Raw genomic sequence first — 56,569 nt, 5'->3', positions numbered from 1 at the left:
CTAGCGCGCCATTGGTGTAGCGCTTCGCCATTTCGCTCAGCGGAATCGGCTTGATCTTCGAGGCGTTGCCCGCAGCGCCGAACGCTTCGAAACGCTCCGCGCAGACCTTCCGCATCGCGTCCATCGCCGGCTTCAGGAACTTGCGAGGATCGAACTCATCTTTCTTGGTATTGGCGACGCGACGGAACTCGGCAGTTGCGGCGAGTCGGAGATCGGTGTCGATGTTGATTTTCCGCACCCCGTGTTTGATGCCGCGCACAATCTCTTCGACAGGCACGCCATAGGTTTCGCGCATTTGCCCGCCATGTGCGTTGAAAACCTCCTGCCATTCCTCCGGAACCGACGAGGACCCATGCATGACGATGTGCGTGTTTGGTAGCTTCTGATGGATCGCTTCGATCACAGTCATGGCCAGCACTTCGCCCGTCGGCTTCCTCGTGAATTTGTATGCGCCGTGGCTTGTGCCGATGGCGACGGCGAGCGCATCGACTTTCGTCTCGGCAACGAAGCGCATGGCTTCGTCAGGATCCGTCAGGAGCATCGACTTGTCGAGCTTGCCTTCGAATCCGTGCCCGTCCTCCGCCTCGCCATGGCCGGTCTCCAACGAGCCAAGACAGCCGAGCTCACCCTCCACCGACACCCCGACCATATGGGCGAGTTCGGTGACTTGCCGCGTCACCTTGACGTTGTAGTCGTAGTCGGCTGGCGTCTTCGCATCCTCCTTCAGCGAGCCGTCCATCATGACAGACGAAAAGCCGTTCTGGATCGCGGAAAGGCAGGTATTGACGTTGTTTCCGTGATCTTGATGCAAACACACAGGGATGTCGGGAAACATTTCGACGAGCGCCTCAATCACCTTTTGCAGCATGACGTCCCCGGCGTAGGAGCGCGCGCCTCGACTGGCCTGAATGATGACGGGCGCATCCATTTCGCGGGCTGCCTCCAGGATTGCGAGGCCCTGTTCCATATTGTTGATGTTGAAGGCCGGGACGCCGTAACCCTGTTCCGCCGCGTGGTCGAGCAATTGTCTGAGCGTTATGAGCGCCATCGTCGTTTCCTTTCCGATCATGCCAACTGGGGGGTTCTGAGAACCGACACGCCCGGCAGTTCCTTGCCCTCTAACCATTCGAGGAAAGCGCCACCTGCTGTGGACACGTAGGTGAAGTCCTCGGTCACTCCGGCAGCGTTCAACGCCGCGACGGTGTCGCCGCCCCCGGCAATCGATTTGACCTTCCCGACACGTGTCAGGCGCGCCGCTTCGGCGGCGACAGCCTCCGTGGCGTGATCGAAAGGCTCGATCTCGAAAGCGCCAAGAGGGCCGTTCCAGAGGATGGTCTTCGCCTCTGCGAGGACATCCCAAATGCGCTCGATCGAGCGCGGGCCTGCGTCCAATATCATGCCGTGCTGAGGACAACAGTCGAGCTCGGCGATGTGCGCCTCCGCGCCGCGTTCGAAGCGGTCAGCCCAAACAATGTCGACCGGCAAAACGATCTGGCAGCCGCAGCTTTGGGCCCGCGACAGGATCTTGCGCACGGTCTCGAACTTAGCGGATTCGTGCGGTGATTTGCCAATGGGCAAGCCGTTGGCGGCCAGGAACGTGTTGGCCATGCCGCCGCCAACGATCACGGTATCGAGCTTGCCGATCAGATTGAAGAGCACGTCAATCTTGCTCGATACCTTGGCACCGCCCACGAGCGCGACAGCAGGCCGCTGCGGTGCTTCCAGCGCCTGCGTCAGTGCCGAGATCTCCGCCATCATCAGCGGACCGGCCACTGCCGGCAGTCGCTCCGCGATGGCTACCGTCGAGGCGTGTGCCCGATGCGCACAGGAGAATGCATCGTTGACGTAGAGATCGCCGAGCTCCGCCAGTTCTTCCGCCAGGCTCGCGTCATTGGCTTCCTCGCGCTGGTCGAACCGTAGATTCTCGCAGACGAGAACATCGCCAGGGCCGAGTGCGGCGGCGGATCTCGCGGCGACGGGTCCACTTATCGCTTCGCTGAAGGCCACGTCCTTGCCAAGCACTCGGCCCAATGCCGCGGCCACTGGTTCAAGTGAGAGTTCCGGCCGCCGCTGCCCGTCGGGTCGCCCGAGGTGAGAGAGAACGACGGCTCGGGCACCTCTCGCCAGAAGCGGCTTCAGACCAGCCACGAAGCGCTCGATGCGCGTCGCGTCCGCAACGCCGCCGTTGTTCATCGGCACATTCAAGTCCGCACGAATGAGGAGGCGACGGCTGGATATGTCGACGTCGTGGACGGACTTCAGCGTCATCCGATGAGCCTCCCCATCGCGACAGCTGTATCGGCCATCCGGTTCGAGAAGCCCCACTCATTGTCGTACCACGACATGACGCGACAGAGGCGCCCGTCGATCACCTTGGTCTGATCCATATGGACGATCGAAGAGCGCGGATCATGCGTGAAATCCACAGAGACCAGCGGTTCGTCCGTGAAGCCCAGGATACCCTCAAGGTCCGCGCCAGCAGCTGTCCGGACGACGCTGTTGATCTCCTCGGCGGTCGTTTCGCGGCTTGCGATGAACTTAAAATCGACGACCGAAACGTTCGGCGTCGGCACTCTGATCGCGACACCGTCGAGCTTCCCATTCAGCTCTGGCAGCACCAGGCCCACGGCCTTGGCCGCTCCCGTCGAGGTTGGAATCATCGACATCGCGGCGGCGCGGGCTCGGTACGGATCCTTGTGCAGGGTATCCAGTGTCGGCTGGTCGCCAGTATAGCTATGGATGGTAGTCATGAATCCCTTGTCGATGCCGATGGTCCGATGAAGCACGGCCGCAACCGGGGCGAGACAATTGGTGGTGCAGGACGCGCAGGAAACGACATTGTCTCCCGGCGACAGGCTATTGTGGTTGACGCCGAAGACGATTGTCTTGTCGGCGCCCGCGGCGGGTGCGGAGACGAGGACGCGCTTCGAGCCGTTCTCGAGGTGTAGCGAGGCCTTCTCGCGCGCGGTGAAGATGCCGGTGCATTCAAGCGCGATGTCTACGTCTTTCCATGGCAGTGTTTTGGGGTCGCGCTCGGCGGTCACACGGATCGGCGAGCCGCGACCAATATCAATGCTGGCGCCGTTCACCTTGACGGCGCCTGGGAAAGTTCCGTGCACGCTGTCGTATCGCAGCAGATGGGCGTTAATATCGACCGAGCCGAGGTCGTTAATCGCGACGACTTCGATATCGCCCCGCCCCGACTCGTAGATCGCGCGCAGCACGTTGCGCCCGATGCGCCCGAATCCATTGATGGCAACCCTGACCGTCATTCGTGCTCCTCCCCGGGCTTACGGGCGAGCCTCCACCCCTCGGCCGCGACCCGTTCGGCTGTGATGCCAAAGTGGTTGTAGAGATCGGCGGCAGGACCAGAGGCGCCGAAGCCCGTCATTCCAATGAAGATGGAATTGGGCCCGAGCCATTCTGCCCAGCCGAGAGCGACTCCGGCCTCGACGCCGACGCGCGGTCCCTCGCCCAGAACAGCAGCGCGATAGCCGGCTTCCTGGGCGGCAAACAGCTCCCAGCAGGGCGCAGAAACTACGGCGACCGCCAGCCCGTCCGCCGACAACTCGTCGGCGGCCTCGACCGCAATAGCGACTTCGGAACCTGTGGCGATGATGGTCAGATCCCTATGCTCGCCAGGATCGCGCAGGAGATAGGCGCCGCGTGCCGTCATGTTCTCGTCGCCGTGCTCCGTGCGCAGCGTCGGCAGATCCTGCCGCGAGAGGCAAAGCACCGACGGCGTCTTGGCTGCGGCAAGCGCGACCTCCCAGGCTTCCGCCGTCTCCACCGCGTCGGCGGGCCGGAACACGTAGACGTTCGGCATCGCTCTTAGCGATGCGAGGTGCTCGACCGGTTGGTGCGTCGGACCGTCCTCCCCCAGGCCGATGCTATCGTGCGTCATCACGTAGATGACCGGCCGACCCATGAGAGCAGAAAGGCGGATCGCCCCGCGGCAATAATCCGAAAAGGCGAGGAACGTGCCGCCATAGGGGCGCAATCCTCCATGCAGCGAGATGCCGTTCATCGCCGCGGCCATCCCATGCTCGCGCACCCCGTAGTGGATGTAGTTGCCCGTGAAATCGCTCCGCGTCACGGGACGCATGCCCTTGGTGCGCGTGTTGTTGGAGCCGGTGAGATCGGCTGAGCCGCCTACCATGTTGGGGATGGTTGAATTCACGACCTCCAACGCCAGCTCGGAAGCCTTGCGAGTGGCAACCTTCGGCCGCTCGCCGCACAGGCGTCGGCGATGATCGGCCAACGCTGCGTGCAACCTCGCGGCATCGGGGGGCGCGAGATGGGCCACAAACTCCTCCCGCTGGGGGCTGCGAGCGAGCCGCTCTTGCCATTCGGCTCGGATGCGCGTTCCGCGAGCGCCAACTACGCGCCAGGCATGGACGATCGCCTCCGGAACCTCGAAGGGCGAATAGATCCAGCCGAGGCTCTCGCGTGCCGCGGCCACCTCCTCCTTGCCCAGCGGCGCACCATGCGTGGCCGATGTCCCCTGCTTGTTGGGTGCGCCAAAGCCGATAATGGTGCGGCAGGCAATCAAGGACGGACGGGGATCGGCTCTTGCTTCGATAATCGCGTTGGCGACCGCTTCACCGTCGTGGCCGTCGACGGCCGCGACATGCCAGCCCGCAGCAACGAACCGTGCCTTCTGATCCAGCGAGGTCGACAGACTTGTGGGCCCGTCGATCGTGATCTGGTTGTCGTCCCACAGCACGATGAGCCGGCCAAGGCCGAGATGGCCGGCAAGATCAATCGCCTCGTGACTGATCCCCTCCATCAGGCAGCCGTCGCCGGCGATCACATAGGTGTGGTGATCGACGAGGTCATCGCCGAAACGCGCATTCAGCATGCGTTCGCTGAGAGCCATACCCACGGCGGTTGCGATTCCCTGACCGAGCGGACCGGTGGTCGTTTCGATGCCAGCGGCATGGCCGAATTCCGGATGCCCGGCAGTGCGACTACCGAGCTGACGAAAACGGCGCAATTGATCCATCGGCATGTCGTGGAAGCCGAGGAGGTGATGAAGCGCGTACAGCAACATCGATCCATGCCCAGCGCTCAGCACAAAGCGATCGCGATCAGGCCAATTGGGCTGCGTCGGGTCGATCTTGACGAAGTGCTTGAAGAGCACCGTAGCCACATCCGCCATGCCCATGGGCATTCCGGGATGGCCCGACTTCGCAGCCTCGACCGCGTCCATCGCGAGCGCGCGGATCGCGTTCGCCATCTGCGCCTCATCTAAGGCTGCTCTGCGCTCCGCAACGAGATTCATGAGGAAGCCCTTTTCAAACGTTTGGATTGGTCGACGAGCCGAAGGATCATCGGCGTGAGGATGAGCTGCATGGCGAGATCGAGCTTGTCTCCCGGCACGACAATCGAGTTGGCACGGCTCATCCAGCTGTCACGGATCATCTGTACGAGATACGGAAAATCGATGCCCCGCGGGTTCTTAAAGCGGATGACGACAAGGCTTTCCCCCGCCGTCGGAATCCAGCGGGCGATGAACGGATTGGATGTATCCACAACCGGCACGCGCTGGAAATTGATGTCGGTCTCAGAGAACTGCGGACAGATGCAGTGCACATAGGCGTGCATCCGCCGCAGAATGACATCGGTCACGGCTTCGGCGGTGTAGCCGCGCGAAGCCTTGTCCCTATGGACTTTCTGGATCCATTCGAGGTTGATCACCGGAACAACGCCGATCTTCAGATCGGCATGGTCAGCGATGCGAATGTCCTGGGTACGCACAGCTCCGTGCAGCCCTTCATAGAGGAGAATGTCCGACCCCTTATCGAAATCTTCCCATTCAGTGAAGCGACCGGGCGGCACTCCATAGCGTTCAGCTTCCTCGTCGTCGTGGACGTAGTGACGCGTCCGCCCAGTACCTGTCGCACCGTAGGAAGCGAAGACTTTCTCAAGCTCGGAAAGCTCATTTGCTTCGAAGCTGAAGTGGCTGAAGGTGCGGTCGCCCGCATCATAGCGGCGCTGTAACTCAGCCTTCATCGATGCTCGATCGAACTTGTGGAACGCGTCGCCCTCGATCGAGACTGCCTTGATACCCTCCCGTCGGAAGATCTGATCGAATGTGTGCTTCACCGTGCTTGTACCGGCGCCGGAGGACCCGACAACCGAGATGATTGGATGCTGTTCGCTCACCGTCCCGCTCCTTCCGCGATTGCTCGTCAAGCTCTGAACAAGCCACGTGTGCCGAACAGTGGCGAGACCTCGCTTTCGGGAAGGTCGTGATAAGCGCAAACTTGGCTGACTTTCTCGGCAGTGCCGAAGACGAGGGGCGTGCGCTGATGGAGCTCACTCGGTGTCAGGTCGAGGATGCGGTCGATCCCGTCGGTCGCCTTGCCGCCTGCGCGCTCAACGATGAAGGCGATCGGAGCGCACTCATAGACTAGGCGCAGTCGCCCCTGGCCATAGCCTCGCCTGGCGTCAGCGGGATAGAGGAAAATCCCGCCACGCGTGAGAATTCGGTGGGTCTCGGCGACCAGCGATGCGACCCAACGCATATTGAAGTTCTCTCCCCACGGCCCTTCATCACCGGCGATGCAGTCGTCGACGAAAGCCCGTATCGGCCGCGACCAATGCCGGTAATTGGATGCGTTGATGGCGAACTCGGTTGTCCGATCAGGGATGCGCAAGCTGTCGGAAACGAGGAAGAAATGACCACGGTGGAGCACAAATTGGGCGAGTGTGGTCCGAGTCGCGAGGATGAACACCGTCTGGGGGCCATAGACCACATATCCTGCAGCGATTTGCTCACGGCCCGGACGAAGGAAACTCTCCACGCCGGATTCTTTGGCTTCGAAGACCGAGAAGATCGTCCCGATCGATATGTTCACATCGATATTGGACGACCCGTCCAGCGGATCGATCGCAAGCGCTAGAGTGCCTTCGGGGTTGAGCATTTCGGCAGTTGGGCGCTCCTCCGACGCATACCAGCGAACAGGTGTGGGAGCGAGCGCCCCGGCGAAGAGTTCATCCGCCACGACGTCGAGTTTCTTCTGGCGGTCGCCATCGCTGTTCGCACCCACCTCCTCGCCGAGGCGCCCATTGAGCGGACCGCTCGATATCACCCCGGCTAGGGTCTCCGCGACAAAGGCGAGCGCCGTAACGGTGATCGCAAGCGGTTCCGAAACGGAGCAGTCGCCCTCTAGGAAGCTTTCGAGAGTGCCTTCCGGTGCCGTCATGATCGTCCTCCGGCAGCTAGTTCCCGCATAACATGCCTTGACGCATGCGAAAGGAAAAATTAAAAAAATCTTTGCTGCATTAAACAAAGCTACAACGATGATCCATGAACAAGCGATCACGCTAAAACAGCTGCGCGCGCTGGCAGCGATTGTCGCAGGAGGGAACCTGTCGTTGGCTGCCAGCCGGCTCAACGTAACCGTCCCCGCGGTTTCAACGCAGCTTCGCAATCTGGAAGCGAATCTGGGCGAACCGCTGTTGGAGCGCGGCCCCGACGGTAAGACGCTTCTAACCGCGATAGGACGGGAGGTTCTGGCCGCAGCCGAACAGATTGATGCGATATTGTCTTCTTGTATTCAAAAAGTCTCTGCGATCTCGGCCGGACATGAAGGGCTCGTCTTCCTTGGCGCAGTGAGCACTGCAAAGTACTTTGCACCACATCTCATTGCTCAGCTTCGACGTCAGGTGCCACGCATCAAGATTGAATTTCGTATTGGCAATCGTGAGGAAATCATCTCGGCTCTAAAGAGTCGTCGGATTGAGTTGGCGATCATGGGCCGGCCACCGCGAGAGCCGGAAGTGGATACGGACCTGCTTGGCGATCACCCCCATGTGCTTATCGCGCCACCGAAGCATCCCCTTGTCGGACGCCACGACATTTCGTCCAGTGACCTATTAACTAACGCCTTTTTGGTGCGCGAGAAAGGCTCGGGCACGCGCGCGCTCATGGAGCGCCTTTTCGATCGGATCGGGGTCGGCAGTGACTACGAGTCCATCGAGTTCGGAAGCAATGAGACCATTAAGCAGGCGGTGATGGCGGGGCTTGGCATCGCGGTCATTTCGGCACACACGGTGCAAGCAGAGCTCATGGGGGGGCGCCTAGCAATGCTCTCGTTTCCTGGCTTTCCGATCATCCGTCAGTGGTTTCTAGTCCGTCGGCGTGATACCCCAATGACGCCTTCGGCAAAGCGAGTGCGCGACGTGATCCTAGCATTGAAGGGAAGTTTCCTGCCCGGTGCGCTATCTCGCTCGGGTTGAGAAAAGGGACTTGAGTCAGGTACGAGCTATCGCCAAATTTTGGTGACGGCCTGAGCCGGTCAGGCGGCGGCGGTTGTGGGCTGGCGGTCGGTCGACTTGGCGATGACCTCGATCCCGTCGTTGAATGTCACACCGAGAACGAGTTTTGACAACTGGTTATGACCGTCGAGGCGGCGCCAGCTTCTCTGCGCGCCCTCGACCAGTTTGAAGACCATCGCGAGCGCGGTCTTGTTGGATAGGCAGCCCTTCGATCGGATGGTGCGGTGGCGCACGGTGGCGAAGGTGCTTTCGATGGGGTTGGTAACCGGTATGAGATGTCTCGGTGCCAACGTTCTGCCCCGGCGTCCCGCGCCGTGGCGTATGGTGCGACCATCGGGACAGAGGCACCGGGAGCACGAAGGTGCGGGCAGGCCGATACACACGATGAGCCGAGAGTTCGAGTTAGTAGCTGGCCGCCTCTGCGACTCGCCCGGTTGCGCCGAGATCGCGAATCCGTAGTTGTCGTGTCGCCCGCAGCTCCCGTCATGTGTCAGGCAGGAGGTGCAAATGCGACGGGTAGTTGGCATTGACGTCCACCGAACTTTCGGGGAGGTGGTGTTTTGGGCAGACGGCAGGCTCCGACATGCGGGCCGCATTGATATGACGCGGACTGCGCTGGAGGGATTTGGCAAGACCCTGCTGGCCAATGATGAGGTGGTGGTTGAAGCGACCGCCAACAGCATGGCGGTGTCGCGGGTTCTGGCGCCGTTCGTGGCGCGGGTGATTATCGCGAATCCGTTGCAGGTGAAGGCGATCGCCCAGGCTCACGTCAAGACCGACAAGATCGATGCCGGCACGCTCGCCAGTCTGCAGGCGGCCGGGTATCTGCCGCAGATCTGGACGCCGGACGCGGAGACCGAACGCAAGCGTCGGCTGGTGGCGCGGCGCTACCAGGTTGTGCGGCATCGCACGCGGCTCAAGAACGAGGTGCATTCGATCCTGCACGCGCACCTGATCCCGAAGTGCCCGCATGCCGATCTTTTCAACGCCCGCGGCCGGGCGTGGTTGGCCGCTCAACAGTTGCCGGACGATGAGCGCGCAGCGATCGATCGGCACGTCCGTGAGCTTGACCGTTTGGCGGAAGATCTGGCCCTGCTCGACCGCGAGATCGCGCAGGACGCCATCGACGATTCCGCGGTCAACAGATTGATGACGATCACCGGCGTCAATCTGGCGGTCGCCGCCGGCATCGTGGCGGCGATCGGCGACGTCAGCCGGTTCAGCAGCCCACAGAAGCTGGTGAGCTATTTCGGGCTGAACCCGCGGGTGCGGCAGTCGGGGTTGGTAGCGGCCCACCACGGCCGCATCAGCAAGATCGGCCGTTCTCACGCGCGCGCCATACTGGTCGAGGCGGCCTGGGCAGCGGCCAAGGCGCCCGGCCCACTGCATGCGTTTTTCGTGCGCATCCGCGCTCGGCGCGGTCATCAGATCGCTGCGGTGGCCGTGGCTCGCAAGCTCACTGTGCTTTGCTGGCATTTGCTGACGAAGGGCGAAGATTACCTGTGGGCGCGCCCAGCGCTGGTCGCCAACAAGACCCGCGCAATGCAACTTCAAGCCGGACATCCGCAACAGAAAGGTAACCGGCGTGGACCTGCCTACGCCTACAACATCAAGGCGCTGCGCGACCGCGAGATGGTGATTGCCGCCCAGGCGGAGCGAAACTACGAACAATTCGTGTCGCAATGGAAACCGCGGCGGCCAAAAACCGGCGCGCGGGCGCCTCAGCTCGGCAGGACAAAATAGGCAGTCCGGTGACGCTTGCAGCCGACGCATCACGCTTCGCTGACCTGACGGATATTTTGGACCAGCGGGATAGAGACTACTGCATCGCTGCGCTCCGATCCAGATGCTGCAGTGTCGGCGCCGATGTTTGCGGCGCCGGGGGCCGGTAGCTCAGCGATGAGTGCGGTCGGATCGTGTTGAAGTGCTTGCGCCATTGCTCGATGACGACAGTGGCCTCCTTCAGGCTGTAAAAGATTTCACCGTTCAGGCATTCGTCGCGCAGTTTGCCGTTGAAGGACTCGCAGTAGCCGTTTTCCCATGGGCTGCCGGGCGCAATGTAGAGCGTCTTTGCTCCGAGCTTGGCGAACCAGTTGCGCACGACCTTGGCTGTCATCTCCGCGCCGTTGTCCGACCGGATGTGTTCTGGCACACCGCGTTCGAGCATTACGTCGGCCATCGTCTCGATGACACCGAAGCTGTTGATCCGGCGAGCCACCCTGATTGCCAGGCATTCCCGGGTGAACTCGTCGATCAAAGTCATCAACCGCAGCTTGCGCCCATCGTGGGTCTGCGCCTCGACGAAGTCGTAGCTCCAGACATGATTACGATGCTGCGGCCTCAAACGGATGCAGGATCCGTCGTTGAGCCAGAGCCGACCCCGCGGCTTCTGCTTCCTGGGTACCTTTAGCCCCTCACGGCGCCAGATCCGCTGGACCCGATCACATCCGACGTGCCAGCCGGCATCGACCAGCAGCGACGTGATCCGACGATAGCCATATCGCCCATATTGGGACGCGAGAGAGATAATCGCTCTCGTCAACGCATCCTCATCAGATCGAACGATGGTGGCGTATCGCTGTGTTCCGCGGTGCTGGCCGACGATCCGGCAGGCCTGGCGTTCGGAGAGACCGTACTTCCCTCGAATGCCATCGACCGCCTGCCGGCGCCGTTCGGGGCTTATAAGTTTCCCGAGGCAACGTCCTTGAGCACCTGCTTCTCCAGCGACAGATCGGCAACGAGACGCTTGAGGCGGATATTCTCCCGCTCCAGATCCTTCATCCGCTTCGCCTGATCGAGCTCAAGACCACCGTATTCCTTTCGCCAGCGATAATAACTCTGCTGCGAAATTCCGGCTTCCCGGCAGGCCACCGGCGCGGCCTTGCCCTGCGACATCAACACTTCAATCTGGCGCAGCAGCACCACGATCTGCTCCGCATTGAACCTCTTCTTCGGCATGATCAAAGCTCCTTTCCAAGCTCACTTTCTCACAAAGCTTGGTTCAAAAAAGCCCGGTCAGGTCATAGACGTAGCGCTTTGCCGACAGATCGCGCTTCTGCCACGCGGTGTGTTCATCGAGCCAACCGTCCTTCAGGCGACCGATGGCGGAAGCCGACAACCCGGCAGCATCCTTGCCGAGCAGCGCAGCCAGCGCCTCCGAGAAGTCGCCGGTCGAGATACCCTTCAGCTAAAGGATCGGCAGCAGCGTCTCGATCGATTTCGAGCGGCGCATGTAGGGCGGCAGGATCGACGGAGAGAACCGGGTGCGGTCGGGGTCGGTGGCGGCCGCCTCGCGATCGCGTACACGTGGCTGGCGGACGGCAACCGGACCGATGCCGGTCATCACCTCGCGTTCCGGCAGGTGACCGTGGCGCACGACGCGCTGGTGGCCGTCCGCGGTCTTCAAATCGGCATGCTGGCCGAGAAAGTCCGCGACTTCGGCCTCGATCGCCTTGGCGAGAAGGGCACGTGCCCCGTTGCGCAACACTTCTGTGAGTTGATCGTCGAAGATTCCTGGCTGAATCAGCTGGATGACGTTATCGTTGGACACGGCATATCGCTCCTTCGGTGGAGAAGTGGAGGCGTCAAGCACCCCCACGATATGCCGCCTTTCCGATTCCCGCCGTCACCAACTTTCAGCGATAGCTCCTTGACGCTGATCCTTCTTTCCATAACCACAACGCCTATCGAGGGGGCGCGTCGTTTGGCGATACTGATGCTTAGTCATCCTCGAACGCCTGCTTGCCCTTCGCGTTCCAGAGAGTTCGCGCATGTTCGCCCTGATCGCTTTGGAGCTTGTCGGCCATCCAGAGCAGCGCGCCGTAGATCATGGCGCGGTCGTCGCCGGTCAGGTCCACGATGCCGGCCTTGACGACAAGGCCGCCGAGTTCGATGAGATGCCGCGTGCGTTTGCGGCGTTCGAGCTGCCAGGTTCGCATGTTATGTCGCGCCAGCGCCGCCCGATGTCGGTTGTGCGCCGCCCGGTTGCGCCGGAGGGTCGCCACCGTCGCGGTCAGGCGCTGATACAGATCGCCGCGCCCGGCCCTGAAAGAACGCGGCGCCGCGCTTGGCCCATGCCTCCCTCTTTCCGGTATCTTTCGTCTCCGTCAGCACGATCAGCGCGCCCGCCAGTTCGTCGGCGCTGAGGGCGTCGGCTCCGGTCGAGATGACCAGCTCGCCGAGCTGCTGCACCTTGCGGGCTTTCAGGTCTCGCGCCTTGTCCTCAAGCGCTTTGAGTTCCGCATCGAAGTCTCTCGGTTTTCGCATCATGTCCTCCATAGGCAATCGATGGAGCGATGATAGTTTCGTGTCGGCCGGAATGCTGTAAGGTTGCCGGGACGGCGTGGAACAGCGCGGATCATCCCGAGAAATTTGTTTCGAGGGCGCGCTTATACGTCGTTCCGACGTGCGCTTCAGAGCAGTATCTGGTCGGTCGCCATGGCGATCTACCATTTCTCCGTTCAGGTCATCGGACGCGCGGCGGGCCGCAGCGCGGTCGCAGCCGCCGCCTACCGTTCGGCCTCGCGGCTGCGGGACAACCGGCTAGGCCGCGATCAGGACTTTTCCGCCAAGCGCGGCGTGGTTCATTCCGAGGTCATGCTGCCGGAGAACGCGCCGGAGGAATGGCACGACCGCGAAAAGCTCTGGAACGATGTCGAAGCGTTCGAGAAGCGGAAGGACGCCCAGCTTTGCCGCGAGGTGGAGTTCGCTATCCCGCGCGAGATGCCGCAGGCGCAGGGCGTCGAACTCGCCCGCGACTTCGTGAAGGCCGAGTTCGTGGATCGGGGCATGATCGCCGACCTCAACGTGCATTGCGACATGGGCGCGGACGGCCAGCCCAAGCCCCACGCCCACGTCATGCTCACCATGCGGTCGGTGGACGAGAACGGTTTCGGCCCGAAGGCGCGGGACTGGAACCGCACGGAGTTTGTGGAGCATTGGCGCGAGCGTTGGGCCGATCATGTCAACGAGCGGCTGGCCGAACTCGACATCGACGCGCGGATCGACCATCGCAGCCTTGAGGCCCAGGGCATCGGCCTTGAACCGCAGACCAAGATCGGCGCGCCCGCGCAACGCATCGAGGCCGCCGGGCTTGAGGCCGACCGCGCCGAGGACCACAGGCGCATCGCCCGCGAGAATGGCGCGCGGATCGTCGCCGATCCGTCCACCGCGCTTGACGCGATCACGCGGCAGCAATCGACCTTCACTCGGCGTGACCTGGCGATGTTCGCGCACCGGCACAGCGACGGCGTGGAGCAGTTCAACGAAGTGATGGGCGCGATGCGTAACGCGCCCGATCTTGTCGAACTCGGCAAGGACGGTCGCGGCGAGGAGCGTTTCACGACCCGCGAGATGATCGAGGCAGAACAGCGCCTGCATCGGGCCGCCGCGATGATGGCTGAACGGGAACGTCATGAGGTCAGCGGCAGGAACCGCGAAGCCGCATTGGCCCGCGCGGCGGATCGCGGCCTTGTCCTGTCCGGCGAGCAGGCTGAGGCGCTGGCGCATGTCACGGACGGACGCGATCTTGGCATTGTGGTGGGGTATGCCGGAACGGGCAAGAGCGCGATGCTGGGTGTGGCGCGCGAGGCTTGGGAGGATGCCGGTTACACCGTGCGCGGCGCGGCCCTGTCCGGTATCGCCGCCGAGAATCTGGAGGGCGGATCAGGCATCGCATCGCGCACCATCGCCAGCATGGAGCATGGTTGGGCGCAGGGCCGCGACCTTCTCACATCCCGCGATGTGCTTGTCATCGACGAGGCGGGCATGGTCGGCACGCGGCAGTTTGAGCGCGTGCTGTCCCATGCCGCCGACGCGGGCGCGAAGGTCGTGCTGGTCGGCGATCCGCAGCAGTTGCAATCCATCGAGGCGGGCGCGGCGTTCCGTTCGATCCACGAACGCCACCGCGGCGCGGAGATGGGCGAGGTGCGCCGCCAGCGGCAGGACTGGCAGCGCGACGCCACCCGCGACCTGGCGACCGGCCGAACCGGCGACGCGATCCATGCCTATGACGCGCATGGCATGGTGCATGAGGCCGCATCACGCGAGCAGGCGCGCGGCGAATTGATCGACCGCTGGGACCGCGAGCGGCAGGCGAACCCGGACGCAAGCCGCATCATCCTCACTCACACCAATGCCGAGGTGCGCGCGCTAAACGAGGTGGCGCGTGGGCGGATGCGTGAAGCCGGAAACCTTGGCGACGACGTGTATGTCGCCGCCGAACGCGGTGCCCGGAACTTCGCACCTGGCGACCGCGTGATGTTCTTGGCTAACGAGCGCGGGCTTGGCGTGAAGAACGGCACGCTCGGGACCATCGAGCAAGTCAACGCCCAGAGCATGACCGTGCGCACCGATGACGGCCGCGATGTGGCGTTCGACCTGAAGGACTACAATCGCATCGACCACGGCTATGCCGCGACGATCCACAAAGCGCAGGGTATGACCGTGGATCGCGCCCATGTGCTGGCGACACCGGGCATGGACGCTCACGGCAGCTATGTCGCCCTCTCGCGCCACCGCGACGGTATGGACCTGCACTATGGCCGCGACGACTTCGCCAGTCAGGACAAGCTCATTAGCGTCTTATCACGCGACCGGGCCAAGGACATGGCGAGCGACTACGAACCCGCCCGCGACTATGCCGAACGGCGCGGCATCACCTTCCGCGAGCGCGTGGACCGGGTCGTCGAGATTGTCCGCCAAGTGCCCGAAAAGGTGCGCGGCATGTTCGACGGGTTGCGCCTGCCCGCCGAGAGCGAACAGGGGCCGGAAAGGAAGGTAGAGGAAGACCCCGAGGAAGCTTTGCGCCGCTCCCGTGGCCGGGCGCTCGTCCGCCATGCCCGCGCCGTCGATGCGATCTTCACGGCGCAGGACCAGGGCGGCAGGGCCAGCCCCGATCAGATCAGGGAATTGCAGGAGGCGCGCCAGCGGTTCGAGGAGGTGCGCCCCTACGGCTCGCATGACGCTGAGGCGGCCTACAAGAAAAACCCGGAGCTTGCGGCGGAGGCGGCGTTAGGCGACGCCCGGCGCGCGATCCGCGCCCTGCAACTGGAAACCGAGCTGCGCACCGAACCGGCCCGCCGCGCCGACCGTTTCGTGGAACGCTGGCGAAATCTGCACAGGGCCAGTGAGGAACGCTATGCGGCGGGCGACTATGCCGGCCATCGGGCCGCGCGGACGGAAATGGGGAACATGGCGCAGAGCCTCGAACGCGACCCGCAAATGGAGTCCCTTCTGGCGGGCCGCAAGCGGGAACTCGGCATCTCATTCGATTCGGGGATGAGCGTCGGCCGCGACCTCACCCTCACGTTCGGGCTCGGTCGGGGCCGGGGTCTCGGGTTGTAGAACCATCCTATTTTTCGCCGTCTCCACGCCACAGCCCTACGACGCCTAACTATCTATTGCACAACGACAAATCGTTGCGTTTGCCTGTCCCGGCAGTCCCACGAACAGCCAGCTGGAGGCAGCGCAGCCATGCTCGCATCAGACCGTATCGTCCGCCTCAAAACCGTTCTCGCCCGCACCGGCCTGTCCCGGTCCACCATCTACCGCAAGATCGCCGAGGGCACGTTCCCGCCCCAGATCAAGATCAGCGTCAACGGCGCGGGCTGGCGGGAATCCGACATCGACCGATGGGTCGCCAACCCCGTGGCGTGGCGACCGGGAAGCGGGCGCGGCCTCGATGGCGTCTGATCGCGGCGCGCGCTCCCGCGCCCGGCGCGTCAGGCCGCCTACGGCGTCGGAGCAGCTTGAAGCACTATTGGGCTACCCGTGGCCGTTCCCCGGTAGGCCGCCCAAGCATGACCTGTCCACCTGGACCGTCACTGACGACTGGCCCCATCCTGTTCCGGTCACAGAGGCCGAGATCGAGGTATTCGAGCAATGGTTCGGCGACATCTTCGACGAGTTGTTCGGCTCCAAGGGCTGACCGCCCCCATTGCAATGTGAGGTATAGTGTGGTACATATACTCATAACTGGAGAGGCTGGATGATCGTTGGCTTTCGGGATGAATGGTTGCGGGCTTTCTTCGTGGACGACGCCCACTCCCGCAACATCCCATCCGACCTGGAAGCCAGGTTGTTCCGCAAGCTCCAGATGATTGACGACGCCACGACCGATCAGGACTTGCTTGTGCCACCCAGCAATCATTTCGAGAAGCTGAAAGGCAATCTGGCGGGTCTCCGCTCGATCCGCGTCAACAAGCAATACCGGCTGGTCTTTCGCTGGGATGGTGAACGCGGCGAGGCCGGCGGAATCTATCTGGACGATCACAGCTACCGATGAGAACGAGGCAAACCATGCTGACCACCAAGCGCAAGCCGGCGAGCGTCGGCGAGATACTGACCGAAGAGTTCATGGAGCCGATGGGACTGACGCAGGGGGCGCTCGCCGAGGCGATGGGCGTCCAGCGCAAACACGTCAACGAACTGTGCGGCAACCGCAGAAACGTGACGGCCGCGACGGCGCTGATCCTGGCCCGTGTGTTCGGCAACAGCCCCGACTTCTGGCTCAACGTGCAGCGGCGTAACGATCTTTGGGAGGTGATGAATACACCCAAGGAGCGCGAACGGGTCGAGCGCGCGCGTCCCGTGAAGAAGGCTGCCTGAGCGGGACCATGCAGCCCGATGATTCGGGCCGGGACCATTATTCGAGAAGGAGACATCGCCCATGACCGTGCCGCTACGCGCCGCCCTCTACCTGCGCGTCTCGACGGCGCGGCAGGCGGAGCATGATGTTTCCATTCCAGACCAGAAGCGGCAGGGCGAAGCCTATTGCGAGGCGCGCGGCTATCAACTCGTTGAGACCTTTGTGGAGCCGGGCGCATCGGCGACCAACGACCGCCGCCCCGAGTTCCAGCGCATGATCGAGGCAGGCACGTCGAAGCCCGCGCCCTTCGACGTCGTGATCGTCCATTCGTTCAGCCGCTTCTTCCGCGACGCCTTCGATATGGAATTCTACGTCCGCAAGCTCGCCAAAAACGGCGTCAAGCTGCTGTCGATCACCCAGGAGATCGGCGATGATCCGGTGCATCAGATGATGCGGCAGATCATGGCGCTGTTCGATGAATACCAGTCGAAGGAAAACGCCAAGCATGTGATGCGCGCCTTGAAGGAAAACGCCCGCCAAGGCTTCTGGAATGGCTCGCTGCCGCCCATCGGCTACCGTGTTGTCGCGGCCGAGCAGCGCGGGGCCAAGACCAAGAAAAAGCTTGAGATCGACCCACTGCACGCCGACACGGTGCGGCTAATCTATCGCCTGGCGCTGGAAGGCGACGGCACGACCGGCCAGATGGGCGTCAAGAACATCGTCTCCTACCTCAACAGCCGCCGCATCTTCACGCGCGACGGAGGCCGCTGGGGCATCGGCCAAGTCCACCGCATCCTGACCCGCCGCACCTATATGGGCGAGCATGAGTTCAACAAGCGCAGCAAGACCAAGGAACTGAAACCCGTCAGCGAGATTGTCACGGTTCCGGTCCAGCCGATCATCGACCGTGAGACGTTCGACACCGTGCAGGCGCTCTTAAAGGCCCGCAATCCCAAGGTCACGCCATCCGCCGTCATCAGCGGCCCGACCATGCTCACCGGCTTGATCCATTGCGCCAAGTGCGGCGGGGCCATGACCATCCGCACCGGCAAGGGAGGGCGCTACCGCTATTACGCTTGCTCAATGAAGGCACGGCAGGGGCCGACCGCTTGCGAGGGCTTGGCCGTGCCGATGGACAAGCTCGACGAGCTTGTCGCCAGTCACCTCGAAGACCAGCTTCTCCAGCCCGAGCGGCTGGAAACCATCCTCGCCAGCGTTCTCGATCGGCGGCAGGAGCAATCCGAACGCCGCCGCGAGCACATCGCCGAACTGAACAAACGCGCCGCCGAATCCGAACTTCGCCTCAAGCGCCTCTACGACGCCATTGAGGCGGGCGTGGCCGGCATCGACGATCCGGCCCTGAAAGACCGCATCGACGGCCTCAAGGCCATCAGGGACCAAGCCAAGACCGATGCCGAGCGCGCCCAGGCCATGCTCGACACCTCCGGTGCCAAGGCCATTACCCCGCAAATGGTCCGCACCTTCGCCAAGACCGCCCGCCAGCGCATCCGCCTTGAAGGCGGTGGCTACCGCCGCGACCATCTCCGCGCGCTCGCCCAGCGCGTCGAGGTCGCGGACGGCGAAGTCAGGATCATGGGATCGAAGACCCGGCTGCTACAGGCGCTTACCGGAAAAACTGGCGTAAACTCAGTGCCCACTCAGGGACTGAACTGGCGGAGAGGGAGGGATTCGAACCCCCGATAGGCTTGCACCTATGCCGCATTTCGAGTGCGGTGCATTCAACCACTCTGCCACCTCTCCAGGCGCAAATCAGGGCGAACCCCGGTGGTCGGGCGCCGTTCTAGGGCACGGCGGCGGGGGTGACAAGGCAGCCGGCCGAATTTTTCCCTCGCTGTCCCAAAGCCGGGGCGCCGGTTGCGGTCCGCTCGTGGGGAAGCGGACCGCACGCGGCGGCTGGGCGGCTGCACCGCCCGATCGCCGCGCTCCGAAGGCCCGGACTGACGCTTGGGCCCTCGAACCTCGCGACAAGCGGCGCCGCTCAGCGGAACAGGTCGAAATGGTAGTTGAGGCCGACCCGCACGCTGTGGATCTTCGCCGCACGCCAGTCCGGCAGAGCGTCGTGCTTCAGGTCGGTGTAGAGATATTCAAGCTTGGCCGACCATTTCGGCAGGAAGGCCCATTCCGCGCCGCCGCCCGCCGTCCAACCCATCTTCACCTTGTGGACCGGGCCGTCCTTCAACTCGCCGGCCGCGAGACCGGCCGTCCCGTACAGGAACAGGCGCTGGTCGAGCATCGTGAAGCCGGCGCGGGCGCGCCCCGTGGTCAGCCAGGGCACGCTGACCGCGGGATTGACCAGATCGCCTTGGCGCGAGAGGCCGGTGAAATCGAGATCGTTCTCGATGCCGACCACGAACAACGGCGAGACCTGGTAATTATAGCCCGCTTGCATGCCGCCGATGACGCCGGAGAGCTTCCCGCCATTGCCGCCGGCGAGGTTCGTCACTGAATCATTGCCGGTGAACGCCCCACCGACATTGGCGCCGGCGTAGAAGCCGGTCCACGAAAACGGTGCCGGGGCGGAGGCATAGGCCGGCGCCTTGTAGGTTGTGGCCGGCATATCCGCCGCTCGTGCCCCCGTCATGGCCAGCGCGGTCGCCGCGACGGCGGCCGCCCAATGGCTCGCGCCTGTGATCCTCATGTCCTCAACACTCCGTTTGGCGCCGGCTCGGGCCGGCCAATCCCACCCCAATTGGGATGATCTCTTATAAAACCGACTAGACGGTTTGTAAATAGAGCAAGTCGGTCACGTGGCAATCTTTGGGCGCGATTGCGCGGGCGGCGGGACGACGAAGGGAGGAGCGAAGAAAGCAAGGTGGGACCGCCGTACGCTGACACATGCCGGCGGTCCCGTGTCGCTACATCTTGGGGAAACCGACGGAAGAGACGGGGGTCAATCCGGCCGGCCTGAGCGACACAAAAGACCCTGGGCCATCCGGGCCCGCATCGCAACGCAAACCGGTCCTTAACCTAACCCATCAAGGTTACCGTGCCTCGCAGCCATCTGTTTGGCAGCACAGCGATTTTTGCCGTCTTGCCGAGCGGGCTCCACCGCGAGCCCCGGCCCGGGCGTCGATGGCGCGGCTTCGATCCTGCTCGCTCCACCCAATGGCGCTCGGCCGCCAATTCAGTCCTTCTTTTTCTTCGCGGCCTTTTTCTCGTCGGCCTTGTCGTCCTTGGCCTTGTCGTCCTTGTCCTTGCGGCCGTTCTCCTTGCGGCGGTTGGTGAAGCGGGCATTGCCGAGCCCGGTGCCGATGGTCAGCACCCCCCAACGCTCGAAATCCTGCATGAACGGCACCTCAGAAAGGCCCTGCACGACGCCGTCATTGTGCATCAGCACCGCCGTGTCGTGATCGCCGATCATCGGGATCGCCTCGACCAGGCTGGCCGGCAGATTGAACTTGCTGCTCTCCCAATTGCCCGGCAGGTTCTGCGCGCCCTTCTCGATCGAGCCGTCTTCATTGATGACGCCGGGACAGGCGATGCCGATGAACGGCGCCAGCTTGAGGCCTTCGGTGTCCGCCTCGTCGATCAGCCCTTTGAGCATCTTGGCCAGCCGTTTCACCGCACCTTCGCGCGTCGGCTCGTCATCGGCATGGCGCCACAGCTCGGACTTCCAGACCGAAGCCTTGGAGAGGTCCGGCGTCTTCTTCCAGCACGTCTCGACCACGCCGCAGCGGATATTGGTGCCGCCGATGTCGACCGCGAGGATGCTGTCATGGGCCTCGAAGATCCAGGACGGCGCCAGATGCAGCGCGCCGATCAGGCCGGCATCGTCGGGATGGTAGCGGATCGGCTCCAGCTCGACGCCGAAGCCCTCGTCCTTCAGGATGATCTCGGTGCGCGCGATGGCGAGCTCGCCGAGCCGGGAATCGCGAAAGCCGCCGCCGACCACGATGCATTCGGTTTTGGCCCAGGCCTTGGTGCGCAGGAAGCGGCGGGTGACATGGGCGAGCTCCTGGGCGAACTCCTCGATCGCCGAATGCACCACCGCCGAGGCCTCGGTGTCGTCACCGACCAGGATCGCGTCCAGCGCCTTCTTGCTGATGGTGTCGCTGTCCTCGTCGCCGAACGGATCCTTGCCGGATTTGCGTAAGGGCTTGCGCCAGCGCTCCAGGATCTTGCGAAAGGCGCCCTTGGAGGCGCGGTCGCCGAGGAAGCCGTCCTCGTCCTTGATCTCGATGTTGAAGCTGTCGATCTCGACCGACGGCAGCCGCGCGGCGCCGTGCCGGGCAATTCCCGTGGTGGTCATCACGTCGTCGGCCATGGATCCCTGCCTGTTGTGCGTTGGCCCGGACAACGGCGGAGGCGACGGTTTAGTTGCGGGCGAATGGCAAATCGGGAGGAGCGAATAGGGGCGGCTGCGGCCCTTCCCCGACTCCCTATGCGCCACTCGCCATGCGCCCTCTTCGCTTGACTCGCTGGCTCCGGCGGCTATAAGCGCCAGATCGACCGGCGCGAGCTTCTCGCGCCGATTGTCGTTGCGCGTATCGGACAGGCCTCGATGCCTGGGACACGCCGACGCTGGCCCCGATCGGGCCAGACCCCATGAACCATAACGACTGAACAAGAAGCCGACCCGGGGCGACAGCGCTCTGAGGCCGGGATCGAACACGAAGGATGAGAACGATGTTCGCAGTCATCAAGACCGGCGGCAAGCAATACCGCGTCGCCCCGGATGATGTGCTCGAGATTGGCAAGATCGACGGTGAACCCGGCACGATCGTGCAGCTGAACGAAGTGCTGGTGGTCGGCGGCGACACTCCGGTGCTGGGCGTGCCCGCGGTCGCCGGCGCGTCGGTGGCGGTCGAGGTGCTCGACCACAAGCGCGGCCCCAAGGTCATCGCGTTCAAGAAGCGCCGCCGCAAGAATTCGCGCCGCAAGCGCGGCTACCGGGACGAGCTGACCTTGATCCGCGTCTCGGAAATCCTGACGGACAACGCCAAGCCGACCAAGGGCCCGCGCCCGAAGAAGGCCAAGGCGGAAGCCCCGGCGGCTGACGCCGCCGAGTAACATGCCGGCGCGCGTGGCGCGCGGCATCGGCTGACACCTCATCACGCGCGGATTTTTTTCCGCGCGCTTCGCAAATGTGAATGATCCCTTAGCGGAATCGCGCTAATGGTGATCGCGAGATCGGAGACGAGCGATGGCTCATAAAAAGGCAGGCGGTTCATCCCGCAACGGACGCGACTCCAAAGGCAAGCGCCTCGGCATCAAGGCGTTCGGCGGCGAGCGCGTAATTCCCGGCAACATCATTGCGCGTCAGCGCGGCACGACCTGGCACCCCGGTCTCAACGTCGGCATGGGCACGGATCACACCCTGTTCGCCAAGATCGAGGGCGTCGTCGAATTCCATGCCCGCGCCAACCGCACGTTCATTTCGGTGCGTCCGGTAGCCGCCCAGGCTGCCGAATAGAATAACGGTGGAACACGTCGCGTCCGCCGGGTCCTGATGAACCGGCGGAGCGCCAGATGGCTCCAGGGGAGGCGGGACAACCGGCCTCCCCTTTTCATTTCTGCTGATCTTCAGCTGATTCCGAAGCGTCGATGGAGCCCGACATGCTGCAGGACATCACGACTCCGACTTTGCGCGAGGCGAGACCTTGCGTCCTCGAGACGCCCAGGCTGACCCTGCGTCCGCCCGTGCTCGCGGACGTGAAAGCCATCGCCCAGCTCGCCGATGATCGTCGCATCGCCGAGAACACCCGCCGCCTGCCGCATCCCTATTCCGAGGTCGATGCCGCCCGCTTCGTGCGCGGGCTGGAGCAGACGGGCGAGACCGCCTTCCTGATCGAACATCTCGACGCGCCGATTGGCCTCGTCGGCATCAACCGGCCGGCGCCCGGGCGCGCCGAGCTCGGCTACTGGCTCGGCGTCGCGCATTGGGGCCGCGGCTTCGGCACCGAAGCGGCGCGTGCCGCGATCGACTATTTCTTCGACGGCAGCGATGAGACCGTGCTGATCGGGCACGCCCGCGTCAGCAATCCGGCCTCGCGCAACATCCTGGAGAAGTGCGGCTTCCAATGGACCGGCGTCGAGCTGCACCGCTTCGAGGTCATCGGCTCGTCGGCGCCCGTCGACGCCTTCCGCCTGACCCGCGGCGTCTGGGCCTCGCTGAAGGCCTGGGCCAATGCCGGGCGAAGATAGGCCGACCTCACCCTCCCCTGAAGGGGGGAGGGTGACGCTCAAGCCGGCGGGTTCACCGCACCCGTGCCCTGCCCCAGGCTGCGTTCGCGCAGGTAGATGTACAACCCGGCGCCGATGATGATGGACGCACCGATGATGGTCGCGGGATGCGGGACATCGCCGAACACGACGAAGCCGAACAGCACAGCCCAGACGATCATCGTATATTGATAGGGCACGACCACCGAGGCCGGCGCCAGCTTGAGCGAGCGGTTGACGCAGAACAGTGCCGTCACCGAGATGATGCCGGCGGCGGCGAACAGGAGCAGGCTGCCGGGTGTCGGCGTCACCCAGCCGAACGAGGACATCGCCGCACCGAGCAGGAAGGTGCCGACGAATTGCGAGGACGCCATCACGATGTCGGGCGTCGATCGCAGCGAGCGGGTGATCAGCATCAGCACCGCGAAGGACAGGCTGCCGCCGAGCGCGATCAGCGCCGGCAGGCTGAATGTCTGCGCCGAGGGCCTGAGCGCGATCAAGACGCCGCAGAAGCCGATCAGGATCGCTGTCCAGCGCCGCCAGCCGACATGCTCGCGCAAGACCAGCGCCGACAGCGCAGTGACGAAGATCGGCCCGGCGAGATAATAGGTGATCACATCGGCGAGCGGCAGATAGACGGTGGCGAGAAAGAACGCGGCGACCTCGAGCGTCGAGAGGATCACCCGCACCAGCTGCAGCCACGGCCGCTCGAGCTGCAGGAACGCGGCGCGGTTGCGCCAGATGAACGGCGCGAGCAGCAGCAGCGCCGCGCAGGCGCGCAGCCACAGCAATTGGCCGACGGCATAGGTCGACACCAGGAACTTGCCCAGCGCATCGCCGAACGAGAACATCGCGATCGACAGCAGCATCAAGCCGATGCCGGCCAGCCGCGCCGAGCGCTCATCGTTTGCGGTAGAGATTCGGGACAGCACGCTCATGATGGCGCTGCCTTATCAGGCCGGCCTGGACGGCTCCAGCCCTTCCGCCGGACGCGTGACGCAGCCCTGCCGCAACCCCTGCGCAACGCTTGTTCAAGCCTTGCGCAACGCTGATTGACCGCTCGAAATTAAGGCTGAGAGCCGAATTAGGCCCATTCCGCGGTTGCCGTAGGGGCCCGCCTCGCCTACGTAGAGCACATCATGAAATTTCTCGATGAAGCCAAGGTCTATGTGCGCTCCGGCGACGGCGGCAACGGTTGCGTTGCGTTCCGGCGCGAGAAGTTCATCGAGTTCGGCGGGCCGAACGGCGGCAATGGCGGCCGTGGCGGCGATGTCGTGATCGAAGCCGTCGATGGCCTCAACACCCTGATCGACTACCGCTACCAGCAGCATTTCAAGGCCCAGAGAGGCGGAAACGGGTCGGGCAAGGACTGCCACGGCGCCGGCGGCAAGTCGGTGGTGCTCAAGGTTCCCGTCGGCACCCAGATCTTCGACGAGGACCGCGAGACCCTGATCCACGACTTTACCACCGTCGGCGAGCGCTTCGTTCTGGCCCAGGGCGGCAATGGCGGCTTCGGCAACGCCCATTTCAAGTCACCAACCAACCGGGCGCCGCGCCATGCCAATCCGGGGCAGCCCGGAGAGGAGCGCTGGATCTGGCTGCGGATGAAGCTGATCGCCGACGCCGGCCTGGTCGGCCTGCCCAACGCCGGCAAGTCGACCTTCCTGTCCAAGGTCTCCGCTGCCAAGCCGAAGATCGCCGATTATCCGTTCACCACGCTGCATCCGCAGCTGGGCGTCGTGAACGCCGATGGCCGCGAGTTCGTGCTGGCGGACATTCCGGGCCTGATCGAGGGCGCCCATGAGGGCGCCGGCCTCGGCGACCGCTTCCTCGGCCATGTCGAGCGTTGCCGCGTACTGCTGCACCTCGTCGACGCCACCTGCGAGCATGCCGGCAAGGCCTACAAGACGGTGCGGCACGAACTTGAGGCCTATGGCGGCGACCTGACCGACAAGGTCGAGATCGTCGCGCTGAACAAGATCGACGCGGTCGATCCGGACGAGCTGAAGAAGCAGAAGGACCGGCTGAAGCGCGCCGCCAAGAAGACGCCGCTGCTGATCTCCGGCGCGACCGGCGAGGGCGTCAAGGAGGCTTTGCGCAAGCTCGCCGACGTGATCAGCGAGCAGCCAGTGTCCATCAAGGCCAAGAGCACCAGCGACAGCGCGGCGACCGAGGAGCCATGGGCTGCGCCTCTGCCACCGCAGGGCTGAGCTGACGCCAGCCTTGCCTCGCACGCCTCCGCTTGCGACACTCACCGCCATCCATCAACACACAGCCCCGTCAGTGCCGACCGCGCATCCGTTGCGCGCCTGTCATCACGAAGCGAGGGCCTGCACTGCTCCGGTTCAAAGCCGCCCTTTCAAAACCATGGCCAGCCCCCGTCTCGAAAATTTCCGCCGTATCGTCGTCAAGGTCGGCTCGTCGCTGCTGGTCGATTCCGAGGCCGGCGAGGTCCGCGCCTCCTGGCTTGCGGCGCTCGCCGCCGACATCGCGCGACTGCATGGTCGAGGCTGCGAGCTCCTGGTGGTGTCGTCAGGCTCGATCGCACTCGGCCGCAGCCGGCTGAAGCTGCCGCGCGGGCCGCTCAAGCTGGAGGAGAGCCAGGCAGCCGCCGCCGTCGGCCAGATCGCGTTGGCGCGGATCTGGTCGGAGGTGCTGGGTGACCACGGCATCGGCGCCGGACAGATCCTGGTCACCTTGCAGGACACCGAGGAGCGCCGCCGCTATCTCAATGCGCGCTCGACGATCGCCAAGCTGCTGGACTGGCGCGCGGTGCCGGTCATCAACGAGAACGACACCGTCGCGACGGCAGAAATCCGCTACGGCGACAATGACCGCCTCGCCGCACGCGTCGCGACCATGGCCAGTGCCGACCTGCTGGTGCTGCTGTCCGACATCGACGGACTCTACACCGCGCCGCCGGCGCAGGATCCGAACGCGCGGCTGATTCCGGTGGTCGAGAGCATCACCGCCGACATCGAGGCGATGGCCGGCAGCGCCGCGTCCGAGTTCTCGCGCGGCGGCATGCGCACCAAGATCGAGGCCGCCAAGATCGCCACGACCGGCGGTACCCACATGCTGATCGCCTCCGGCAAGATCGAGCACCCGCTGGCGGCGATCGCCAATGGCGGCCGCTGCACCTGGTTCCTGACCCCCGCCAACCCCGTCACCGCGCGCAAACGCTGGATCGCGGGCTCGCTGGAGCCGAAGGGCACGCTGACCATCGACGCCGGCGCCGTGACCGCGCTGCGCGCCGGCAAGAGCCTGCTGCCCGCCGGCGTCATCCGGGTGGACGGCCAGTTCGCCCGCGGCGATGCGGTGGTGGTGCGCGGGCCAGATACCCACGAGATCGGCCGCGGCCTGGTCGCATATGACGCCGACGACGCCGAGCGCATCAAGGGCCGGTCCTCGCCAGATGTCGCCGTCATCCTCGGCATCTCCGGCCGCGCCGAGATGATCCATCGCGACGACCTGGTGATCGGCCCGGCGGGCGCAATGGGATAGCGGAGTCGACACAGCAGCTTGCACCGAACATAAAATTCCGTAAAATACGGAAAACGAGGTGCTTTGATGGCGCGAGCAGCAGCAACCGATTTGGCCAAGAATTTTGGCGAGTGGCACGACAAGGCCATGCGTGAGCCTGTCGTGATCACCAAGCATGGCCGCGAAAGTGCCGTGCTCCTCTCTGCCGAGACATTCCAGAAGCTCGTCGACGGCTACCGCGAAGTGATCCTGGCGACTGACTTGACTGACGCCCTCGCGGGTGCCGTCGTGAACAGCGAGATCCCCGAACAATACCGCTGGGAAGCGGACGACGACGTCACTGATGAGCGCCGGGGCGTCGGCGGTGAATGAGTGAAATCGTCACTCGCGCTACACTTCCCAAGCGTCCATTGCCCGGTCTCGTGATCTGCTATTCCTATCTCTGGCACCGAGAGGCCGAGAAGCGCCAGATCGAAGGTTTGAAGAACCGTCCCTGTGCCGTCGTGCTGACCTATGAGCGAATCCGAGCCTTCCCCGATCGCATCGTCGCCGATGTTGTCCCAATCACCCATGCCGCTTCGCGAGACGCCATTGAAATCCCCATTGCCGTCAAGCGCCGGATGGGTCTCGACCAGGATCATTCCTGGATCGTGACCAGCGAATTGAACCGGTTCTTCTGGCCGGGGCACGACATCCGGCGCGCGCGAGAAGATTGGCAACCGGGCGGGCCGATGTGGCATTGGGGGTTCCTGCCGGTCAGCCTCTTCAGCAGTGTCAAAGACGCTGTTCTCCGCCATCGCGCGGCGGCGACGCTGTCAGTGACGCCCCGCTCTTGATCGCCCGCTAAGCACGCTGGCATCGCATCAGTCCAATTTCCATGCTAGAACATCACCTTAATTCAAGGTTGAAGCACCCATGACCGCGCCCCTCAAAGCCATCGACGGCAGCGCCGATCTGCCTGCGCTGATGAACGACCTCGCCAGCCGCGCCCGCGCCGCGGCGCGCGTGCTGGCGCTGGCCCCGGCCGCGCAGAAGAACCGGGCGCTGGAGGCGATGGAGCGGCTGATCCGGGCCCGCGTCGACACGATCATCGCCGCCAATGCCGAGGACGTGGTCGAGGCCAAGGCCGCCGGCATCACTTCCTCCTTCCTCGATCGCCTGACCTTGACCCCGGCCCGCGTCGCCGCGATGGCCGACGGCATCGCCGCTGTGCGCGAGGTCGCCGATCCCATCGGCATCGTCACCGAGAGCTGGCAGCGGCCGAACGGCATGACCATCGAGCGCGTGCGGGTGCCGCTCGGCGTGATCGGCGTGATCTTCGAGAGCCGCCCCAATGTGGCGGCCGATGCCGGCGTGCTGTGCCTGAAGTCCGGCAATGCGGTGATCCTGCGCGGCGGCTCGGACTCGTTCCGCTCCTGCCGCGCCATTCACGAATGCCTGGTCGAAGGCCTGCGCGAGGCGGGCCTGCCGGACGCGGCGATCACGCTGGTGCCGACGCGCGACCGTGCCGCCGTGGGCCTGCTGCTGTCCGGCCTGAACGGCGGCGTCGACGTCATCGTGCCGCGCGGCGGCAAGAACCTTGTCGCTCGCGTCGAGGCCGAGGCGCGGGTGCCGGTGTTCGCGCATCTCGAAGGCGTCAACCACGTCTATGTCGACGGCGCCGCCGACCTCGAGATGGCGAAGTCGATCGTGCTGAACGCCAAGATGCGCCGCACCGGCGTGTGCGGCGCGGCCGAGACGCTGCTGATCGATCGCGCGTCACAGGACAAGATCAAGCCGTTGGTCGACACGCTGATCAACGCCGGCTGCGAGGTGCGGGGTGATGACGCCGTGCGTGCGGCGGATGCGCGGGTGAAGCCCGCCAGCAACGAGGACTGGGACACCGAATATCTCGACGCGGTCATCGCCGCGAAGGTCGTCGACGGTGTGGAAGGCGCGATCGCGCACATCCAGGCGCATGGCTCGCACCACACCGACGCAATCGTCACCGCGGACGTTGCCGCCGCCGACAAGTTCCTCAACGAGGTCGATTCGGCGATCGTGCTGCACAATGCCTCGACGCAATTCGCCGATGGCGGCGAGTTCGGCTTCGGCGCGGAAATCGGGATCGCCACGGGCAAGTTTCACGCCCGCGGACCGGTGGGCGTGGAGCAGCTGACGAGTTTCAAATACCGCATTCACGGCACCGGGCAGACCCGGCCATGACCGCCGCATCCTGTGGTTGAGCTTCCTGAGCAGGCCGAGGCTGGGCCGACCGCCGCCGCAGCCATGCGCCTTGCGATCCGTCAGGCGCTGCCGCCTCACAGCGACGGCATGCGCATCGGCCTGCTCGGCGGCTCGTTCAACCCGCCGCACCAGGCGCATCGCGCGATCAGCCTGTTCGCGCTGAAGCGGCTGCAGCTCGACCGCGTGTGGTGGCTGGTCACGCCCGGCAATCCGCTCAAGGACAATGGCGGACTGCACGCGCTCGCCGAGCGCGCCGCGGCGGCGCGCAAGGTGGCTGCGGATCCGCGCATCGAAATCAGCTGTCTCGAATCCGTCATCGGCACCCGCTACACTGCCGACACGATTGATTACCTGCGCCGGCGCGCCTCGCGTCTTCGCTTCGTGTGGATCATGGGCGCCGACAATCTCGCGCAGTTCCATCGCTGGCAAAAATGGCAGCACATCGCGGCCCAGGTTCCGATGGCCGTGGTCGATCGCCCGCCCCGCAGCTTCCGCGCTCTGAACGCACCCGCCGCCCGTGCATTGGCGCGCTATCGCCTGCCCGAGGCCGATGCCGGCCGCCTGGCTGACCGCGCCGCGCCGGCCTGGGTTTACCTCACCGGGCTGAAGCTGAGCCTCTCGTCGACCGGGTTGAGGAACCCGGACGGCAGCTGGAAGTCTATCTGACCTGTGCCGCCACCCGCGCGGCATCGGATGTGCATAGTATGTCGCAGTCCGCCGCTGCCCGAGGCGGGCTGATGGTTAAAAAGTCGGGCCGGAGTGCCGGAATCCGGGGGACTGGATTATTGAAACAGTTAACCCCACATGGCTAGTATGGTCAGCAGGCCGGATGGATTCGGCCTGCGATACAGTGAAAGGAATGGTCCCTGACCACATCTGTATTGTCCCAGTCGGCCTTACCCAAGACCAAGGCAACGACCTCCAAGTCGGCGACTGCCAAGGCGCGTAAGACTCCGACCCACGATGCGGCCTTGCAGGCGCAACCCGACGCCGACAAGACTCTGCGCACGATCCTCTCCCGCCTCGAGGACATGAAGGCGGAAGAGACGGTCACCATCGATCTTCACGGCAAATCGGCGTATTCCGACTACATGGTCATCACGACAGGCCGCTCCAACCGGCATGTCGGCTCGATCGCGGAAAACGTCGCGAAAGGCCTCAAGGAGGCCGGGGCCAAGAAGGTCCATATCGAGGGCTTGCCCAATTGCGACTGGGTGCTGATCGATTCCGGTGACGTGATCGTGCACGTGTTCCGGCCTGAGGTCCGCGAGTTCTACAACCTCGAGCGGCTGTGGACACAGGGGCCGAACCCGGCAAAGACGCTGTAGATCACGATCATTCCGGAAAGCCGGTTGCCGCTTTCCGGATCATGCTCTACGGCCGCCCGGCGGTACGAATCGGCCTGTGCACGTGGTAGAGCGTGCGCATGCGCATCGTGGTGATCGCCGTTGGCCGATTGAAACAGGGTCCGGAGCGGGAGCTCGCGGAGCGTTACCGCGAACGCTTCGACGATCTCGGCCGCAAGCTGGGCTTCCGCGGCCTCGACCTTCATGAACTCCCGGAGAGCCGCGCACGCGACGCGGCCACGCGGATCAGCGAGGAAGCGGCAGCCATTGCAGCGCTGATTCCGGGCAGATCCGTGCTTGTCTGCCTCGACGAACGCGGCCAGAACATCGACAGCGCGAGTTTGGCGGCACAGATCGGACGCTGGCGCGACGAAGGCGTTCCGGCGGCGGTGTTCGTCATCGGCGGCGCCGACGGACTTTCGCCCGAATTACGGCGCAGAGCCAAGCTCGGGGTCGCGTTCGGGGCTGCGACCTGGCCCCATCAGATCGTTCGCGTTCTGCTGTTCGAGCAGATTTACCGTACTGCTACGATCCTGGCGGGTCACCCCTACCACCGCGCTTGAATCAGTTAAGATCGGAGCACATTAAGGACGTCGATGTTCGCTGCGCGGCCCCCCACTCGCTCATCTGCCACCGTCCGCAGCGGCCGGACGTGCAGCGCGTGGATGACCGCCGCGGTGAGCCTCGCGGCCTTGGCCCTCGCTCCGCTGGGCCTCACACCGCTGACCAGCACGCCCGCGGCAGCCCAGACCGGCCTTCGCCCGTCGATCGCCGGTACGCCCTCACCGACACCGCCGACCCCGGAACAACTGAAGCAGCGCGCGCAGGAACTCGAGGCCGCGCGTGCCGCGCAAAAAGCGGCTGCCGAGGCGCAGGAGCGGTTGAAGGCGGAGATCGCGACACTCGGGGAGGACCGCGGCAAGCTCAACCAGCAGCTGATCGACGTCGCCTCGCAGGTGCGGAGCGTCGAGGTCAGAGTCGGCGAAGCCGAGACCCGGCTGCGCGGCCTCGATGGTCGCGAGCAGGATCTTCGCAACTCTTTGGAGGCGCGGCGCACCGAGATCATCGAAGTATTGGCCGCCTTACAGCGCGCTGGCCGCCGCACGCCGCCGGCGCTGCTCGTCCGGCCCGAGGACGCGCTGCAATCGCTGCGCACCGCCATGCTGCTCGGCTCGGTGGTTCCGGAGATGCGCGGCCGGGCCGAAAAGCTCTCGACCGATCTCGGCGAACTCGTCGCCCTGCGCAAGACCATCGCCACCGAGCGCGACAAGCTCGCCGCCGATCGCGACAAGCTCCGCACCGATCAAACCCGGCTCGCTGCGCTGGTCGAGGAGCGGCAGCGCAAGCAGGCGACGGCCGAGAAGGACATGGAGGCCGAGAGCCTCCGCGCGGTGGCGCTCGCCCAGCAGATCGACACGCTGCAGGGTCTGATCTCGACCATGGAGCTCGACATCAAGAGCGCCGCCAAGGCGGCCTCGACCGCGAGCCTGCAGGGCGTTCCGGTCAACAGCAAGCCCGATGCGAACGCCTTGCGCAATCCGGGCCGCAAAACGCCGGCGATCGCCTTCGCGTCGACCAAGGGCATGCTGACCTACCCCGTCAACGGCACCAAGCTTCGGGAATTCGGTGCATCCGACGGCGCGGGTGGCGTCGATAAAGGCATTTCCTTGGCAGCCCGTCCGGGGGCCCAAGTCACAACCCCGTGTGATGGCTGGGTTGTGTATGCCGGCCCCTTCCGCAGCTACGGACAACTCTTGATCCTTAACGCCGGTGGCGGGTATCATGTCTTGATCGCCGGGATGGAGCGCATTTCCGTCAACATCGGGCAGTTTGTTCAGACGGGAGAGCCGGTCGCGACCATGGGTACGACGTCCCAGGTCGCCTCCATTCTCGCTACCAATGCGAGTCAACCAGTGCTCTATGTCGAGTTCCGTAAGGACGGCACTCCAATCGATCCAGGCCCATGGTGGGCCGCAAATGAAGGCGAAAAGGTACGCGGATGATGCGTAAGACTTCGGTAATTCTCCTGAGCGCGGCCACCGGTGCGGCATTGACCTTGTTCGTGACTCAACCACGCGCGGTGTTGATGGGATCGACCGCGCGCGCCGCAACTGCCGACACCTATCGCCAGCTCAACCTGTTCGGCGACGTGTTCGAACGGGTGCGCAGCGACTATGTCGAGAAGCCGGACGACTCGAAACTGGTCGAATCCGCCATCAGCGGCATGCTGTCCGGCCTCGATCCGCATTCGAGCTACATGGATGCGAAGAGCTTCCGCGACATGCAGGTGCAGACCCGCGGCGAGTTCGGCGGTCTCGGCATCGAAGTCACGATGGAAGATGGCCTGATCAAGGTGGTGTCGCCGATCGACGACACGCCGGCCTCGAAGGCCGGCATCCAGGCCAACGACATCATCACCAATCTCGACGAAGAAGCGGTGCAGGGCCTCACCCTCAACCAGGCGGTCGAGAAGATGCGCGGCCCGGTCGGCACCAAGATCAAGCTGAAAGTGGTGCGCAAAGGCGCCGACAATCCGCTCGATATTACGCTGACCCGCGACAATATCCGCGTCCGCTCGGTGCGCTCGCGCATCGAATCCGACGATATCGCTTATATCCGCATCACCACCTTCAACGAGCAGACCACCGAAGGCCTCAAGAAGAGCATCGCCGATCTGCAGACCCAGATCGGAGACAAGCTGAAGGGCTACGTCATCGATCTGCGCAACAATCCGGGCGGCCTGCTCGAAGAGGCTGTCACGGTGTCCGACGCGTTCCTGGAGCGCGGCGAGATCGTCTCCACCCGCGGCCGCAACGCCGAGGAGACGCAGCGCCGCTCCGCGCATGCCGGCGACCTCACCAAGGGCAAGCCGGTCATCGTGCTGATCAATGGCGGCTCGGCCTCGGCCTCCGAGATCGTAGCTGGCGCGCTGCAGGACCACAAGCGCGCGACGCTCGTCGGCACGCGCTCGTTCGGAAAGGGCTCGGTGCAGACCATCATCCCGCTCGGCGCCGGCAACGGCGCACTGCGTCTGACGACGGCGCGCTACTACACGCCGTCGGGCAAATCGATCCAGGCCAAGGGCATCGTGCCGGACATCGAAGTGCTGCAGGATGTGCCGGACGAGCTGAAGTCGCGCACCGACACCAAGGGCGAGGCTTCGCTGCGCGGCCATCTGAAGAATGATGGCGACGAGAAGACCGGCTCGCAGTCCTACGTGCCGCCGGATGCCAAGGACGACAAGGCGCTCAAGCTCGCCGCCGACCTGCTGCACGGCATCAAGAACAGCGCCAACACGCCGGCGCCCACCACCGACAAAGCGGCAGCCGACAAGCCGGCGACCAAAGCGGCGAACTAAGCCGACCCTGCCAGCAACGACATCGACTTCGAAAGGCGGCCGCAGGGCCGCCTTTTTCGTTGGAAGGAGCTCTCTCCACCGTGCCCGGGTTCCGCGGATCTACGGGCTCCGGACACGAAGCCTGTGCCTGAATCGTCGCCGTGGTATCGTAGGCTTGATTGATTCGGGAATTTTGATGACAGAGACGGCCGACGAGCTGAGCGCCCCGCTCGGACAGACGGAGAAGCGTCGCAGGCGCCGCATTCGGCTTCCCTTCACGCTCCTGCAGGCTCTCGCCGTGCTGCTCGGCCTGTTCCTGGTGGTGTTCGCCGGCTTCGCTCTGTTCGGCGACAATCCGCTCGGCGGCGAGCCGATTGCCCGGATCGCGATCAACGCGGGCGCCAAGCCGGACGACAAATCGGGCGCTGCAAAACCGGACGCCAAGCATGGGGCGACGGCCGAGCACGGCGCTGCCGCGCCGGCCAAGCAGGACGGCGGCGACCGCAAGACGGTCACCATCATCGATGGATCCAGCGGCGCGCGCCAGGAGGTGGCGATCGGCGGCGGTGGCAGCGAGACAGCCGAACCCGGCGCGGCTGCGCCGGCGGCGAGCCAGATGCCGGGCGTCGATCCGCGGCTGCTGGAGAAATCGCGCTACGGCATGATCCCGGTAATGGCCGATGGCGTGAAGCCGTTCACCGCCTATGCGGCCGAGGCCGACCGGGCCAAGGCCGCCCGGATGCCGGCCGTCGCCATCGTGATCGGCGGTCTCGGCGTCGGCGCGGCCAAGACGGTCGAGGCCATCATGAAGCTGCCACCGGCCGTGACCCTGGCCTTCACCCCGTATGGCGCCGACCCGACCAAGCTGGCCGAGCGGGCGCGGGCGCAGCGCCATGAGATCCTGCTGCAGGTGCCGATGGAGCCCTACGACTATCCGGACAATGATCCGGGACCGCAGACGCTGCTCGCCACGCTTGGGCCGGACCAGAACATCGACCGCCTGTTCTGGCACATGAGCCGGCTGCAGGGCTATGTCGGTATCGGCAATTTCATGGGCGCGCGTTTTGTCGCCACCGAAGCGGCGATGCAGCCGATCGTGAACGAGGCTGCCAAGCGCGGGCTTGCACTGTTCGATGACGGCGCCGCGCCACGCAGCGTGGCCGCCTCGCTGGCCGCCGGGCGCGCCATGCCGTTCGCCAAGGGCGATGTGGCCATCGACGCGGTGCCGACGCCGGTCGAAATCGACAATGCGCTCGCCAAGCTGGAAAGCCTCGCCAAGGAGCGCGGCATCGCGATCGGCACCGCCTCCGCTTTGCCGGTCTCGATCGATCGCATCGGGGCCTGGATCAAGGGGCTCGATCGCAAGGGCATTCTGCTGGTGCCATTGACAACTGCGATGCTGAAATCAAAATCGAACTGAACGGACGTACGCTGCGGCGACGTCGGAGCGGAGCCTGAGCGACGACGCCCGGAGCAACGCAGGAAGGCCGAGACGGAATGACGCGCTACGAGGACCTGCCTTACCGCACCTGCGTCGGCATCGCGCTGATCAACTCGGAAGGGCTGGTGTTCATCGGTCGCCGCGCTGGCGGCATCGAGCATGTCGACGACGCCCATGTCTGGCAGATGCCGCAAGGCGGCGTCGATCCCGGTGAAGACGCCTGGGAGGCGGCCAAGCGCGAGCTTTATGAGGAGACCAGCGTCCGTTCCGTCGAGAAGCTGGCCGAGATCGACGACTGGCTGACCTACGATATTCCCCGCACCGTGGCCGGCCGGGCCTGGAAAGGACGCTATCGCGGCCAGCGGCAGAAATGGTTTGCCCTGCGCTTCACGGGAACGGATACCGAGATCGACGTCGAGCGTCCGGGCGGCGGCGTCCACAAGGCCGAATTCATCAGCTGGCGCTGGGAGCCGATGCAGAACCTGCCGACGCTGATCGTGCCGTTCAAGCGGCCGGTCTATGAGCGCGTGGTCAAGGAATTCGCCGCCCTCGCCGGCAAGTGACCTCTTCGGCCACGCCTTGACGCTTTGAGCGGTCTCGCCTTGAGGCGGTGGCGTCGTGCTGCACATGGCCTGCAAACAATCTCTGCAGCTCGGCCGCGACAACGCCGTCACGATGCGTTGCTATCCGGCGCAAAATCCCATGGATGAGAGCATGACCGAAACCAGACCCTACCGGCCGAATGTCGGCATCGCCCTGTTCAATGCCGACGGCCTCGTTTTTCTCGGACGTCGCTTTCGCGACGATGGACCGGAGATCATCCTGCCTGGCCTCGAATGGCAGATGCCGCAAGGCGGCGTCGATCCCGGCGAGGACCTGCAGGCGGCCGCCCGGCGCGAGCTGTGGGAGGAGACCGGCATTCGCGACGCCGAGATTCTCGGCGAATCCGACTGGCTGACCTACGAGTTTCCGCCGTTCAAGGATCCCAACCACCGCCTCGCCGGCTTTCGCGGCCAGCGCCAGAAATGGTTTGCCATGCGCTTCACGGGACGCGAGGCGGACATCGACCCGGTGACGCCGCGCAATGGCCAGCCGGCGGAGTTCGATGCCTGGCGCTGGGAGCAGCTGGCCCGCGTCCCCGATCTGGTGGTGCCGTTCCGCCGCGAGGTCTACCGCGCCGTGGCGCAGGCATTTTCGGGAATCGCAAGGAGCGGCGGCTACTAATTCGGCTCGACCGTGAACGGGCCGATCGCGATGACACGGCAGTCGCTGTCCTGCGTGGAGCAATCCGCCAGCGCGCCGCCGATCGCGGTCTCCTCGCGGTCGCCGTTCAGGCCGAAGCCGGGATGACCCGCGGTGCCCACCGCCACCGCATTCCAGCCGGACGGCGAGGCCGCGAGGCGACGCACCACCTCGTCGCGGGAGTCGGCCGCGATCGCGGGGGCGCTCGTCGCATGGAAGAAGCCGGTGGCCTTCAGCACGGTCGGCACCGGCACGACGAAGGCGTCATCGAGCGCCACGATCATGCAGGGTGTGCCGGCCTGTGCGCCGCAGGATTCGAGATTGCGCCTGACGGCGTCTTCGACCAGGTCGGCGCCGACGCTGAAGACGAAATGTCCCTTGGGTCCAAGCGCGATCGCCTTGGAGCGGCGCCCGGGAGCGTAATTTGCCTCGAGCCTGGCGCGTCCGCTGTCGTTCACCAGCGGCATCTCGGCGGCGCTGAAGGCGCGCTCCGTCGTGGGGTCGTGCCGGACCCATGGCAGCGGCGGCAGCGGCGGCTTGCTGTGCGGAAAGACCACGCTGTCGCCGACCGCATAGAGCTCGCATTTGCGCGATCCGTTGGACGTCTCGGCACGCTGGCGACACTGTTCGAGCGCGGCCGCCTTGGCGGCCTCTTCGCTTGACTGCCCTGTGACGTAGGCGCTGACGCCATTGATGGTGGTCGCGAACGCCTTGTGAGCTGGAGCGGGGACATAGTCGCGGGCCAATGCGATGCGGGTGCGCTCGCTGACGAAGGGCACCGCATCAGCGGCGAACCTCTCGGCGGCGATGACGGGCGAGGCTTGCGGCGACGATTGCGGCTCAGGAGTGGACGGGGGCTGCGCGCCGGGCGACGCCGGCGGCTTGGACGATGACGAAACGGGCGACGCTGGAGTCGCCGAGAGCCGCGCCAGCGCCTCGGCCGCGGCCTTGGCGGCATCGCGTTGCGCCGGCGGCGGATCACGATAATCCAGATAGAGAGCGGTCCCGACGCCGATCGCGGCCAGCGTGACCGCGGTGAGCGCGAGCCATCCCAACAGGCGCAGCGCGCGAGCCTTCTTGGTGACCGTTGCGGCGAAGGTGCCGTCCTCGCGCCGCATCGCAACCCGAAAGGCGTGCACCGGGGTCGGGATGTTCTTCACCTCCCGCGCGCCCATGTCGGCGAACTGGACCGACAGCTTGTTGGCGACCTGCTCATGCACCGCGCGCGAGATGCAGATGCCGCCGACATCGGCGAGGCCCTCCAGCCTGGCCGCGATATTGACTCCATCACCGAGCAGATCGCCGTCGCGCTCGACGACATCGCCGATGGTGATGCCGATGCGGTAGCTCATCTGCCGGTTCGGCGGAAAATCCCTGTTCCGGGTTCGCAGGCTCTCCTGGATGTCGATCGCGCAGCGCACGGCCTCGACAGCGCTCGGAAACTCCGCGAGCACCGCATCTCCGGCGGTGTTGAAGATGCGGCCGCCGGCGCGAGCGATGAAGTCGTCCACGACCTCACGATAGGCTGCCAGACGCCGCAGCGTCTCTTCTTCATCCTCGGCGACCAGACGTGAATAGCCGGCAATGTCAGCGGCAAGAATCGCCGCGATCTTGCGCTTCAAGACGATCTGGCCTGCCATCTCACCACGCCTGTTCGACCGGCCGGGAGCATGCCGCCGGATCGGCAACCGCGCAACCAGCTTCCCTGAAGTCGTCGCCCGGCCGCGCCGCGCGTTCAAGCCGGAATGAAAAATGGCCGGGCGGAGCCCGGCCACGATTGCTTGTCAACCTGCGGCACCGAAACTCAGTGCAGCGCCGTCGTGTTGAGCTGCTGCTGAATCGTCTTGAAGTGGTCGAGCCGCTCGATCGCGCGATCGAGCTCATTGCCCTGCTTCTCGTTCAGCTTGGCTTCCATGCCCGAAATCTCGGCCGCGAAGGCGGTCTGGTCCAGCTCCTTCAGCGACGTCGCGACGTCGGCGAGGATGGTCAGCCCCTTCTCCGAGATCTCGGCGAGGCCGCCGAGCACGATGATCTTCTGCTGCGTTCCGCCGGCCGTGACGGTCAGGATGCCAGGCCGCAAAGTGGCGACGAACGGCGCATGACCGGCGAGCACGCCGAAATCACCCTCTTGGCCGGGAACGTCGACCTGGTCGACCTCGCCCGAGAAGGCGATCTTTTCCGGCGAGACGAGATCGAAGTGGAAAGTTGCCATGGGGGAACCTGCGAGTAGCGAATAGCAAATGGCGAGTAGTGAAGCAGGAAGCAGCGAACAGATTGTTCTATTCGCTACTCCCTATTCGCTATTCGCGTCTCAGGCAGCTTCCGCCGCCAGCTTCTTGCCCTTCTCGACCGCCTCTTCGATGGTGCCGACCATGTAGAAGGCAGCCTCCGGCAGGTGGTCGTACTTGCCTTCCACCAGGCCCTTGAAGCCCTTGATGGTGTCGGCGAGCTCGACGAACTTGCCCGGCGAGCCGGTGAAGATCTCGGCGACGTGGAACGGCTGCGACATGAAGCGCTCGACCTTGCGGGCGCGCGCCACCGTCAGCTTGTCTTCTTCCGAGAGCTCGTCCATGCCCAGGATGGCGATGATGTCCTGCAGCGCCTTGTAGCGCTGCAGCACCTGCTGCACCTGACGGGCGACCGCATAGTGCTCCTCGCCGACGACCAGCGGGGACAGCATGCGCGAGGTGGAGTCGAGCGGGTCGACCGCCGGATAGATGCCCTTTTCAGCGATCGAGCGCGACAGCGTCGTGGTCGCGTCCAAGTGCGCGAACGAGGTCGCCGGCGCCGGGTCGGTCAAGTCGTCGGCCGGCACGTAGATGGCCTGCACCGAGGTGATCGAACCCTTGGTCGTGGTGGTGATGCGCTCCTGCAGCGCGCCCATGTCGGTGGCCAGCGTCGGCTGATAGCCCACCGCCGAGGGGATGCGGCCGAGCAGCGCCGACACTTCCGAGCCGGCCTGGGTGAAGCGGAAGATGTTGTCGACGAAGAACAGCACGTCCTGGCCCTTGTCGCGGAAGTCTTCCGCGATGGTCAGACCGGTGAGCGCGACGCGGGCGCGGGCGCCCGGCGGCTCGTTCATCTGGCCGAACACCAGCGCGCATTTCGACTTCACCGACGGATCCGGATTGTGCGGATCGGCGTTGACCTTGGACTCGATGAACTCGTGATAGAGGTCGTTGCCCTCGCGGGTGCGCTCGCCGACGCCGGCAAACACCGAGTAGCCACCGTGCGCCTTGGCGACGTTGTTGATCAGCTCCTGGATCAGCACGGTCTTGCCGACGCCGGCGCCGCCGAACAGGCCGATCTTGCCGCCCTTCGCATAAGGAGCAAGAAGATCCACGACCTTGATGCCGGTCACAAGGATCTCGGCCTCGGTCGACTGGTCGGTGTAGCTCGGCGCTTCCTGGTGGATGGCGCGGAGGCTGTCGGCCTTGACCGGGCCGGCTTCGTCGATCGGCTCGCCGATCACGTTGATGATGCGGCCCAGCGTGCCCTCGCCGACGGGAACGCGGATCGGAGCGCCGGTGTCGGTCACTTCCTGACCGCGCACGAGACCTTCCGTGGTGTCCATCGCGATCGTGCGCACGGTGGATTCACCGAGATGCTGCGCGACCTCGAGCACGAGGCGGTTGCCGGCGTTCTTCGTTTCCAGCGAGTTGAGAATTGCGGGCAGGTGACCTTCGAACTGAACGTCGACGACAGCGCCGATCACCTGGGTGATGCGACCGATCTGGTTGGCTGCGGTAGCCATCTCATCTCTCTCCTTACGATCCGAATTTCAGGCCGCGGTCCAATGGACCGCGAGAATTGAACGTGATTGCTTGCAACGGGCGCTGCGCGGTCAAACCGCCTCGGCACCCGAAATGATTTCGATCAGCTCCTTGGTGATCTGCGCCTGGCGGGTCCGATTGTAGACCAGCGTCTGCTTGCGGATCATCTCACCGGCGTTGCGCGTCGCGTTGTCCATCGCCGACATCTGCGCACCGTAGAACGAGGCGTTGTTTTCAAGCAGCGCGCGGAAGATCTGGACGCCGACATTGCGCGGCAGCAGCGCCGACAGAATCTCGTCCTCCTCCGGCTCATACTCGTAGAGCGCGACCGGTGCGGCGTTGGCGGCCGGCGCCTCGACCACCAGCGGGATGATCTGCTGGGCGGTCGGGATCTGGGCAATGACCGACTTGAAGCGCGAATAGAACAGCGTGCAGACGTCGAACTCGCCGGCGTCGAAGCGGGCGATCACCTGCTTGGCGATGTCCTCGGCATGTACGAAGCCGATCTGGCGCACCGAGCGCAGATCGACATGTGCGATGATCTGCTTCTCGAACTGGCGGCGCAGCTGCTCATAGCCCTTGCGGCCGACACAGAAGAACTTCACGTCCTTGCCCTGGTTCATCAGGGCCAGGGCCCGCTCGCGTGCCAGGCGCACGATCGACGAGTTGAACGCGCCGGACAGACCGCGCTCGCCGGTGCAGACCAGCAGCAGATGGACCTGGTCGCGCCCGGTGCCGGCCAGCAGCTTCGAGCTCGCCGGCGAGCCGGCGGAGGCCGCCGCGATGTTCGAGATGACGGCGTCCATCTTCTCGGCATAGGGACGAGCCGCCTCGGCGGCGAGCTGCGCGCGGCGCAGCTTGGAGGCCGCGACCATCTGCATCGCCTTGGTGATCTTCTGCGTCGCCTTGGTCGAGGCGATGCGCACCCGCATATCTTTCAGTGACGCCATGGTTCGTTAGCTCACCCCGGCGGCCGATCCGTCAGGACCCGGCCGCTCAACCCATAAAGATCATTTGGCGCCAGGCCGTGTGCCTGGCGTGACATCTTGGTCCACGTCGTCGACGTGGGGTGGCCGGTCGACCCGGCCACGCCTCCCGATCGATCAGGAGAAGGTCTTGGCAAAGCCCTCGACCGCAGCCTTCAGCTTGGCAGCGCTGTCGTCCGACAGATCGCGGGTGTCACGGATCGTGTTCAGCAGATCGGCATGCTTGCCGCGCAGCAGCGACAGCAGGCCGTCCTCGAACGCACGGACCTTGCCCAGCGGAAGCGCGTCGAGATAGCCGTTGGTGCCGGCCCAGATCACGCAGACCTGCTCTTCCATCTTCAGCGGCGAGAATTGCGGCTGCTTCAGGAGCTCGGTCAGGCGCGAACCGCGGTTCAGCAGGCGCTGCGTCGCGGCGTCGAGATCGGAGCCGAACTGCGCGAACGCCGCCATCTCGCGGTACTGCGCCAGCTCACCCTTGATCTTGCCGGCGACCTTCTTCATCGCCTTGGTCTGCGCCGACGAGCCGACGCGCGACACCGACAGACCGACGTTCACGGCCGGGCGGATGCCCTGGAAGAACAGGTCGGTTTCCAGGAAGATCTGGCCATCGGTAATCGAGATGACGTTGGTCGGGATGTAGGCTGACACGTCGTTGGCCTGGGTCTCGATGACCGGCAGGGCGGTCAGCGAGCCGGCGCCTTGCGTCTCGTTCAGCTTGGCGGCGCGCTCGAGCAGGCGGGAGTGCAGGTAGAACACGTCGCCCGGGTAGGCTTCGCGGCCCGGCGGACGGCGCAGCAGCAGCGACATCTGGCGGTAGGCGACGGCCTGCTTGGACAAGTCGTCATAGATGATGACGGCGTGCATGCCGTTGTCGCGGAAGTACTCGCCCATGGTGCAGCCGGTGAACGGCGCCAGATACTGCATCGGGGCCGGATCAGACGCGGTCGCGGCGACCACGATCGAATATTCCAGCGCGCCCTGCTCCTCGAGCACCTTCACGAACTGGGCGACGGTCGAACGCTTCTGACCGACGGCCACGTAGACGCAATACAGCTTGATCTTCTCGTCCGGCTGCGCGTTGAGCGGCTTCTGATTCAGAATCGTGTCGAGCGCGATCGCGGTCTTGCCGGTCTGGCGGTCGCCGATGATCAGCTCGCGCTGACCTCGGCCGATCGGGATCAGCGCGTCGATCGCCTTCAGGCCGGTGGCCATCGGCTCGTTGACCGACTTGCGCGGAATGATGCCCGGCGCCTTAACGTCCACCCGCTTGCGCTCGGTGAACTGGATCGGCCCCTTGCCGTCGATCGGGTTGCCGAGCGCGTCGACGACGCGGCCGAGCAGACCCTTGCCGACGGGGGCGTCGACGATGGCGCGGGTGCGCTTGACGGTCTGGCCTTCCTTGATCTCGCGGTCGGCACCGAAGATGACGACGCCGACATTGTCGGTCTCGAGGTTCAGCGCCATGCCGCGGGTGCCGTTCTCGAACTCGACCATCTCACCGGCCTGGACGTTGTCGAGACCGTAGACGCGGGCGATACCGTCACCGACGGACAGCACCTGCCCGACTTCGGTGACTTCGGCTTCCTGCCCGAAATTCTTGATTTGGTCCTTGAGGATCGCGGAAATTTCCGCGGCGCGGATGTCCATCAGCCTGCCTCTTTCATCGCGTGCTTGATCGAGTTGAGTTTGGTGCGAAGCGAACTGTCGATCATCCGGCTGCCGAGCTTGACGACGAGCCCGCCGATGATCGCTGGATCCACCTTCACGTTGAGCGCGACGTCCTTGCCGGTCACTGTCTTCAGTGAGGCCTTCAGGGCGTCGAGATTCTTGTCGGAGAGCGGCTCGGCGACGGTGACGTCGGCCGTGGCTTCACCCTTGTACTTTGCGACCAGCGCGTTGAAGGCGCGGATCACATCGGCCACTGCGAACAGACGGCGATTGGCGGTCAGCACGCGCAGCACGTTGGCCGCAACGCCGGCGATGCCGGCTTTGTCGAGCACGGCGTTCAGCGCCTTCAGCTGCACGTCCGCGCCGAACACGGGGCTGCGAACGAGACGCTTGAGGTCGGCGCTTTCATCGAGAAGAGCATTGAACTTGTCGAGATCGGCCTTGACCGCATCGACGGACTTCTCGTCACGGGCCAGTTCAAACAGGGCCGTCGCGTAACGACCGGACACACCGGACACGGGGGGATCTTCAGCAGCCACAGGCGCGCTCTTTTTATATGTGCCCAACCCACAAGAGGGAAACCGGCGCGCCGCCGCAGCGGCAGTCCAGTTAAGCCCTTGGAATTCAAGCAGGACTTTGATTTTCGATCGCCGCGAGAGCAGCTTGATCACGAAAAGCGGCGCTTTGCTAACATAGCGTAAGCGCAGCCGCAACAAGCGGCGGCCCGCTATTCGGCACGTTGTTGCCGCGCTGCATTGGGAACCGCGGCAGCCACGCCGATCACGCCAAATGGGCCAACCACAGACCGGACAGTCATACCTCCTCAGAACCTAAGTGTTCCAGCTGTTGCTGCATGGCCGCCATGTCCCATTCCCCTTGACTCTTGTTTGGCCGACTTCCGCGCGCCTCCCGCGCTGGGAACGCATTACTTGGCGTCATCTTGGTATGGCCAACGAGAACTTAACTCGAAAGTAATACGAAGTATTCATTACTTAACGAAGCGTTAAAGGGCCGGATTACGGAATTTTCCGAGCGTGACGGAACAAGTCCAAAGATAATTGAACTGGATCGGAACAATTTCTACTGCCCCATTCGTGCCTCATTGCCCCACCAAACGGCGCGCGCCTCAACACCTGACGGGGGTCCACTGGCCGCAGAAGGCGGCAATACTGTTTCGAGGGACAGATAGATGCTCAAACTGAAGAACCTCTCGGCTGGCAAGATCGCCGGCTCGCGCACCGCGCTCGCTGTAGCCGTGACGTTGATCGTCGGCGGCAGTGCCACCGAAGCCTCGGCCCGCTCCAGGCATCATCATCATCACGCCCGCCATCACCACCACCACATGGCGCGCCAAGCCGCTCAGCCCGCGGCAGACTCCTTTTCGAACGGCTGGTCGTCCAACGGCTCGTCCTGGATGAACGCCAACGCGTCGGTCACCCCGACCTCTGGCACCGGCCGCACCTTCTCCGGCATGGCCTCGTATTACGGCAACGAGTCCGGCAGCCGCACCGCCTCCGGTCAGCGTATGAACGCCAACGCCATGACCTGCGCCCACCGCTCGCTGCCATTCGGCACCAAGCTGCGCGTGACCCATGGCGGCCAGAGCGTCATCGTCACCGTCAATGACCGTGGCCCGTTCATCCGTGGCCGGGTGCTCGACCTCTCGACCGGCGCCGCCCGCGCCATCGGCCTGACTCGCGCCGGCGTCGGCCGCGTCACCGCCGAGGTCGTGTCGTAAGGCACCTGCATCTAGCCACTCTCCACGCGTCGTTACGAGCGCAGCGAAGCAATCCAGGGGCCCGATCGGGACGCTGGATTGCGTCGTCGCGGAGCCTGTCATCGGGCCGCGCTTTGCGCGGACCCGTTGCTCCTCGCAATGACGGCAGAGAGAGACTTACAAGAAGCTTTGGGGGTCGACGTCGACCTCGAGCTTGAGATTGCCCTTGGGCTTCTCGGCATGCGCCAGCCAGTGGCGCAGATAGTCCGACAGATCGAAATTACGGGCCGATTTGAGGAGCAGCCGGAAGCGGTAGCGGCCCTTGATGACGGCGAGCGGGGCTTCGGCCGGGCCGAGCAGCAGTACGCCCTCCTCACGCGGCGCTGACGCTACCAGCCGGCGCGCGAAGCCCTCCGCGGTCGGCCGGTCGCCCGCCGAGATGATCAGGCTCCCCAGCCGGCCGAACGGCGGATAGCCGGTGCGCTCGCGGGCCTCGATCTCGCTGGTGTAGAAGGCCTCGCGATCGCAGGCGACCAGCGCCTTCATGACGGGATGCTCGGGCTGGTGGGTCTGCAGATAGCCGCGCCCGCGGCCCTGCTCGCGGCCGGCGCGGCCGATCACCTGGTTGAGGAGCTGCCAGGTGCGCTCGGCAGCGCGCGGATCGCCATTGCCGAGGCCGAGATCGGCATCGACCACCCCGACCAGATTCAGCCGCGGAAAATTATGGCCCTTGGCGACGAGCTGGGTGCCGATAATCAGGTCGACGCGGCCTTCCGCGATCTCGGTCAGCTCCGCGCGCATGGTCTCGATCGAGGTGATCAGGTCGCTCGACAGCACCATGCTGCGCGCGTCCGGAAACAGCGCCGCCGCCTCCTCCTGCAGCCGTTCGACGCCGGGGCCGACCGCAACCAGCGATTCCTCGGCGGCGCAATGCGGACAGGTCGGCGGGCGCGGCATCGAGAAGCCGCAATGGTGGCAGACCAGCCGCTGGCGAAAGCGGTGATCCACCAGCCAGGCGTCGCAGATGGTGCAGGCGAAGCGATGCCCGCAGGCGCGGCACAGGGTCAGCGGCGCATAGCCGCGGCGGTTCAGGAACAGCAGCGCCTGCTCGCCGCGCTCGATTGCGGTCCGGATCTCGCCCGCCAGCCGCGGCGAGATGTAGCGGCCGCGTGGCGGCGGCTCACGCCGGAGATCGATGGCCTCGATATGCGGCATGTGCTGGCCGCCGAAGCGCGACGGCAACGCGACGCGCTGGTAGCGGCCCTTGCGCGCATTGACCTCGGTCTCGACCGAGGGCGTCGCCGAGGCCAGCACCACCGGAAACTTGGCGATGTGGCCGCGCACCACCGCCATGTCGCGGGCGTGATAATGCGCGCCCTCGTCCTGCTTGTAGGCCTGGTCGTGCTCCTCATCGACGACGATCAAGCCCAGATCCGCATAGGGCAGGAACAGCGCCGAGCGCGCGCCGACCACGACCGGCGCCTCGCCGGCGGCGATCGACGCCCAATTGCGCTGGCGCGTGCGCGGGGTCAGCTCGGAATGCCATTCCAGCGGGCGGACGCCGAAGCGCCGCGAGAAGCGCTCGAGAAACTGGCCGGTCAGCGCGATCTCCGGCATCAGGATCAGCGACTGGCGGCCGCGGCGGATCGTTTCGGCCACCGCCTCGAAATACACCTCGGTCTTGCCGGAGCCGGTGACGCCGTCGAGCAGCGCCACCTGGAATGTGCCGTTCGCGGCCAGCGTCCGCATCGCCGCGACGCCGGCAAGCTGGGCATCGAAGAACTCCGGCCGGGCGAAGTCGGGATCAGGGGCAGGCGGCGGGAGCGTCCGCGGCATCGCTTCGACCGTCAGGGTGCCCTCGTCGACAAGGCCGTCGATGACGCTACCGGACACGCCGATCTCGCGGACGAGGTCAGACTTGCCATGCAGCAGGCCGTCCGAGACCGCCTCGATGACCCGCCTCCGCGCCGGCGTCAGCCGTTTCGGCGCGTCCCCGACCAGGCGGACGCCGAGCCGCACCCGCTCCGGTCCGAGATGCTCGCCCATGCGTAAGCACATCCGCAGCACCATGCCGCGCGGCGACAGTGTGTAATTGGCGACCCAGTCGACCAGCGAACGCAGCTCCGGCTTGAGCGGCGGCACGTCGAGCTTCTCGCTGACATCCTTCAGCCGGTTGTGCAGCCGCGGATCGGGATTGGCATTCTCCGCCCACACCACGGCCAGCACTTCGCGCGCGCCGAGCGGCACGCCGACCACGTCGCCCGGTTTCAGCGCCATGCCACGCGGCACGCGGTAGGAATAAGTGTGGTCGAGCGCGACCGGAACCAGCACGTCGACCACGCCGGCCGTGCTCGGGGCACCTGGAAAGAGATCGGTCGCGCGGTCCATGACGGCGGAGTTAGCCTTGATCCGGCTGAAGCGAAAGCCGCCCGGCAAAGTTAGCGAACGGTAAAGGTCGGGGATGCGATATACTTGAACTCCCTCGATGGGATCGAGCTGTTTCCGCGAACGCCGCGACGCCCCCTCGCCCCGCAGGCGGGGGAGAGGCACGGGCCCAGCCTGCCGCGAGAGACATCGCTCCATCGGACGCCGAACTCTTCGCGGGCACGACATGGCAAAACGGACGCGACCAATGGAAAAGGACATAAGCGACGCGCCCCAAGCCCCCGATCTCCTCGGCGCCGACGAGGGCGTCATCCGCGCCATGATGCAGTGGCTGGCGCATCTGCGCAGCGAGCGGCGGCTGTCGCCAAAGACGGTGGAGGCCTATGCGCGCGACCTCAGGCAATGCCTGCAATTCCTCTGCACGCATTGGGGTGGGCCGGTGACCTTGGCGCGCTTCGCCGCGCTGGAGGCCGCCGACATCCGCGCCTTCATGGCGATGCGCCGCGCCGACGACATTGCCGGGCGCTCCTTGATGCGGACATTGGCGGGCTTGCGCTCGTTCGGCCGCTTTCTGGAGCGCGAGGGCCAAGGCAAGGTCGGCGCGCTCGCCGGGATCCGCGCGCCGAAAATCGCCAAGAGCCTGCCGAAACCGCTGCCGATGGACGCCGCCAAGCGGCTCGCCGATGCCGATGAGCGCGCTGGCGAGACGCGCGAGACCTGGGTTTTGGCGCGCGATGCCGCCGTGATGGCCCTGCTCTACGGCTCGGGCCTGCGCATCTCCGAGGCGCTCGGCCTGAAGCGGCGCGAGGTGCCGCGGCCTGGCGAAGGCGACGTGCTGGTGGTCACCGGCAAGGGCAACAAGACCCGTATGGTGCCGGTGCTGCAGAACGTGCTGCAACTGATCGACGACTACGCCCGGCTCTGTCCCTATCCGCTGCCTGCGGAGGGGCCGATGTTTCTCGGCGCCAAGGGCGGCCCGTTGAGCCCGCGCATCATCCAGCTCGCGATGGAGCGGCTGCGCGGCGCGCTCGGCCTGCCCGACAGCGCCACACCGCACGCGCTGCGGCATTCCTTCGCGACGCACCTGTTGTCGCGCGGTGGCGACCTGCGCGCGATCCAGGAGCTGCTCGGCCACGCCTCGCTGTCGACCACGCAGGTCTATACCGGCATCGATTCGGAGCGGCTGCTGCAGGTCTACGCGTCAGCGCATCCGCGGCGCTGACACCGTTCCGTCACATCGTTTCGCTTGCGCTTGCACCCCCGTTCCGGCAATCGTCCGACGCTTGATCCGGAGGGGAACAGATGAGCGCACATGAGAGCATGGAGCATGCGGAGCACGCCGAGCACGCCTCGGGCGAGAACAAGAAGATCGCGCTGCTGATCGCGGTGATCGCGCTGTTCCTGGCGTTGTCGGAGACGCTCGGCAAGGGCGCGCAGACCGAATCGATCAGCAAGAACGTCGAAGCATCCAATCTGTGGGCCTTCTTCCAGGCCAAGACGGTGCGGCGCACGGTGGTGCAGACCGCCGCCGAACAGGGCAAGCTCAACCTGCCCGCGCTGCCCGACGAAGCGACCAAGGCCGCGCTGCAGAAGCAGATCGACGATTGGCAGAAGAACGCCGCGCGCTACCGCTCCGAGCCGGAGACCGGCGAAGGCAGCGAACAGCTCGCCGCGCGCGCCAAGCATGCCGAGGAGGAGCGTGACCTCGCGACAGCGAAATACCACCACTACGAGCTGGCCTCGGCCGCCTTCCAGATCGGCATCGTGCTGGCGTCAGCGACGATCATCACCGGGATGCTGGTGCTGGCCTGGGCCTCCGGCGCGCTCGCTGTCGTCGGGATCGCCATGACCGTGCTCGGACTGTTCCAGCCGCATCTGTTGCATCTGCACTAAAGCCGGTGACGGCGTGTGACTCCCTCCCAGCTTGCGGGGAGGGTTGGGGTGGGGACCACCGCAGCGGCGGTGCACGTGGAGAGAATTCCCCCACCCGCGTCACATCTGACGATGCGACGCGACCTCCCCCGCAAGCGGGGGAGGTGAAGGACAATTCAGCAAATCTGCGCGTTGTTGAGTTTCGAGCAAGTCGGATTAGCGCGCCTGCACGCTGCGGCGAAAGCGCGTGATCTGGCGAACCAGCCGGGCGGACCAGCCACGGGTATTGCCGCCGAGCACGTCGCTGACGATCTCGCGGATGCGCTGCTTGATCGGGTCGACCAGCGCCGCGGCCTTCCGGCGCAGCGTGAGCACGGCGTCATAGAGCCACGCGAACCACGGCATCTGCAGCAGCTTGCTGCGCGTCACGTCGAAGATGAAGGCGGTGATACCGACGCCGACCATCTTGCCGAATACGATCGTCCCCAGCGCGAGCTTCCATTGATGATGCATCAATAGCCACATGCCGAGCAGCTTGAGCGGAAACAGCAGGACGACTGGCACGACGAAGACCACCAGGGTCAGCGCCGGCGACAGTGTCTCGATCCGGGCCGCGAGCCAATGCTTCAGGCTGCGCAGCGGGATCGCCGCGACGATGCGCGCCACGATCGGTTCGAGATGGTCCCACAGCCAGGCTTCGATCAGGAAGATGATCGCGAGCAGGACCCAGAACGGCTGAAGCAGGCGGCGCAGCATGGCACTCCATCTCGGCCCGGCCTCGGGCTGAGGCCGCCGTGACGATACGACCTCGAACCTTGCCGTTTGGTTCAGCGTGGTCGGCAGACCTTTTTGTCGCATCCGCCGATCACACCGCAAAAGCGTCGGTCACATGTGGATGGCACGCTTGCCGACCGCAAGAGCGGCTTCCTTGACGGCCTCCGACCGCGTCGGATGGGCGTGGCAGGTGCGCGCCAGATCCTCGGCAGAGCCACCGAACTCCATCAATACGGCGGCTTCGTGGATCAGTTCACCGGCCTCGCGGCCGATGATGTGCGCGCCGAGCACGCGATCGGTCTTCGCATCTGCAAGGATCTTCACGAAACCGTCAGTGGTCTGGTTGACCTTGGAGCGGCCGTTCGCGGTAAACGGAAACTTACCGACGGTGTACGCAACACCGGCCTGCTTGAGCTCGTCTTCCGTCTTGCCGACGGAGGCCACTTCCGGCGTGGTGTAGACGACGCCCGGAATCACGTCGTAGTTCACATGACCGGCCTGGCCGGCCAGGATCTCGGCCACCGCCACGCCCTCATCCTCGGCCTTGTGCGCGAGCATCGGACCGGCGACGACATCGCCAATCGCGTAGACACCGGGCACGCTGGTCGCGAAATGGTGATCGATCTGCACGCGGCCGCGATTGTCGAGCACGACGCCAGCCTCCTGCAGGCCGAGGCCGTCGGTGTACGGCACGCGGCCGATCGCGACGAGGACCACGTCGGCCTCGATCTTCTCAGCCGCGCCGCCGGCCGCCGGCTCGATCGTCGCGGCGAGCGTTGCCCCTGACGTGTCGACACCGGTCACCTTGGCGCCGAGCTTGAACGCAAAGCCCTGCTTCTCGAGGATGCGCTGGAACTGCTTGGCGATCTCGAGGTCCATGCCGGGCAGGATACGGTCGAGGAATTCAACCACGGTGACCTTGGCGCCGAGGCGGCGCCACACCGAGCCGAGCTCGAGCCCGATCACGCCAGCACCGACGACGAGCAGGCTCGACGGAATCTTGTCCAGCGACAGCGCGCCGGTCGAGGAAACGATGCGCTTCTCGTCGATCTCGATGCCCTTGAGGCGCGCGATGTCGGAGCCGGTGGCGATCACGATGTTCTTGGTCTCGACGGTCTGCGCGGTGCCGTCATTGCCGGTCACCTGCACCTTGCCGGTGCCGAGGATCTTGCCCTTGCCCTGGAGCACGTCGATCTTGTTCTTCTTCATCAGGAACTCGACGCCCTTGACGTTGCCGTCGATGCCCTGCTGCTTGAAGTTCATCATCGCCGGCAGGTCGATCTCCGGCGCCGGCACCTTGATGCCCATCTTGGCGAAGGAATGCCCGGCCTCCTCGAACAATTCAGAGGCATGCAGCAGCGCCTTCGAGGGCATGCAGCCGACATTGAGGCAGGTGCCGCCGAGGGTGGCGTTCTTCTCGACCACGGCCACCTTCATGCCGAGCTGCGCCGCGCGGATGGCGCAAACATAACCACCGGGTCCGGTGCCGATGACGACGAGATCGTAGTTAGCCATGATCGAATGTTCCGTAAGCTTGCAAGTCAGAGATAACGACGGTCGTCAGCGTCCGCCCGACACGTCGAGAATGGCCGAAGTGACATAGGAGGCCTCGTCCGACAGCAGCCAGACGATGGCATTGGCGATTTCATCCGCGGTGCCGACGCGCTTCATCGGCACCATCGGCGCCAGACGATGAGCGCGATCGGGCTCACCGCCGGAGGCATGAATATCGGTGTCGATCAGGCCGGGGCGAATGGCGGCGACGCGAATCCCTTCGCTGGCGACCTCGTGGCCGAGGCCGACGGTGAAGGAATCGATCGCGCCCTTGGAGGCGGCATAGTCGACATAGGTGTTGGGCGAGCCGAGCTTGGCGGCGACCGACGACAGATTGATGATCACGCCGCCCTTGCCGCCATGTCGCGTCGACATTCGCTTCACGGCCTCACGTGCACACAGAATGCTGCCGGTGACATTGACCGCCATCAGGCGCTCGATGCGTTCCGCGCTCATCTCGTCGACACGCGTGGTCGGGCCGACGATGCCGGCATTGTTGATCAGCGCACCAAGGGTGCCGAACTTGTCCGCCGCCTTGAACAAAGCGAGGATGTCGTGCTCGCGGCCGACGTCGCATTTCACCGCGATCGCCTTGCCGTTGCTGGCCTCGATCGCGGCAACCGTGCTCTGCGCCGCGGCCTCGTTGGAGGCATAGCCGACCACGATCTTGAAGCCGCGCGATGCGGCGGCGAGCGCGGTGGCGCGGCCAATGCCGCGGCTGCCGCCGGTGATCACTGCAACCCTGTCGGTCATGATGGCCCCCGTGAGGTTTGAGGCGCGCTTCTCAGCGCGCCTCTCGAGCATCAGCTAATGACGATGATCAGAGATCCAGCACGAGCCGCGCCGGATCCTCCAGGCTCTCCTTGACGCGCACCAGGAAGGTCACCGCTTCCTTGCCGTCGATGACGCGGTGGTCATAGGACAGCGCCAGATACATCATGGGGCGGATTTCGATCTTGCCGCCGACCACGACCGGGCGCTCCTGGATCTTGTGCATGCCGAGGATGCCGGACTGCGGCGCGTTCAGGATCGGGGTCGACATCAGCGAGCCGTAGATGCCGCCATTGGTGATCGTGAAGGTACCACCCTGCATCTCGTCGATCTTGAGCTGGCCGTCACGGGCGCGGCGGCCGAAATCGGCGATGCCCTTCTCGATGTCGGCGATCGACTTGTGGTCGCAGTCGCGCACCACCGGCACCACCAGGCCCTTGTCGGTGCCGACGGCCACGCCGATGTGATAGTAGTTCTTGTAGATGAGATCGCTGCCGTCGATCTCGGCGTTGACCGCCGGGATGTCCTTCAGCGCCTGCACCACCGCCTTGGTGAAGAAGCCCATGAAGCCGAGCTTTGAGCCGTGCTTCTTCTCGAACACGTCCTTGTACTGGCTGCGCAGCGCCATCACGTTGGTCATGTCGACCTCGTTGAAGGTCGTCAGCATGGCCGCAGTGTTCTGCACGTCCTTGAGGCGGCGCGCGATGGTCTGGCGCAGCCGGGTCATCTTCACGCGCTCTTCGCGCGCGGCATCGTCGGCCGGCGACGGCGCGCGGACCTGCACGGCGGCGGCCGGCTGATTGACCGGGGTCGGCGCCGACGCGGCGCGCTCGATCGCGGCCAGCATGTCGCCCTTGGTGACGCGGCCGTCCTTGCCGGAGCCCGGAACGGTGGTGGCATCGACGCCGCTCTCGGCGGAGAGCTTGCGCACCGAGGGAGCCTGCGGCGTATCGGCGGGCAGCGCCTTGGCCGGGGCGGGAGCTGCAGCCGCCGGTGCTGCGGCGGGCTTCGCGGGAGCCGGGGCAGCCGCGGCGGGCTTGGCGGCCACAGCGCCATCATTGATCTGGCCGAGCAGCGCGCCGACGGCAACCGTCTCGCCGTCCTTGGCGATGATCTCGCCGAGCGTGCCGGCCGAGGGAGCCGGCACCTCGATCGTCACCTTGTCGGTTTCGAGCTCGACGAGCGGCTCGTCGACCGCCACGGCGTCGCCGGCCTTCTTGAACCAGCGGCCGATGGTGGCTTCGGTGACGGATTCCCCGAGCGTCGGAACGCGAATTTCAGTCATGGTCTCTATCCTCAATAACCCGTGCGGTCATAAAGCCCGTCCGTCATCGCCTTGCGGCGAGCAAGCGATGCGGCACGGACGATCAACGCGGTGTACTTGCGCCCCGCATGGCATGCGGGGCGCGTGAAAGGCAGGTTCAGTTCAGGGCTTCGTCGAGCAGCGCCTTCAGCTGGGCGAGATGCTTCGACATCAGGCCCGTGGCGGTGGCGGCCGACGCGGCACGGCCGGCATAGCGCGGACGCTTGCTCTTGCCGCCGGTCTGGTTCAGCACCCATTCGAGATAGGGCTCGATGAAGTGCCAGGCGCCCATGTTGCGCGGCTCTTCCTGGCACCATACGACTTCGGCGTTCTTGAAGCGGCCGAGCTCGGCGACCAGCGCCTTGAGCGGCACCGGATAGAGCTGCTCGATGCGCATCAGATAGATGTCGTTCAGACCGCGCTTCTCGCGCTCGTCATAGAGGTCGTAATAGACCTTGCCCGAGCACAGCACGATGCGGCGGATCTGGTCGTCCGGCACCAGCTTGGTCTTGTCGTCCGCCTGCATCTGGGCGTCATCATACAGGATGCGGTGGAAGGTGGTGCCCTTGGCGAGTTCCTCAAGCCGCGACACCGCGCGCTTGTGACGCAGCAGCGACTTCGGCGTCATCACGATCAACGGCTTGCGGATCTCGCGGTGCAGCTGGCGGCGCAGCACATGGAAGTAGTTCGCCGGCGTGGTCGGATAGACCACCTGCATGTTGTCCTCGGCGCACATCTGCAGATAGCGCTCAAGGCGCGCTGACGAATGCTCCGGACCCTGGCCCTCATAACCGTGCGGCAGCAGGCAGACGAGGCCGGACATGCGCAACCATTTGCGTTCGCCCGACGAGATGAACTGGTCGAACAGCACCTGCGCGCCGTTGGCGAAGTCGCCGAACTGCGCTTCCCACAAGGTCAGCGCGGTCGGCTCGGCGAGCGAATAACCGTATTCGAAGCCGAGCACCGCCTCTTCCGACAGCAGCGAGTTGATGACCTCGAAATGGCCCTGCTCCGGCGCCAGATGGTTGAACGGCGTGTAGCGGCTCTCGTCCTCCTGGTCGATCAGAACCGAGTGGCGCTGCGAGAAGGTGCCGCGCTCGCTGTCCTGACCGGAGAGACGGACCTTGTGGCCTTCGAGCAAGAGCGAGCAGTACGCCAGCGCCTCGCCGGTCGCCCAATCGAGGCCGACGCCGCTATCGATCGCCTTGGCGCGGTTCTCGAGGAAGCGCTGGATCGTGCGATGCAGGCGGAAGCCGTCCGGCACCTTGGTGATCTTGCGGCCGATCTCCTTGAGACGGTCGATCTCGACGCCGGTGACGCCGCGGCGCGCCTCTTCTTCCTGGTCGGCGGACTTCAGGCCTGCCCATTTGCCGTCGAGCCAGTCGGCCTTGTTCGGGCGATAGGAGGTGCCGGCTTCGAACTCGGCGTCGAGCCGGGCGCGCCAATCGGCCTTGGCCTTCTCGACCTCGCCTTCCGTCATCACGCCTTCGGCGACGAGACGCTTGGAGTAGATCTCCAGGGTCGACGGATGACCGGCGATCTTCTTGTACATCACCGGCTGGGTGAAGGCGGGCTCGTCACCTTCATTGTGGCCATGCCTGCGGTAGCAGAACATGTCGATGACGACCGGCTTGTGGAATTTCTGCCGGAACTCGGTCGCAACCTTGGCCGCGAACACCACCGCTTCCGGATCGTCGCCGTTCACATGGAAGATCGGCGCGTCGATCATCTTGGCGACGTCGGACGGATAGGGTGACGAGCGCGAGTAGCGCGGATAGGTCGTGAAGCCGATCTGATTGTTCACGATGAAATGAATCGAGCCACCTGTCCGGTAGCCCTTCAGGTCCGACAGCGCGAAGCATTCGGCCACGACGCCCTGGCCGGCGAACGCTGCGTCACCATGCATCAACAGCGGCAGCACCGAGATGCGCATGTCCGGCGGATCGCCGTGCTGGTCCTGCTTGGCGCGGACCTTGCCGAGCACCACCGGATCGACGATCTCGAGATGCGACGGGTTGGCGGTCAGCGACAGATGGATGCGGTTGCCGTCGAACTCGCGGTCCGAGGAGGCGCCGAGATGGTACTTGACGTCACCAGAGCCTTCGACCGCATCCGGGTTGGCCGAGCCGCCCTTGAACTCGTGGAACAGCGCGCGGTGCGGCTTGCCCATCACCTGGGTCAGCACGTTGAGGCGGCCGCGATGTGGCATGCCCAGCACGATCTCCTTCACGCCGAGATTGCCGCCGCGCTTGATGATCTGCTCCAGCGCCGGGATCAGCGACTCGCCACCGTCGAGGCCGAAGCGCTTGGTGCCGGTGAACTTGACGTCGCAGAACTTCTCGAAGCCCTCGGCCTCGATCAGCTTGGTGAGAATGGCGCGGCGTCCCTCGCGGGTGAACGAGATTTCCTTGTCCGGCCCCTCGATGCGCTCCTGGATCCAGGCCTTCTGCGCGGCGTTCGAGATGTGCATGAACTCGACGCCGAGCGTCTGGCAATAGGTGCGCTCGCAGATCGCGACGATCTCGCGCAAGCTGCCATATTCGAGGCCGAGCACGTGATCGAGGAAGATCTTGCGGTCGTAATCGGCTTCAGTGAAGCCGTAGGAGCGAGGGTCGAGCTCCTCGCGGTTGCGCGGGGCCTCGATGCCGAGCGGATCGAGCTTGGCGTGAAAGTGACCACGCATGCGGTAGGCGCGGATCAGCATCAACGCACGGACAGAGTCGCGGGTGGCCTGGTTGATGTCGGCCGGCGACAATTCGACGCCCTTGGTCTGCGCCTTGGCCGCAATCTTCTCGCCGACCTTCTTCTCGACCACAGCCCAGTTGCCATCCAGCGCCGAGGTCAACTCGTCGCGCGGCGAAACCGGCCAGTTGCTGCGCTCCCAGGACGGGCCCGAGGCGTTCTTCTGAACGTCGGCCGGCGCATCCTTCAGGCTCTTGAAGAACTCCTGCCAGTCGGCATCGACCGACGACGGATCCTTCTCGTAACGCGCATAGATTTCATCGATGTAGGTGGCATTGGTGCCCTGCAGAAAAGACGACAGGGCGAAGGCGGCGTTCGCATCTTGGCGAGACATGGTAGGCGTCCTGGTAATTTCGATGCGCCCAATCAAAACGGCGCAATGCCTGACCCGCTGGAAAAAGCGGGTCAGGTTCGGGTTAGGACCGTTTACCTTATTTATTGTAAATATTCGCGCCGAAAAGCACTAAGTCCTGAATCAGGATTTCAACTTTTCGACAAGCGTTTTGCCGAGCCGCGCCGGCGACGGCGACACCGTGATACCAGCCGCTTCCATCGCGGCCGTCTTCGAACCGGCATCACCCTTGCCGCCCGAGATGATCGCGCCGGCATGGCCCATGCGACGGCCCGGAGGCGCCGTGACGCCGGCGATGAATCCGACCATCGGCTTCTTGCGGCCGCGCTTGGCCTCGTCCTTGATGAACTGGGCCGCGTCTTCCTCGGCCGAGCCGCCGATCTCGCCGATCATGATGATCGACTCGGTCTTGGGGTCGGCAAGGAACATCTCCAGCATGTCGATGAACTCGGTGCCCTTGACCGGGTCGCCGCCGATACCGACCGCGGTGGTCTGACCGAGGCCTTCCGAGGTGGTCTGGAACACCGCTTCATAGGTCAGC

General features: G+C 64.9%; 52 protein-coding genes, 1 tRNA gene and 2 pseudogenes (2 of these 55 cut by a window edge). 27 read left to right on the top strand and 28 right to left on the bottom strand.

All coding sequences use genetic code 11. The features are described from left to right. The 6 genes in view from fba to BBTA_RS02145 are tightly spaced (at most 26 nt apart) and all read right to left on the bottom strand, a layout consistent with a single transcriptional unit that may run on beyond the window. Nucleotides 1-1,048: the 5' portion of a class II fructose-bisphosphate aldolase gene (fba, locus tag BBTA_RS02170; protein ID WP_024918864.1), read on the bottom strand. Its footprint begins 32 nt before the window's first position; only the first 1,048 of its 1,080 coding nucleotides appear in the window; it begins with the start codon at nt 1,046-1,048; its stop codon lies beyond the left edge, outside the window. 17 nt (nt 1,049-1,065) lie between these two features. Beyond that, nucleotides 1,066-2,268, bottom strand: a complete 1,203-nt coding sequence (gene pgk / locus BBTA_RS02165) for a phosphoglycerate kinase (RefSeq protein WP_012040787.1) — start codon at nt 2,266-2,268, stop codon at nt 1,066-1,068. Next, entirely contained in the window at nt 2,265-3,272 is a 1,008-nt protein-coding gene (gene gap / locus BBTA_RS02160; RefSeq protein WP_012040786.1) for a type I glyceraldehyde-3-phosphate dehydrogenase, read from the bottom strand. Before gap ends, pgk begins: the two co-directional genes overlap by 4 nt. Further along, entirely contained in the window at nt 3,269-5,284 is a 2,016-nt protein-coding gene (gene tkt / locus BBTA_RS02155) for a transketolase (protein ID WP_012040785.1), read from the bottom strand. The genes gap and tkt overlap by 4 nt, the downstream gene beginning before the upstream one ends. Next, nucleotides 5,281-6,168 carry a phosphoribulokinase gene (locus tag BBTA_RS02150; RefSeq protein ID WP_012040784.1) on the bottom strand — a complete coding sequence of 296 codons (888 nt, stop codon included), beginning with the start codon at nt 6,166-6,168 and terminating at the stop codon, nt 5,281-5,283. Before BBTA_RS02150 ends, tkt begins: the two co-directional genes overlap by 4 nt. 26 nt (nt 6,169-6,194) lie before the next feature. Beyond that, nucleotides 6,195-7,211, bottom strand: coding sequence for a class 1 fructose-bisphosphatase (locus tag BBTA_RS02145; protein ID WP_012040783.1), 1,017 nt, complete (start codon nt 7,209-7,211; stop codon nt 6,195-6,197). Nucleotides 7,212-7,248: 37 nt separating this feature from the next. Between BBTA_RS02145 and BBTA_RS02140 the strand changes: the two genes are divergently transcribed. Beyond that, nucleotides 7,249-8,247 carry a LysR family transcriptional regulator gene (locus tag BBTA_RS02140; RefSeq protein WP_012040782.1) on the top strand — a complete coding sequence of 333 codons (999 nt, stop codon included), beginning with the start codon at nt 7,249-7,251 and terminating at the stop codon, nt 8,245-8,247. A 59-nt stretch (nt 8,248-8,306) separates the two neighbouring features. Here the strand turns inward: BBTA_RS02140 and BBTA_RS02135 are convergent. Continuing rightward, nucleotides 8,307-8,549: pseudogene (locus BBTA_RS02135) on the bottom strand (IS256 family transposase); the annotation flags it as partial. A 262-nt stretch (nt 8,550-8,811) separates the two neighbouring features. On the opposite strand from BBTA_RS02135, the gene BBTA_RS02130 reads away from it, so the two are divergent. Further along, nucleotides 8,812-10,029, top strand: a complete 1,218-nt coding sequence (locus tag BBTA_RS02130) for an IS110 family transposase (RefSeq protein WP_371260225.1) — start codon at nt 8,812-8,814, stop codon at nt 10,027-10,029. Between the two features lie 76 nt (nt 10,030-10,105). On the opposite strand, the gene BBTA_RS02125 is transcribed toward BBTA_RS02130, so the two are convergent. The 4 genes and pseudogenes from BBTA_RS02125 to BBTA_RS02105 all read right to left on the bottom strand — a co-directional run bounded on the left by BBTA_RS02125 (nt 10,106) and on the right by BBTA_RS02105 (nt 12,552). Then, nucleotides 10,106-11,244, bottom strand: a protein-coding gene (locus BBTA_RS02125; protein ID WP_148221383.1) for an IS3 family transposase whose coding sequence is annotated in 2 segments (ribosomal slippage) — nt 10,106-10,980 and nt 10,980-11,244 — 1,140 coding nt in all. Because the reading frame shifts where the segments join, the coding sequence is not laid out codon by codon here. Between the two features lie 64 nt (nt 11,245-11,308). Next, a pseudogene (locus tag BBTA_RS02115) lies at nt 11,309-11,884 on the bottom strand (transposase); the annotation flags it as partial. Between the two features lie 121 nt (nt 11,885-12,005). Continuing rightward, the gene (locus tag BBTA_RS02110) at nt 12,006-12,224 is read right to left on the bottom strand and encodes a conjugal transfer protein TraD (protein WP_012040775.1); all 219 of its coding nucleotides are present in this window, start codon (nt 12,222-12,224) and stop codon (nt 12,006-12,008) included. 1 nt (nt 12,225) lies between these two features. Continuing rightward, nucleotides 12,226-12,552 carry a conjugal transfer protein TraD gene (locus BBTA_RS02105; protein WP_012040774.1) on the bottom strand — a complete coding sequence of 109 codons (327 nt, stop codon included), beginning with the start codon at nt 12,550-12,552 and terminating at the stop codon, nt 12,226-12,228. A gap of 171 nt (nt 12,553-12,723) precedes the next feature. Between BBTA_RS02105 and traA the strand changes: the two genes are divergently transcribed. From traA to BBTA_RS38465, 6 genes are all read left to right on the top strand, one after another. Then, nucleotides 12,724-15,630 carry a Ti-type conjugative transfer relaxase TraA gene (gene traA / locus BBTA_RS02100; protein WP_012040773.1) on the top strand — a complete coding sequence of 969 codons (2,907 nt, stop codon included), beginning with the start codon at nt 12,724-12,726 and terminating at the stop codon, nt 15,628-15,630. Between the two features lie 129 nt (nt 15,631-15,759). Then, nucleotides 15,760-15,978, top strand: a complete 219-nt coding sequence (locus BBTA_RS02095; RefSeq protein WP_012040772.1) for an AlpA family transcriptional regulator — start codon at nt 15,760-15,762, stop codon at nt 15,976-15,978. Further along, nucleotides 15,968-16,213 (top strand): hypothetical protein, encoded by a 246-nt coding sequence (locus BBTA_RS40605; protein ID WP_038313322.1) that lies wholly within the window; start codon nt 15,968-15,970, stop codon nt 16,211-16,213. The genes BBTA_RS02095 and BBTA_RS40605 overlap by 11 nt, the downstream gene beginning before the upstream one ends. 60 nt (nt 16,214-16,273) lie before the next feature. Beyond that, complete coding sequence (locus BBTA_RS02085) at nt 16,274-16,570, top strand: type II toxin-antitoxin system RelE/ParE family toxin (RefSeq protein ID WP_038313318.1); 297 nt, start codon at nt 16,274-16,276, stop codon at nt 16,568-16,570. A 14-nt stretch (nt 16,571-16,584) separates the two neighbouring features. Then, the gene (locus BBTA_RS02080; RefSeq protein WP_038313315.1) at nt 16,585-16,893 is read left to right on the top strand and encodes a HigA family addiction module antitoxin; all 309 of its coding nucleotides are present in this window, start codon (nt 16,585-16,587) and stop codon (nt 16,891-16,893) included. 61 nt (nt 16,894-16,954) lie between these two features. Further along, nucleotides 16,955-18,577 (top strand): recombinase family protein, encoded by a 1,623-nt coding sequence (locus tag BBTA_RS38465; protein ID WP_012040768.1) that lies wholly within the window; start codon nt 16,955-16,957, stop codon nt 18,575-18,577. Here the strand turns inward: BBTA_RS38465 and BBTA_RS02060 are convergent. The 3 genes from BBTA_RS02060 to BBTA_RS02050 all read right to left on the bottom strand — a co-directional run bounded on the left by BBTA_RS02060 (nt 18,545) and on the right by BBTA_RS02050 (nt 21,158). Further along, nucleotides 18,545-18,634, bottom strand: a tRNA-Ser gene (locus BBTA_RS02060). The genes BBTA_RS38465 and BBTA_RS02060 overlap by 33 nt on opposite strands. A gap of 238 nt (nt 18,635-18,872) precedes the next feature. Then, the gene (locus BBTA_RS02055; protein WP_012040767.1) at nt 18,873-19,532 is read right to left on the bottom strand and encodes an outer membrane protein; all 660 of its coding nucleotides are present in this window, start codon (nt 19,530-19,532) and stop codon (nt 18,873-18,875) included. Between the two features lie 486 nt (nt 19,533-20,018). Beyond that, nucleotides 20,019-21,158 (bottom strand): ROK family protein, encoded by a 1,140-nt coding sequence (locus tag BBTA_RS02050; RefSeq protein WP_012040766.1) that lies wholly within the window; start codon nt 21,156-21,158, stop codon nt 20,019-20,021. A 362-nt stretch (nt 21,159-21,520) separates the two neighbouring features. Here BBTA_RS02050 and rplU point away from each other — a divergent pair, with 362 nt between their 5' ends. From rplU to BBTA_RS02035, 3 genes are all read left to right on the top strand, one after another. Further along, nucleotides 21,521-21,904: a 50S ribosomal protein L21 gene (rplU, locus tag BBTA_RS02045; RefSeq protein ID WP_008961803.1), complete on the top strand. Its 384-nt coding sequence runs from the start codon at nt 21,521-21,523 to the stop codon at nt 21,902-21,904. Nucleotides 21,905-22,037: 133 nt separating this feature from the next. Then, complete coding sequence (gene rpmA / locus BBTA_RS02040) at nt 22,038-22,307, top strand: 50S ribosomal protein L27 (protein ID WP_012040765.1); 270 nt, start codon at nt 22,038-22,040, stop codon at nt 22,305-22,307. A gap of 143 nt (nt 22,308-22,450) precedes the next feature. Beyond that, nucleotides 22,451-23,038: a GNAT family N-acetyltransferase gene (locus BBTA_RS02035; protein WP_012040764.1), complete on the top strand. Its 588-nt coding sequence runs from the start codon at nt 22,451-22,453 to the stop codon at nt 23,036-23,038. Nucleotides 23,039-23,076: 38 nt separating this feature from the next. Here BBTA_RS02035 and BBTA_RS02030 read toward each other — a convergent pair whose 3' ends face one another. Next, a complete protein-coding gene (locus BBTA_RS02030) occupies nt 23,077-23,994 on the bottom strand; it encodes a DMT family transporter (RefSeq protein WP_012040763.1) in 918 nt (305 codons plus the stop codon). A 201-nt stretch (nt 23,995-24,195) separates the two neighbouring features. Between BBTA_RS02030 and obgE the strand changes: the two genes are divergently transcribed. From obgE to BBTA_RS01965, 13 genes are all read left to right on the top strand, one after another. Next, nucleotides 24,196-25,266, top strand: coding sequence for a GTPase ObgE (gene obgE / locus BBTA_RS02025; RefSeq protein ID WP_012040762.1), 1,071 nt, complete (start codon nt 24,196-24,198; stop codon nt 25,264-25,266). Nucleotides 25,267-25,423: 157 nt separating this feature from the next. Next, the gene (gene proB, locus BBTA_RS02020) at nt 25,424-26,560 is read left to right on the top strand and encodes a glutamate 5-kinase (protein WP_012040761.1); all 1,137 of its coding nucleotides are present in this window, start codon (nt 25,424-25,426) and stop codon (nt 26,558-26,560) included. Between the two features lie 66 nt (nt 26,561-26,626). Beyond that, complete coding sequence (locus BBTA_RS02015; RefSeq protein WP_041750266.1) at nt 26,627-26,911, top strand: type II toxin-antitoxin system prevent-host-death family antitoxin; 285 nt, start codon at nt 26,627-26,629, stop codon at nt 26,909-26,911. Beyond that, nucleotides 26,908-27,375: a hypothetical protein gene (locus tag BBTA_RS02010; RefSeq protein WP_012040759.1), complete on the top strand. Its 468-nt coding sequence runs from the start codon at nt 26,908-26,910 to the stop codon at nt 27,373-27,375. The genes BBTA_RS02015 and BBTA_RS02010 overlap by 4 nt, the downstream gene beginning before the upstream one ends. A 79-nt stretch (nt 27,376-27,454) precedes the next feature. Further along, on the top strand, nt 27,455-28,744 hold the full coding sequence (locus tag BBTA_RS02005) for a glutamate-5-semialdehyde dehydrogenase (protein WP_012040758.1): 1,290 nt from the start codon (nt 27,455-27,457) through the stop codon (nt 28,742-28,744). A 63-nt stretch (nt 28,745-28,807) separates the two neighbouring features. Next, nucleotides 28,808-29,431, top strand: a complete 624-nt coding sequence (locus BBTA_RS02000; protein WP_049795458.1) for a nicotinate-nucleotide adenylyltransferase — start codon at nt 28,808-28,810, stop codon at nt 29,429-29,431. Between the two features lie 305 nt (nt 29,432-29,736). Then, a complete protein-coding gene (gene rsfS, locus BBTA_RS01995) occupies nt 29,737-30,093 on the top strand; it encodes a ribosome silencing factor (protein ID WP_083780752.1) in 357 nt (118 codons plus the stop codon). A 98-nt stretch (nt 30,094-30,191) separates the two neighbouring features. Beyond that, entirely contained in the window at nt 30,192-30,674 is a 483-nt protein-coding gene (gene rlmH / locus BBTA_RS01990; protein WP_012040755.1) for a 23S rRNA (pseudouridine(1915)-N(3))-methyltransferase RlmH, read from the top strand. Between the two features lie 33 nt (nt 30,675-30,707). Then, complete coding sequence (locus BBTA_RS01985; RefSeq protein WP_041750265.1) at nt 30,708-32,114, top strand: murein hydrolase activator EnvC; 1,407 nt, start codon at nt 30,708-30,710, stop codon at nt 32,112-32,114. After that, complete coding sequence (locus BBTA_RS01980; RefSeq protein ID WP_041750264.1) at nt 32,111-33,469, top strand: S41 family peptidase; 1,359 nt, start codon at nt 32,111-32,113, stop codon at nt 33,467-33,469. Before BBTA_RS01985 ends, BBTA_RS01980 begins: the two co-directional genes overlap by 4 nt. Before the next feature lie 175 nt (nt 33,470-33,644). Further along, the gene (locus BBTA_RS01975; protein WP_012040752.1) at nt 33,645-34,868 is read left to right on the top strand and encodes a divergent polysaccharide deacetylase family protein; all 1,224 of its coding nucleotides are present in this window, start codon (nt 33,645-33,647) and stop codon (nt 34,866-34,868) included. Nucleotides 34,869-34,945: 77 nt separating this feature from the next. Beyond that, nucleotides 34,946-35,452 carry an RNA pyrophosphohydrolase gene (locus tag BBTA_RS01970; RefSeq protein WP_012040751.1) on the top strand — a complete coding sequence of 169 codons (507 nt, stop codon included), beginning with the start codon at nt 34,946-34,948 and terminating at the stop codon, nt 35,450-35,452. A 151-nt stretch (nt 35,453-35,603) separates the two neighbouring features. Next, a complete protein-coding gene (locus tag BBTA_RS01965; protein ID WP_041751183.1) occupies nt 35,604-36,113 on the top strand; it encodes an RNA pyrophosphohydrolase in 510 nt (169 codons plus the stop codon). Here the strand turns inward: BBTA_RS01965 and BBTA_RS01960 are convergent. The 6 genes from BBTA_RS01960 to BBTA_RS01935 all read right to left on the bottom strand — a co-directional run bounded on the left by BBTA_RS01960 (nt 36,110) and on the right by BBTA_RS01935 (nt 43,097). Continuing rightward, on the bottom strand, nt 36,110-37,771 hold the full coding sequence (locus BBTA_RS01960; protein ID WP_012040749.1) for an adenylate/guanylate cyclase domain-containing protein: 1,662 nt from the start codon (nt 37,769-37,771) through the stop codon (nt 36,110-36,112). The genes BBTA_RS01965 and BBTA_RS01960 overlap by 4 nt on opposite strands. A 164-nt stretch (nt 37,772-37,935) precedes the next feature. Next, on the bottom strand, nt 37,936-38,343 hold the full coding sequence (locus BBTA_RS01955) for a F0F1 ATP synthase subunit epsilon (RefSeq protein ID WP_012040748.1): 408 nt from the start codon (nt 38,341-38,343) through the stop codon (nt 37,936-37,938). Nucleotides 38,344-38,442: 99 nt separating this feature from the next. Then, nucleotides 38,443-39,885, bottom strand: a complete 1,443-nt coding sequence (atpD, locus tag BBTA_RS01950; RefSeq protein WP_012040747.1) for a F0F1 ATP synthase subunit beta — start codon at nt 39,883-39,885, stop codon at nt 38,443-38,445. Nucleotides 39,886-39,975: 90 nt separating this feature from the next. Beyond that, nucleotides 39,976-40,854 (bottom strand): F0F1 ATP synthase subunit gamma, encoded by an 879-nt coding sequence (locus BBTA_RS01945; RefSeq protein ID WP_012040746.1) that lies wholly within the window; start codon nt 40,852-40,854, stop codon nt 39,976-39,978. 153 nt (nt 40,855-41,007) lie between these two features. Further along, complete coding sequence (gene atpA, locus BBTA_RS01940) at nt 41,008-42,537, bottom strand: F0F1 ATP synthase subunit alpha (protein ID WP_012040745.1); 1,530 nt, start codon at nt 42,535-42,537, stop codon at nt 41,008-41,010. Further along, nucleotides 42,537-43,097, bottom strand: a complete 561-nt coding sequence (locus tag BBTA_RS01935; RefSeq protein WP_012040744.1) for a F0F1 ATP synthase subunit delta — start codon at nt 43,095-43,097, stop codon at nt 42,537-42,539. The genes atpA and BBTA_RS01935 overlap by 1 nt, the downstream gene beginning before the upstream one ends. A 650-nt stretch (nt 43,098-43,747) precedes the next feature. On the opposite strand from BBTA_RS01935, the gene BBTA_RS01930 reads away from it, so the two are divergent. Beyond that, on the top strand, nt 43,748-44,296 hold the full coding sequence (locus BBTA_RS01930) for a septal ring lytic transglycosylase RlpA family protein (protein ID WP_012040743.1): 549 nt from the start codon (nt 43,748-43,750) through the stop codon (nt 44,294-44,296). A 156-nt stretch (nt 44,297-44,452) separates the two neighbouring features. Here BBTA_RS01930 and BBTA_RS01925 read toward each other — a convergent pair whose 3' ends face one another. Next, the gene (locus tag BBTA_RS01925) at nt 44,453-46,663 is read right to left on the bottom strand and encodes a primosomal protein N' (RefSeq protein ID WP_012040742.1); all 2,211 of its coding nucleotides are present in this window, start codon (nt 46,661-46,663) and stop codon (nt 44,453-44,455) included. A 223-nt stretch (nt 46,664-46,886) separates the two neighbouring features. On the opposite strand from BBTA_RS01925, the gene BBTA_RS01920 reads away from it, so the two are divergent. Further along, a complete protein-coding gene (locus tag BBTA_RS01920) occupies nt 46,887-47,882 on the top strand; it encodes a tyrosine recombinase XerC (RefSeq protein WP_041750263.1) in 996 nt (331 codons plus the stop codon). A gap of 80 nt (nt 47,883-47,962) precedes the next feature. Next, entirely contained in the window at nt 47,963-48,553 is a 591-nt protein-coding gene (locus BBTA_RS01915; protein WP_012040740.1) for a DUF4337 domain-containing protein, read from the top strand. Between the two features lie 195 nt (nt 48,554-48,748). Here the strand turns inward: BBTA_RS01915 and BBTA_RS01910 are convergent, their stop codons facing one another. The 6 genes from BBTA_RS01910 to sucD all read right to left on the bottom strand — a co-directional run. Next, nucleotides 48,749-49,288: a hypothetical protein gene (locus tag BBTA_RS01910; RefSeq protein ID WP_012040739.1), complete on the bottom strand. Its 540-nt coding sequence runs from the start codon at nt 49,286-49,288 to the stop codon at nt 48,749-48,751. Between the two features lie 129 nt (nt 49,289-49,417). Beyond that, on the bottom strand, nt 49,418-50,821 hold the full coding sequence (gene lpdA, locus BBTA_RS01905; RefSeq protein WP_012040738.1) for a dihydrolipoyl dehydrogenase: 1,404 nt from the start codon (nt 50,819-50,821) through the stop codon (nt 49,418-49,420). A gap of 45 nt (nt 50,822-50,866) precedes the next feature. Beyond that, nucleotides 50,867-51,613: an SDR family oxidoreductase gene (locus BBTA_RS01900; RefSeq protein ID WP_012040737.1), complete on the bottom strand. Its 747-nt coding sequence runs from the start codon at nt 51,611-51,613 to the stop codon at nt 50,867-50,869. 67 nt (nt 51,614-51,680) lie between these two features. Next, entirely contained in the window at nt 51,681-52,916 is a 1,236-nt protein-coding gene (gene odhB / locus BBTA_RS01895) for a 2-oxoglutarate dehydrogenase complex dihydrolipoyllysine-residue succinyltransferase (protein WP_012040736.1), read from the bottom strand. A gap of 136 nt (nt 52,917-53,052) precedes the next feature. Next, the gene (locus BBTA_RS01890; RefSeq protein WP_012040735.1) at nt 53,053-56,010 is read right to left on the bottom strand and encodes a 2-oxoglutarate dehydrogenase E1 component; all 2,958 of its coding nucleotides are present in this window, start codon (nt 56,008-56,010) and stop codon (nt 53,053-53,055) included. A gap of 141 nt (nt 56,011-56,151) precedes the next feature. Further along, on the bottom strand, nt 56,152-56,569 hold the 3' portion of the coding sequence (sucD, locus tag BBTA_RS01885; protein ID WP_012040734.1) for a succinate--CoA ligase subunit alpha. 467 nt of this gene lie beyond the right edge of the window; the window shows 418 of its 885 coding nt (coding positions 468-885); the start codon falls outside the window, past its right edge — the gene reads right to left on this strand; it ends in the stop codon at nt 56,152-56,154.

It is taken from the genome of Bradyrhizobium sp. BTAi1, from assembly GCF_000015165.1.
GTDB lineage: Bacteria > Pseudomonadota > Alphaproteobacteria > Rhizobiales > Xanthobacteraceae > Bradyrhizobium > Bradyrhizobium denitrificans.
The sequence above is the reverse complement of the archived record's forward strand: the minus strand, read 5'-3'. Positions and strand labels throughout refer to the sequence as shown.

Coding starts and splice junctions, on each gene's coding strand:
- pgk (WP_012040787.1), bottom strand. CDS start 2,268: ATGACGCTGAAGTCCGTCCACGACGTCGACATATCCAGCCGTCGCCTC.
- gap (WP_012040786.1), bottom strand. CDS start 3,272: ATGACGGTCAGGGTTGCCATCAATGGATTCGGGCGCATCGGGCGCAAC.
- tkt (WP_012040785.1), bottom strand. CDS start 5,284: ATGAATCTCGTTGCGGAGCGCAGAGCAGCCTTAGATGAGGCGCAGATG.
- BBTA_RS02145 (WP_012040783.1), bottom strand. CDS start 7,211: ATGACGGCACCGGAAGGCACTCTCGAAAGCTTCCTAGAGGGCGACTGC.
- BBTA_RS02110 (WP_012040775.1), bottom strand. CDS start 12,224: ATGCGAACCTGGCAGCTCGAACGCCGCAAACGCACGCGGCATCTCATC.
- BBTA_RS02105 (WP_012040774.1), bottom strand. CDS start 12,552: ATGCGAAAACCGAGAGACTTCGATGCGGAACTCAAAGCGCTTGAGGAC.
- traA (WP_012040773.1), top strand. CDS start 12,724: ATGGCGATCTACCATTTCTCCGTTCAGGTCATCGGACGCGCGGCGGGC.
- BBTA_RS02095 (WP_012040772.1), top strand. CDS start 15,760: ATGCTCGCATCAGACCGTATCGTCCGCCTCAAAACCGTTCTCGCCCGC.
- BBTA_RS40605 (WP_038313322.1), top strand. CDS start 15,968: ATGGCGTCTGATCGCGGCGCGCGCTCCCGCGCCCGGCGCGTCAGGCCG.
- BBTA_RS02085 (WP_038313318.1), top strand. CDS start 16,274: ATGATCGTTGGCTTTCGGGATGAATGGTTGCGGGCTTTCTTCGTGGAC.
- BBTA_RS02080 (WP_038313315.1), top strand. CDS start 16,585: ATGCTGACCACCAAGCGCAAGCCGGCGAGCGTCGGCGAGATACTGACC.
- BBTA_RS38465 (WP_012040768.1), top strand. CDS start 16,955: ATGACCGTGCCGCTACGCGCCGCCCTCTACCTGCGCGTCTCGACGGCG.
- BBTA_RS02055 (WP_012040767.1), bottom strand. CDS start 19,532: ATGAGGATCACAGGCGCGAGCCATTGGGCGGCCGCCGTCGCGGCGACC.
- BBTA_RS02050 (WP_012040766.1), bottom strand. CDS start 21,158: ATGGCCGACGACGTGATGACCACCACGGGAATTGCCCGGCACGGCGCC.
- rplU (WP_008961803.1), top strand. CDS start 21,521: ATGTTCGCAGTCATCAAGACCGGCGGCAAGCAATACCGCGTCGCCCCG.
- rpmA (WP_012040765.1), top strand. CDS start 22,038: ATGGCTCATAAAAAGGCAGGCGGTTCATCCCGCAACGGACGCGACTCC.
- BBTA_RS02035 (WP_012040764.1), top strand. CDS start 22,451: ATGCTGCAGGACATCACGACTCCGACTTTGCGCGAGGCGAGACCTTGC.
- BBTA_RS02030 (WP_012040763.1), bottom strand. CDS start 23,994: ATGAGCGTGCTGTCCCGAATCTCTACCGCAAACGATGAGCGCTCGGCG.
- obgE (WP_012040762.1), top strand. CDS start 24,196: ATGAAATTTCTCGATGAAGCCAAGGTCTATGTGCGCTCCGGCGACGGC.
- proB (WP_012040761.1), top strand. CDS start 25,424: ATGGCCAGCCCCCGTCTCGAAAATTTCCGCCGTATCGTCGTCAAGGTC.
- BBTA_RS02015 (WP_041750266.1), top strand. CDS start 26,627: ATGGCGCGAGCAGCAGCAACCGATTTGGCCAAGAATTTTGGCGAGTGG.
- BBTA_RS02010 (WP_012040759.1), top strand. CDS start 26,908: ATGAGTGAAATCGTCACTCGCGCTACACTTCCCAAGCGTCCATTGCCC.
- BBTA_RS02005 (WP_012040758.1), top strand. CDS start 27,455: ATGACCGCGCCCCTCAAAGCCATCGACGGCAGCGCCGATCTGCCTGCG.
- BBTA_RS02000 (WP_049795458.1), top strand. CDS start 28,808: ATGCGCCTTGCGATCCGTCAGGCGCTGCCGCCTCACAGCGACGGCATG.
- rlmH (WP_012040755.1), top strand. CDS start 30,192: ATGCGCATCGTGGTGATCGCCGTTGGCCGATTGAAACAGGGTCCGGAG.
- BBTA_RS01985 (WP_041750265.1), top strand. CDS start 30,708: ATGTTCGCTGCGCGGCCCCCCACTCGCTCATCTGCCACCGTCCGCAGC.
- BBTA_RS01980 (WP_041750264.1), top strand. CDS start 32,111: ATGATGCGTAAGACTTCGGTAATTCTCCTGAGCGCGGCCACCGGTGCG.
- BBTA_RS01975 (WP_012040752.1), top strand. CDS start 33,645: ATGACAGAGACGGCCGACGAGCTGAGCGCCCCGCTCGGACAGACGGAG.
- BBTA_RS01970 (WP_012040751.1), top strand. CDS start 34,946: ATGACGCGCTACGAGGACCTGCCTTACCGCACCTGCGTCGGCATCGCG.
- BBTA_RS01965 (WP_041751183.1), top strand. CDS start 35,604: ATGACCGAAACCAGACCCTACCGGCCGAATGTCGGCATCGCCCTGTTC.
- BBTA_RS01960 (WP_012040749.1), bottom strand. CDS start 37,771: ATGGCAGGCCAGATCGTCTTGAAGCGCAAGATCGCGGCGATTCTTGCC.
- BBTA_RS01955 (WP_012040748.1), bottom strand. CDS start 38,343: ATGGCAACTTTCCACTTCGATCTCGTCTCGCCGGAAAAGATCGCCTTC.
- atpD (WP_012040747.1), bottom strand. CDS start 39,885: ATGGCTACCGCAGCCAACCAGATCGGTCGCATCACCCAGGTGATCGGC.
- BBTA_RS01945 (WP_012040746.1), bottom strand. CDS start 40,854: ATGGCGTCACTGAAAGATATGCGGGTGCGCATCGCCTCGACCAAGGCG.
- atpA (WP_012040745.1), bottom strand. CDS start 42,537: ATGGACATCCGCGCCGCGGAAATTTCCGCGATCCTCAAGGACCAAATC.
- BBTA_RS01930 (WP_012040743.1), top strand. CDS start 43,748: ATGCTCAAACTGAAGAACCTCTCGGCTGGCAAGATCGCCGGCTCGCGC.
- BBTA_RS01925 (WP_012040742.1), bottom strand. CDS start 46,663: ATGGACCGCGCGACCGATCTCTTTCCAGGTGCCCCGAGCACGGCCGGC.
- BBTA_RS01920 (WP_041750263.1), top strand. CDS start 46,887: ATGGCAAAACGGACGCGACCAATGGAAAAGGACATAAGCGACGCGCCC.
- BBTA_RS01915 (WP_012040740.1), top strand. CDS start 47,963: ATGAGCGCACATGAGAGCATGGAGCATGCGGAGCACGCCGAGCACGCC.
- BBTA_RS01910 (WP_012040739.1), bottom strand. CDS start 49,288: ATGCTGCGCCGCCTGCTTCAGCCGTTCTGGGTCCTGCTCGCGATCATC.
- lpdA (WP_012040738.1), bottom strand. CDS start 50,821: ATGGCTAACTACGATCTCGTCGTCATCGGCACCGGACCCGGTGGTTAT.
- BBTA_RS01900 (WP_012040737.1), bottom strand. CDS start 51,613: ATGACCGACAGGGTTGCAGTGATCACCGGCGGCAGCCGCGGCATTGGC.
- odhB (WP_012040736.1), bottom strand. CDS start 52,916: ATGACTGAAATTCGCGTTCCGACGCTCGGGGAATCCGTCACCGAAGCC.
- BBTA_RS01890 (WP_012040735.1), bottom strand. CDS start 56,010: ATGTCTCGCCAAGATGCGAACGCCGCCTTCGCCCTGTCGTCTTTTCTG.